At 47.0% G+C, this 57,671-nt stretch carries 56 protein-coding genes (2 of these 56 only partly in view); 6 read left to right on the top strand and 50 right to left on the bottom strand.

All coding sequences use genetic code 11. The features are described 5' to 3' along the window. From A9237_RS13030 to A9237_RS13015, 4 genes are all read left to right on the top strand, one after another. On the top strand, positions 1–352 hold the 3' portion of the coding sequence (locus tag A9237_RS13030; protein WP_020197092.1) for a sigma-70 family RNA polymerase sigma factor. Its footprint begins 197 nt before the window's first position; 352 of the gene's 549 nt are visible here — the last part of the coding sequence; its start codon lies off the left edge, out of view; it ends in the stop codon at positions 350–352. Continuing rightward, entirely contained in the window at positions 345–1,079 is a 735-nt protein-coding gene (locus A9237_RS13025; RefSeq protein ID WP_020197091.1) for a DUF3379 domain-containing protein, read from the top strand. The genes A9237_RS13030 and A9237_RS13025 overlap by 8 nt, the downstream gene beginning before the upstream one ends. Positions 1,080–1,377: 298 nt before the next feature. Next, positions 1,378–2,673, top strand: a complete 1,296-nt coding sequence (locus A9237_RS13020) for an outer membrane protein transport protein (protein ID WP_005438760.1) — start codon at positions 1,378–1,380, stop codon at positions 2,671–2,673. A 309-nt stretch (positions 2,674–2,982) separates the two neighbouring features. Further along, positions 2,983–4,296 (top strand): outer membrane protein transport protein, encoded by a 1,314-nt coding sequence (locus tag A9237_RS13015; protein ID WP_078608326.1) that lies wholly within the window; start codon positions 2,983–2,985, stop codon positions 4,294–4,296. 93 nt (positions 4,297–4,389) lie between these two features. Here A9237_RS13015 and A9237_RS13010 read toward each other — a convergent pair whose 3' ends face one another. The 31 genes from A9237_RS13010 to A9237_RS12860 form a co-directional block, all read right to left on the bottom strand. Beyond that, positions 4,390–5,169 (bottom strand): MlaA family lipoprotein, encoded by a 780-nt coding sequence (locus tag A9237_RS13010; RefSeq protein ID WP_009707358.1) that lies wholly within the window; start codon positions 5,167–5,169, stop codon positions 4,390–4,392. Between the two features lie 198 nt (positions 5,170–5,367). After that, on the bottom strand, positions 5,368–6,585 hold the full coding sequence (ccmI, locus tag A9237_RS13005; protein ID WP_078608325.1) for a c-type cytochrome biogenesis protein CcmI: 1,218 nt from the start codon (positions 6,583–6,585) through the stop codon (positions 5,368–5,370). Then, entirely contained in the window at positions 6,585–7,070 is a 486-nt protein-coding gene (locus A9237_RS13000) for a cytochrome c-type biogenesis protein (protein ID WP_005433110.1), read from the bottom strand. The genes ccmI and A9237_RS13000 overlap by 1 nt, the downstream gene beginning before the upstream one ends. Further along, the gene (locus A9237_RS12995; protein WP_005438756.1) at positions 7,067–7,621 is read right to left on the bottom strand and encodes a DsbE family thiol:disulfide interchange protein; all 555 of its coding nucleotides are present in this window, start codon (positions 7,619–7,621) and stop codon (positions 7,067–7,069) included. The genes A9237_RS13000 and A9237_RS12995 overlap by 4 nt, the downstream gene beginning before the upstream one ends. A 3-nt stretch (positions 7,622–7,624) precedes the next feature. Next, positions 7,625–9,607: a heme lyase CcmF/NrfE family subunit gene (locus tag A9237_RS12990; RefSeq protein ID WP_039842472.1), complete on the bottom strand. Its 1,983-nt coding sequence runs from the start codon at positions 9,605–9,607 to the stop codon at positions 7,625–7,627. Continuing rightward, positions 9,604–10,089: a cytochrome c maturation protein CcmE gene (gene ccmE, locus A9237_RS12985; protein WP_005433109.1), complete on the bottom strand. Its 486-nt coding sequence runs from the start codon at positions 10,087–10,089 to the stop codon at positions 9,604–9,606. Before ccmE ends, A9237_RS12990 begins: the two co-directional genes overlap by 4 nt. Next, positions 10,086–10,292, bottom strand: coding sequence for a heme exporter protein CcmD (gene ccmD / locus A9237_RS12980; protein ID WP_005433154.1), 207 nt, complete (start codon positions 10,290–10,292; stop codon positions 10,086–10,088). The genes ccmE and ccmD overlap by 4 nt, the downstream gene beginning before the upstream one ends. Positions 10,293–10,303: 11 nt before the next feature. After that, positions 10,304–11,047: a heme ABC transporter permease gene (locus A9237_RS12975; protein ID WP_009707361.1), complete on the bottom strand. Its 744-nt coding sequence runs from the start codon at positions 11,045–11,047 to the stop codon at positions 10,304–10,306. 108 nt (positions 11,048–11,155) lie between these two features. Then, positions 11,156–11,824 (bottom strand): heme exporter protein CcmB, encoded by a 669-nt coding sequence (gene ccmB, locus A9237_RS12970; protein ID WP_054824429.1) that lies wholly within the window; start codon positions 11,822–11,824, stop codon positions 11,156–11,158. Position 11,825: 1 nt separating this feature from the next. Next, entirely contained in the window at positions 11,826–12,443 is a 618-nt protein-coding gene (ccmA, locus tag A9237_RS12965) for a cytochrome c biogenesis heme-transporting ATPase CcmA (protein ID WP_078608324.1), read from the bottom strand. 198 nt (positions 12,444–12,641) lie between these two features. Further along, a complete protein-coding gene (locus A9237_RS12960; RefSeq protein ID WP_005438735.1) occupies positions 12,642–13,133 on the bottom strand; it encodes a DUF2802 domain-containing protein in 492 nt (163 codons plus the stop codon). A gap of 14 nt (positions 13,134–13,147) precedes the next feature. Beyond that, entirely contained in the window at positions 13,148–13,642 is a 495-nt protein-coding gene (locus A9237_RS12955) for a chemotaxis protein CheW (RefSeq protein WP_005438733.1), read from the bottom strand. Between the two features lie 36 nt (positions 13,643–13,678). Then, a complete protein-coding gene (locus tag A9237_RS12950; protein ID WP_078608323.1) occupies positions 13,679–14,818 on the bottom strand; it encodes a chemotaxis protein CheW in 1,140 nt (379 codons plus the stop codon). Further along, entirely contained in the window at positions 14,808–15,587 is a 780-nt protein-coding gene (locus A9237_RS12945; RefSeq protein ID WP_005438728.1) for a ParA family protein, read from the bottom strand. The genes A9237_RS12950 and A9237_RS12945 overlap by 11 nt, the downstream gene beginning before the upstream one ends. Positions 15,588–15,595: 8 nt before the next feature. Further along, positions 15,596–16,711, bottom strand: a complete 1,116-nt coding sequence (locus A9237_RS12940; protein ID WP_078608322.1) for a protein-glutamate methylesterase/protein-glutamine glutaminase — start codon at positions 16,709–16,711, stop codon at positions 15,596–15,598. Positions 16,712–16,740: 29 nt separating this feature from the next. Further along, the gene (locus tag A9237_RS12935; protein ID WP_009707368.1) at positions 16,741–18,996 is read right to left on the bottom strand and encodes a chemotaxis protein CheA; all 2,256 of its coding nucleotides are present in this window, start codon (positions 18,994–18,996) and stop codon (positions 16,741–16,743) included. A 9-nt stretch (positions 18,997–19,005) separates the two neighbouring features. Continuing rightward, complete coding sequence (locus tag A9237_RS12930; protein ID WP_005438710.1) at positions 19,006–19,746, bottom strand: protein phosphatase CheZ; 741 nt, start codon at positions 19,744–19,746, stop codon at positions 19,006–19,008. 119 nt (positions 19,747–19,865) lie between these two features. Continuing rightward, on the bottom strand, positions 19,866–20,234 hold the full coding sequence (cheY, locus tag A9237_RS12925; RefSeq protein ID WP_017635949.1) for a chemotaxis response regulator CheY: 369 nt from the start codon (positions 20,232–20,234) through the stop codon (positions 19,866–19,868). Between the two features lie 45 nt (positions 20,235–20,279). Continuing rightward, positions 20,280–21,014, bottom strand: coding sequence for an RNA polymerase sigma factor FliA (locus tag A9237_RS12920; RefSeq protein WP_005438709.1), 735 nt, complete (start codon positions 21,012–21,014; stop codon positions 20,280–20,282). Continuing rightward, positions 21,007–21,894 (bottom strand): MinD/ParA family protein, encoded by an 888-nt coding sequence (locus A9237_RS12915; RefSeq protein ID WP_005438708.1) that lies wholly within the window; start codon positions 21,892–21,894, stop codon positions 21,007–21,009. The genes A9237_RS12920 and A9237_RS12915 overlap by 8 nt, the downstream gene beginning before the upstream one ends. A 14-nt stretch (positions 21,895–21,908) precedes the next feature. Next, positions 21,909–23,420 carry a flagellar biosynthesis protein FlhF gene (flhF, locus tag A9237_RS12910; RefSeq protein ID WP_009707369.1) on the bottom strand — a complete coding sequence of 504 codons (1,512 nt, stop codon included), beginning with the start codon at positions 23,418–23,420 and terminating at the stop codon, positions 21,909–21,911. Positions 23,421–23,448: 28 nt separating this feature from the next. After that, entirely contained in the window at positions 23,449–25,548 is a 2,100-nt protein-coding gene (flhA, locus tag A9237_RS12905; RefSeq protein WP_078608321.1) for a flagellar biosynthesis protein FlhA, read from the bottom strand. 239 nt (positions 25,549–25,787) lie between these two features. Then, the gene (gene flhB, locus A9237_RS12900) at positions 25,788–26,918 is read right to left on the bottom strand and encodes a flagellar biosynthesis protein FlhB (RefSeq protein ID WP_078608320.1); all 1,131 of its coding nucleotides are present in this window, start codon (positions 26,916–26,918) and stop codon (positions 25,788–25,790) included. Positions 26,919–26,927: 9 nt separating this feature from the next. Next, positions 26,928–27,710 carry a flagellar biosynthetic protein FliR gene (fliR, locus tag A9237_RS12895; protein ID WP_005438703.1) on the bottom strand — a complete coding sequence of 261 codons (783 nt, stop codon included), beginning with the start codon at positions 27,708–27,710 and terminating at the stop codon, positions 26,928–26,930. Positions 27,711–27,718: 8 nt separating this feature from the next. Then, positions 27,719–27,988, bottom strand: a complete 270-nt coding sequence (gene fliQ, locus A9237_RS12890; protein WP_005433008.1) for a flagellar biosynthesis protein FliQ — start codon at positions 27,986–27,988, stop codon at positions 27,719–27,721. Between the two features lie 27 nt (positions 27,989–28,015). Further along, on the bottom strand, positions 28,016–28,885 hold the full coding sequence (gene fliP / locus A9237_RS12885) for a flagellar type III secretion system pore protein FliP (RefSeq protein WP_032802991.1): 870 nt from the start codon (positions 28,883–28,885) through the stop codon (positions 28,016–28,018). Beyond that, positions 28,872–29,285 carry a flagellar biosynthetic protein FliO gene (gene fliO / locus A9237_RS12880; RefSeq protein ID WP_005438699.1) on the bottom strand — a complete coding sequence of 138 codons (414 nt, stop codon included), beginning with the start codon at positions 29,283–29,285 and terminating at the stop codon, positions 28,872–28,874. Before fliO ends, fliP begins: the two co-directional genes overlap by 14 nt. Position 29,286: 1 nt before the next feature. Next, a complete protein-coding gene (gene fliN / locus A9237_RS12875; protein ID WP_005438697.1) occupies positions 29,287–29,697 on the bottom strand; it encodes a flagellar motor switch protein FliN in 411 nt (136 codons plus the stop codon). Positions 29,698–29,798: 101 nt separating this feature from the next. Beyond that, the gene (gene fliM, locus A9237_RS12870) at positions 29,799–30,845 is read right to left on the bottom strand and encodes a flagellar motor switch protein FliM (protein WP_005438695.1); all 1,047 of its coding nucleotides are present in this window, start codon (positions 30,843–30,845) and stop codon (positions 29,799–29,801) included. A gap of 7 nt (positions 30,846–30,852) precedes the next feature. Next, positions 30,853–31,353, bottom strand: coding sequence for a flagellar basal body-associated protein FliL (fliL, locus tag A9237_RS12865; RefSeq protein ID WP_005438693.1), 501 nt, complete (start codon positions 31,351–31,353; stop codon positions 30,853–30,855). Between the two features lie 38 nt (positions 31,354–31,391). After that, on the bottom strand, positions 31,392–33,449 hold the full coding sequence (locus A9237_RS12860; protein WP_078608319.1) for a flagellar hook-length control protein FliK: 2,058 nt from the start codon (positions 33,447–33,449) through the stop codon (positions 31,392–31,394). A gap of 282 nt (positions 33,450–33,731) precedes the next feature. Between A9237_RS12860 and A9237_RS12855 the strand changes: the two genes are divergently transcribed. Continuing rightward, entirely contained in the window at positions 33,732–34,046 is a 315-nt protein-coding gene (locus tag A9237_RS12855; protein WP_078608318.1) for an NIPSNAP family protein, read from the top strand. Between the two features lie 36 nt (positions 34,047–34,082). On the opposite strand, the gene fliJ is transcribed toward A9237_RS12855, so the two are convergent. From fliJ to melA, 19 genes are all read right to left on the bottom strand, one after another. Continuing rightward, positions 34,083–34,526 (bottom strand): flagellar export protein FliJ, encoded by a 444-nt coding sequence (gene fliJ / locus A9237_RS12850; protein ID WP_038896140.1) that lies wholly within the window; start codon positions 34,524–34,526, stop codon positions 34,083–34,085. Positions 34,527–34,532: 6 nt separating this feature from the next. Then, positions 34,533–35,852, bottom strand: a complete 1,320-nt coding sequence (gene fliI / locus A9237_RS12845; protein WP_005433019.1) for a flagellar protein export ATPase FliI — start codon at positions 35,850–35,852, stop codon at positions 34,533–34,535. Positions 35,853–35,855: 3 nt separating this feature from the next. Further along, a complete protein-coding gene (fliH, locus tag A9237_RS12840) occupies positions 35,856–36,656 on the bottom strand; it encodes a flagellar assembly protein FliH (protein ID WP_039842490.1) in 801 nt (266 codons plus the stop codon). Between the two features lie 113 nt (positions 36,657–36,769). Then, entirely contained in the window at positions 36,770–37,825 is a 1,056-nt protein-coding gene (gene fliG, locus A9237_RS12835) for a flagellar motor switch protein FliG (RefSeq protein WP_005438679.1), read from the bottom strand. Next, the gene (fliF, locus tag A9237_RS12830) at positions 37,818–39,560 is read right to left on the bottom strand and encodes a flagellar basal-body MS-ring/collar protein FliF (protein ID WP_005438677.1); all 1,743 of its coding nucleotides are present in this window, start codon (positions 39,558–39,560) and stop codon (positions 37,818–37,820) included. Before fliF ends, fliG begins: the two co-directional genes overlap by 8 nt. A gap of 15 nt (positions 39,561–39,575) precedes the next feature. Then, on the bottom strand, positions 39,576–39,887 hold the full coding sequence (fliE, locus tag A9237_RS12825; RefSeq protein ID WP_005438670.1) for a flagellar hook-basal body complex protein FliE: 312 nt from the start codon (positions 39,885–39,887) through the stop codon (positions 39,576–39,578). Positions 39,888–40,013: 126 nt separating this feature from the next. Continuing rightward, a complete protein-coding gene (locus A9237_RS12820; protein ID WP_041057872.1) occupies positions 40,014–41,423 on the bottom strand; it encodes a sigma-54-dependent transcriptional regulator in 1,410 nt (469 codons plus the stop codon). 36 nt (positions 41,424–41,459) lie between these two features. Next, on the bottom strand, positions 41,460–42,491 hold the full coding sequence (locus A9237_RS12815) for a sensor histidine kinase (RefSeq protein ID WP_005438668.1): 1,032 nt from the start codon (positions 42,489–42,491) through the stop codon (positions 41,460–41,462). 193 nt (positions 42,492–42,684) lie between these two features. Beyond that, on the bottom strand, positions 42,685–44,151 hold the full coding sequence (locus A9237_RS12810; RefSeq protein ID WP_005438666.1) for a sigma-54 dependent transcriptional regulator: 1,467 nt from the start codon (positions 44,149–44,151) through the stop codon (positions 42,685–42,687). A 286-nt stretch (positions 44,152–44,437) separates the two neighbouring features. Next, the gene (gene fliS / locus A9237_RS12805; protein WP_005438665.1) at positions 44,438–44,848 is read right to left on the bottom strand and encodes a flagellar export chaperone FliS; all 411 of its coding nucleotides are present in this window, start codon (positions 44,846–44,848) and stop codon (positions 44,438–44,440) included. Positions 44,849–44,860: 12 nt separating this feature from the next. After that, entirely contained in the window at positions 44,861–45,166 is a 306-nt protein-coding gene (locus tag A9237_RS12800; RefSeq protein ID WP_038896144.1) for a flagellar protein FliT, read from the bottom strand. Continuing rightward, positions 45,167–47,179, bottom strand: a complete 2,013-nt coding sequence (gene fliD, locus A9237_RS12795) for a flagellar filament capping protein FliD (protein ID WP_078608317.1) — start codon at positions 47,177–47,179, stop codon at positions 45,167–45,169. A 20-nt stretch (positions 47,180–47,199) separates the two neighbouring features. Continuing rightward, positions 47,200–47,628, bottom strand: coding sequence for a flagellar protein FlaG (gene flaG, locus A9237_RS12790; protein WP_061008701.1), 429 nt, complete (start codon positions 47,626–47,628; stop codon positions 47,200–47,202). An 80-nt stretch (positions 47,629–47,708) separates the two neighbouring features. Next, positions 47,709–48,839 (bottom strand): flagellin, encoded by a 1,131-nt coding sequence (locus A9237_RS12785; protein WP_009707381.1) that lies wholly within the window; start codon positions 48,837–48,839, stop codon positions 47,709–47,711. A gap of 299 nt (positions 48,840–49,138) precedes the next feature. Further along, complete coding sequence (locus A9237_RS12780; RefSeq protein ID WP_005438659.1) at positions 49,139–50,272, bottom strand: flagellin; 1,134 nt, start codon at positions 50,270–50,272, stop codon at positions 49,139–49,141. A 263-nt stretch (positions 50,273–50,535) separates the two neighbouring features. After that, positions 50,536–51,669, bottom strand: coding sequence for a flagellin (locus A9237_RS12770; RefSeq protein ID WP_039840105.1), 1,134 nt, complete (start codon positions 51,667–51,669; stop codon positions 50,536–50,538). 171 nt (positions 51,670–51,840) lie between these two features. Beyond that, on the bottom strand, positions 51,841–54,087 hold the full coding sequence (locus tag A9237_RS12765) for a hypothetical protein (protein WP_078608316.1): 2,247 nt from the start codon (positions 54,085–54,087) through the stop codon (positions 51,841–51,843). 120 nt (positions 54,088–54,207) lie between these two features. Continuing rightward, positions 54,208–55,632, bottom strand: coding sequence for a melibiose:sodium transporter MelB (gene melB / locus A9237_RS12760; RefSeq protein WP_078608315.1), 1,425 nt, complete (start codon positions 55,630–55,632; stop codon positions 54,208–54,210). An 88-nt stretch (positions 55,633–55,720) separates the two neighbouring features. After that, positions 55,721–57,073, bottom strand: a complete 1,353-nt coding sequence (melA, locus tag A9237_RS12755) for an alpha-glucosidase/alpha-galactosidase (RefSeq protein ID WP_078608314.1) — start codon at positions 57,071–57,073, stop codon at positions 55,721–55,723. A 328-nt stretch (positions 57,074–57,401) separates the two neighbouring features. On the opposite strand from melA, the gene melR reads away from it, so the two are divergent. Then, positions 57,402–57,671: the start of a transcriptional regulator MelR gene (melR, locus tag A9237_RS12750; RefSeq protein ID WP_078608313.1), read on the top strand. It continues 741 nt past the right edge of the window; only the first 270 of its 1,011 coding nucleotides appear in the window; the start codon lies at positions 57,402–57,404; its stop codon lies off the right edge, out of view.

The raw sequence follows: 57,671 nt of genomic DNA, 5'->3' as shown, positions 1-57,671 counted from the left end.
TGAAAAGGCTGCAAAATCTTGGCTTATTACCATATTAAGACGAGAAAACGCACGCCGCTTCGAGCGTAAACAATTTGATTTGGTTGATATCGATGACTACGGCAATGATGCTAAAGTCAGCGATGACCCACATCATCAACAGGAATGGCTGCAAGCTCAGATCATGAAGCTCGACGTCGAATACCGTGAACCTTTATTTCTTCAAGTTGTAGGCGGTTTCAGTGGAGAAGAAATCGGTGACATTCTTGATTTAAACAAGAACACAGTAATGACGCGCCTATTCCGTGCCCGTAATCAATTAAAAGAGATGTTGGATTCTCAAGATACTCAGAGAGGACAAAAAAATGGATGATTTAGAATTTCGTCGTCGTATTTTGTCGGATCCAAAACAGAAGGATGAAGAGATTCTGCAAGCTTTAGCTGAGAACGACGCTAACAGCAAGTTTGTTGATGACGTTTTGGATCTCGACCTTAAAATCAAGCAAGCCATGAATGTGGATGTGCCTGAAGACCTTGCCGACAAAATTCTGTTTAGCCAAACGTCAAACGCGCTAGATGACGACAAAGTGGTAAGACCGAATTTTGCTCGTAAAGCGATGGCACTGGCGGCATCGGTTGCGTTTACTGCTGGTCTACTTGTAGGTCAAATCAACTGGGGCAATGTTATTGTTTCTCCAGCACAAGCAAGCCTAGCTGACACCGCAATGAAGCATGTCGTGGCAGAGAAAGAGTTCGTTAACCAATTAGACGAGAATGTTTCTAATAGGCAAGTAAACGCCAAGATGATGCCTTTCCATTATCAGATCAATGGCGACTTCCCTTACCACGTCTACTACCTGAATCATTGTGGCTTTGGTGAGTCGAACAATGCTCTTCATATGGTCTTCCAAGGAAAAGAAGGCAAAGTAACCATGTTTGTTACTGACGTGAAGAGTGATCAGAAAGTCGACTTTGATAAAGATGGTATGAGCGGCGTTGTGAAACCCGTAGGTAAAGCAAGCATGATTCTTGTTGGTAACAGCGGTGAAGACGTTGAAGCCATCGCAGCGAAACTCGCTCCTATGATGGAACCGATGTAAGAACTGCATCGAAACCACAATACTAAACAGTAAAAAGCCGCTAAATTTCGAAATTTAGCGGCTTTTTGTTTATAAATTCAAAGCAAAACATTCACCTCACCTATTGAGTTTAGAGTCAAAACTCTAAATTATGCACTTTAGGTGCAATTTCCCGACATTTAGACATCATTTCTGCAATTTTTATTCAAATTTATCCAATGGTCGGATTTGTATGGTCCACTCTTAATACTACTATCTGCGCCACTGAGCAAAAGCTCAACTTATCGTCCAAAGAGACGAAACTAATAAGGAATAAATAATGACTCAGAATACGCGTCTGTTTAAAAAGACTCTCCTAGCAGTGACGGTTGCAATGGCATCTGGTCAAGCAATGGCAGCTGGTTTCCAGCTAAACGCACAATCAGCGACTGGTATCGGTCGTGCATTCGCAGGTGATGCAGTAATTGCAGATAACGCATCTGTAATGGCTCGTAACCCAGCAGCAATGGCTCTATTTGACAAAATGGAACTGTCGCTAGGTTTTGAAACTATCACTACTGATATCACTGCAAAAAATATGAGCTACAACGGCTCAGCTGCTGAATCTTACGATGATGCAGGCGGTACATCGGTAGCACCTAACATCCACCTCATTGTTCCTGTTAATGAAAAGTTTGCTTGGGGTGTAAACGCATACTCTAACTTCGGTACTAAAACTGAATTCTCGAACAGCCTATCTTGGTCTGAATACGGCGGCCTTACTGATGTTAAGAGTGTAAACGTTGGTGTGGCAGGTTCTTACCGTCTAAACGAACAGTGGAGCTTTGGTGCTGGTCTAGACCTAATTTACGGTGCGGGTAAACTGAAACGTAGTGCAGGTACAGGACTGTGTGCTTTCCCTACCCCTATGGGTTGTGCGGCTGGTGAAATTCCACAAGGTACGTCTTTGCTAAATGCTGATGCAACAGGTTTTGGCGTTGGCTTTAACGTGGGTACTGTCTTTGAACTAGACGAGAACAACCGTTTCGGTCTTTCTTACCGTTACAGCCCAGAGATCGAAGCTGAAGGCGACGTTCAATATCTAACAAATTCAGACAGCAACGGTAAGCTACACATGCCTTTGCCAGACATTGCTGAGTTCTCTGGTTACCACAAAATTACAGATACTAAGTTTGCGGTACACTACAGCGTTCAATACATCGGTTGGAAGGCATTTGATAAACTGGATGCAACAATCAATGGTACGACTCAAACTCTGAACGAGTACAACTGGCAAGACGGTTGGCACTACTCTATTGGTGGTACGTACTACATGAACTCTGATTGGACGCTACGCGCTGGCTACATGTACGATACAAGTGCACAAGATAAGACAACTTCTATCTCTGTACCGGATTCAGATCGTCAATGGTTCTCTGTGGGTACCACTTACCACATCGACAAAGAATCTAACATTGATGTTGGCTTCACTTACCTAGTTGGTAAAGACGTAGATGTAAACGAAGTTACTGGTTCAACAGTCCCTGGCATTGGTGATGTAACTCTATCGCAAGTATCTGGTACAACACGTGCGGACGCGATTCTATTCGGCTTACAGTACAGCCGCAGCTTCTAAGCATTACGCGACAAGCTAATATAAGTACTCTCTATATAAAAGGCTGGAATTCCAGCCTTTTTTCTTATCTATTGTTTTCCATTCACCGAGATTGGGCGCACACGTGTAATCAAAAGCCATAATTATGACTCACAGGTGTTCGCTGAAATTTTTTCACACAGCCGTTACAGTTAGATAGATCATCTACATATCTCTATATAAATAGATTATAGGACTGAAAACACTGTTTTATTGGCTTTTCATTTTTAAAGTAATAACTCTAGTCGTAAACTTTCGCTCCACGTTATAAATAACTCAGCGAACATTACAATGAAAACCAACAAGACTCTCCTATCAACAGCAGTGGCATTCGGCCTACTTAGTACTTCAGGCGTTGCAAGCGCAGCAGGTTTCCAACTTGCAGAATACTCTGCGACAGGTCTAGGTCGTGCATACGCTGGTGAAGCAGCAATGGCTGATAACGCAAGTGCACAATGGCGTAACCCAGCAATGCTAACTTACCTAGAAGGCACACAAGTGTCTGTTGGCGCTATCTATGTAAACCCAAACATTGATGTTGATGGCACTACAACTGCTAAGAACCCTATGACTGGTAAGCCAATCTATCACTCAGCATCTTCAAAAGACTTCGCTCATGATGCTGTTATCCCTAACTTCTACCTATCTCATCAATACAACGACAAGTTTGCTATTGGCCTAGCGTTTGGTACTAACTACGGTATGGAAACGGATCTAGGTAAAGATTTCGCGGCGGCTAACTTTGGTAACGAAGCAAGCGTAACGTCAATGGAAGCAAACCTAAACGCGGCTTACAAACTGAATGAAGCACTAAGCATTGGTGGTGGTATTCGTTACATCATCGCAGACGGCAGCATTGGCGCGGTTATGCCTCCTCACATGGGGTCATATGCAGGCAAAACACTTAAATACATGGAAGGTGATGACAAAGCTTGGGGATGGCAAGTTGGTGCTGCATGGCAAATCAACGAAGATAACCGCATTGGCTTTGCTTACAAATCTGAGGTTGAATTGAACCTTGAAGGGCATGCGGAAGGTTTAGGGTTCGACCTTGTTGCTCCTGTCGCTAAGCCGCGTTACAACGGTTCTATGGAGTTAGCGCTTCCTGCAACTGCAGAACTAGCGAGTTTCCACCAATTAAGTGACCAACTAGCAGTACATGCAAGTATTAACTGGACAGATTGGAGCAGCTTTAAAGAACTAGTTGCAAATATCCCTGAGTTTGGCGGTAATGCTGATCAACTCGTAAAAACTGAAAACTGGGAAGATAACTACCGCTTTGCTGTTGGTACAACTTACAAACTTGACCAAAAGTGGACACTTCGCTCAGGCGTTGCGTACGACATGTCAGCAGTTGATGACAAATACCGTACGACGACAATTCCAGAAACTGATCGTCTATGGCTAAGTGTTGGTGCTGGTTACGAATGGTCTAAAAACCTAACGCTAGATGCTGGCTTCACATACATTTTTGCAAAAGATGCACCTATCAGCGAACCTCGTGATGCTTCTGATAATGCGGCAGCAGCTTTCGGCGGAACCTTTGAAGGTGAAGTGACTGGTAACGTATGGCTAATCGGTGTTCAAGCGAACTACACGTTCTAATCTGAACGCGATTTCTCGATAAAAGAAAGTGACCGATAAAAAGAAAGGCTTGGTGAATACCAAGCCTTTTTATTTTGCTATTTGCTGAAGCGATTAGAAGTCTTCTTCTAAGTACTCGTCCAAGTATGCTTCTTCGTCTTCATCCACTTCATCAACATTGTTGATTTCCGCTTTGAAATCTTGACGCTGTAAGTAAACATCACGCGTTAGCACATATGGATCTGGAGATGCTTCAAGCTGTGCTTCTTGTGGAACCAATAGCGCACGTTTCTCCATGCCCTCTAGTGCCCACTTACCAAGACCAGCCCAGAAGTTAAGGTAAGACAAGGGTACATACATACCATCTACTGTATCTGTCACTTCACGTAGCGTATATGGACCATAACCAGGAATCATAAAGTATGGACCGTTACCAACGCCATAGTGTCCGACTACGCTGCTGAATTCTTTGTTGTCGTACTTAGTAATACCAGCGGCCGTTGCAATATCGAACAAACCGAAAATACCGAACGTGGAGTTAATCCAAAAACGGTTAAAGTGATCAACGGCTTTAGTGCCATTACCCATAACAAGGTTGTTTACCACACTTGCTGGCTCATCTAAGTTTGCTAAGAAATTAGCAATACCAGAACGAACCGGCACTGGTGTGTAATCAACGTACGCAAGAGAGATCGGACGAACCAAATACGGGTCTAAGTAATCGTAGTTGATGTCCCACATTGCGCGGTTGAAGCCTTCTAATGGATCATAAGCATCAGAAGTCGTTTGATTAGTTTCGTTTTCTTCAGTTACTGCCTCCTCGGGCGCACTTGAACAGCCAACCAGTCCAACTGCGAACAGTAACAAGAAGATGGATTTACCCTTGTTATACATTCTTCGTTCCATAACGACTATTAATATACCTAAGCAACCTTTTGATATAAGTACGGAAAGCACCGAAAGAAAAGTCACTTGGGTATATAAATAAAGGCCAGCAATCGCTGGCCTTTTTCATTCTACTCGATAGTTGCTAGTCATACCACAAAACAGAGATGGCAATCACTAAGTGTCAAATATCAGAGACGATTATGCTTATTGATACTGCTTATCGATCATCACTTCAACTGGCTGACCGAAATCAACCACGGTGCTCTCACCGTGCCAATCTTGGTCGCGAGTCGCCACGTTGCCATCAGAGTCGACACGAACGCGAACCATCAGCTTCTCTAGAGAAGAAAGCTTCTGTCCGTCCATCATCGCATTACCGTCATCCAGTACCACTGTACGAGGGAATGTACCTAATGGGTAGCGAGCTGCTGCAACTGGCATCGGAGAACCGTCTGCACGGTGGATTGAAACGATCAATACCGCGTTTGGATCCAACTGAGCTTCTGGCGCAACGTTAATTGTCACCGCCACACTCTTGTCTGGAGAAACCGCTTCGCCCATTTGCTTGCGCGCGCTTTCGATACTGCGGCCTAGCATTTCGTAGCGGCTGTCTTCTGGACCAATCATTTGCTGCATGATACCCCAGTATTTGATTGCCGCCGGGAAGTCTTGACGCTCAAATGCATCAAACGCTAGTAGCGAGAATACACGTAGATCAACGTAATCCTGCTGCATCAGTTTACCAAGCAGAGAACGAGCCGTTGCTTGATCCATCTCGTCTTGAGAAAGCATCAGTGCCTGTGCATAACCAAGTTGAACATCTGGGTCTTTTGGCTCTAGCTTGTACGCTTTCTCCATTGCATCAATAGAAGTCGTCACGTCACGGTTAGCTAAAGCGATACGACCTAGTAGCAACCACCCCGTTGAATCTTCAGGCTGGTAATGCAGACGAGTACGCAGTGCTAAAGATAGGTCAGCCATTTCATCTTCACTCAAAGGTTCAGATGACGCAGACATTAGCTTTTTAGAAAGCTCTGGCAGGTTATCGTTAACTTCTTGCCACTTGATCACATCTTGAGATGCACCAAATTTGTAGTACAAACCGTAGCTTAAAACTACTGTCAGGATGACTGACGGGATTAAGACTGCAATAGGAGAAACTTTGGTTTCTTTTTGCGCTTTATCACCCGGAATATCGTCAAGTAGCGACTGCTTTAGATCCGAAATCAGATCGTCTTCGCTTTCCACCAGACCTTCGTCCGTTTCTTCAGCAAGCTCAGATAGACGGTCTTTATAGAACGCCTTGTTGAGCTCATCACGTAACACTTCATCGTTGTTGGCTTTTTGCTTTAGCAGTGGCAATGCAACCAATGCACATGCCACAAGCGTAAGAACAACGGTTGAAACCCAAAATAGTGTCATTATTTCTTATCTCCGTTGTTCTCTTCATCAAGTAATGATTTGAGGCGCGCTTCTTTCTCTTCGTCCCATTGCTCATTGCTTGCTTGAACTGCTTTTGCTTTGGATTTACGGCTACGTAGCACAATCAAACCAAAACCGCCTAATACCACTGCTAGTGGGCCTAGCCACAAAATTGCAGTCGCAAAGGTAAACGGAGGATTGTAAGTTACGAAGTTACCGTAACGAGCAATCATGTAGTCTACGATCTCATCCTTCGACTTACCTTCTTTGGTCATTTCGTACACCTTGTGGCGTAGGTCTTGAGCCAATTCCGCATTCGAATCTGAGATAGTGTTGTTCTGACATTTTGGACAACGCAGAGTATGGCCTAGCTCTTTGAACTGCTGCTCTTGCTCTAGGTTATCAAACTCATAAACTTCAATCGCTGCGTGGGCAGCAAGAGAGAATGTCATTGCAGCCAATGCCGCTAAGATAAACTTTCTCATTGCTTCGCCTCCTCAACCAACTTGGTGTAAAGCGGCTCTAGTTTTTCCGCCCAGTTGCGAGGGTTTACGTCACCTACATGGCGGTAACGAATCACGCCATTTGCATCGATGATAAATGTTTCAGGAGCGCCGTATACGCCAAGGTCTAGACCTAGCATGCCGCTGCCATCAAACAAGCTGATTAGGTATGGGTTGCCTAGGTCGTTTAGCCAACCCACTGCTTTGTTGCGATCATCTTTGTAGTTCATACCGATGATCTTCACACCTTTACCAGCAAGCTCGTTTAGGTATTTATGCTCTGCATAACACGTTGGACACCAAGTCGCCCAAACGTTGAGTAGCAAAGGCTCACCTTTGAAGATCGATTGATCGTATTGCTTGCCCGGCTCAGCCAAATCTTCCAGATGGAACTCAGGTACAGCTTTACCAACCAGTACTGATTCCAATTTTGTTGGATCGTCACCCTCTTGGTTACGAACCAACTGAGTTGCGAAGATACCCGCCAGTACCATGAACGCCACTAACGGGATAAATAGGACTTTCTTATTCATTTCTTATGCCTCCTTCTCCGCTAGCTTTGACTTTTCGTCTTTCTTAGCCGTTTTGCGGAAGCGGTAACGTCTATCAGAAATAGCAAGCGCACCACCTAAAGACATGATCAATGAACCAGCCCAGATCCAACGAACGAATGGTTTGTAGTAAATACGTACTGCCCAAGAACGATTATCGTCTAGGCGCTCACCCATTGCGATGTATAGGTCGCGAGTGATGCCACGGTCGATAGCTGCTTCTGTCATCATTGACTTCGCCGTACGGTAGAAACGTTTTTCAGCGTGTAGCGTGTTCACGTACTTACCGTCATTGGTGATTTCAAAGTCCGCGATGTAACCATCGTAGTTTGGACCGTCTTTGTCACGTAGACCTGAGAAGTAGAAATCGTAACCGTAAATCTTGAAGTGCTCACCTGGCGCCAAACGCACGTCACGTTCGATGCTGTAGTTTTGCACCATCGCAATACCAATCACAGTAACAGCTAGACCTATGTGGCCAAGCATCATCGCCCAGTGGCTACGTTGAAGTTTACGAACACCTTCACCGAAGCTATGACGGTGAGTAGCACGCTCGTACAACTCAAAGCCATGCATTGCGATGATCCAGATTGCCATTACCCAACCGATATAAGCCATCGCTGAGAAGAAGTCTGCGAATAGGAATACGCACACTGCACCTAGTGTGAAAGCAAGCACACCAGAAACAATCATTGGCTTAATAAGCTTAGATAGGTTGTCGCGCTTCCAACGAATCATAGGACCAATACCCAGTAGGAAGGCGAACGGCATCATCAGCCATGCGAACAGCATGTCGAAGAATGGTGCACCGATAGATACTGAACCAAGACCAATTTGTTTGTGAACCAATGGCAACAAGGTACCAACCAATACGACGACTAGCGCAGCAATCAGAAGCACGTTGTTAGCAAGCAGCGCGTTCTCACGCGACACCAAATCGAAATTACCACGTACGCGAACCGCTGCCCCTTTCACTGCGAATAGCAGGAGTGAGCCACCGATTACGAAGACTAGGAAACCTAGAATAAACATACCGCGTGATGGATCAGACGCGAACGCGTGCACCGATACCAAGATACCGGAACGAACCAAGAAGGTACCCAACAAACTTAGTGAGAATGCAGAGATCGCCAGTAGTACTGTCCAAGCTTTAAATGTACCGCGTTTTTCGGTTACCGCTAGAGAGTGCATCAGCGCTGTACCCGCTAGCCAAGGCATGAATGATGCGTTTTCTACTGGATCCCAGAACCACCAGCCACCCCAGCCAAGTTCGTAGTAAGCCCACCAAGAGCCTAGCGCGATACCTAGTGTTAGGAATACCCAAGCTGCTGTTGTCCAAGGGCGAGACCAACGAGCCCAAGCAGTATCAAGACGACCAGTCATCAAAGACGCAATTGCAAACGAGAACGCAACCGAGAAGCCTACGTAACCCATGTAAAGCATAGGTGGGTGAACGATCAAACCTGGGTCTTGAAGAAGAGGGTTCAAGTCACGTCCATCTACCGGGAAGAACGGCAACGTGCGTAAGAATGGGTTTGAAGTCAGGATGATAAACAGTAGGAAGCCCACTGAGATCATGCCCATTACCGCAAGTACACGTGCAACCGATTCTTGTGGCATGCCACGACTGAAAGTAGCAACCGCTACTGTCCATGCTGCTTGGATAAGTACCCAAAGCAATAATGAACCTTCGTGCGCACCCCAAACCGCAGTTAGACGGTAGTACCAAGGTAATTGACTGTTTGAGTTACTTGCTACGTATTGCAACGTAAAGTCGTTGGTGTAGAAACCCCAACACAGAATAACGAAAGAGAAAAATAGCATGATGAACATCGACCACGAAAGCGGTCGTGCTGTGTTCATCAGCATCGTGTTGTTGTTTGATGCACCCCATAGCGGCAATACGCTGAGCAACAATGCCATTGCTAGCGAGAGTATGAGGGCAAAGTGACCGATTTCAGCAATCATTGGCCGCTTCCTTGTTTTTGTTCAGTTGTGTACTGCAAAGGCTCATGAGTCTTCTTCATTGCTTCTGCAATCTCAGGTGGCATGTATTCTTCATCGTGTTTTGCCAACACTTCAAAAGCTTTTACGGTTGTTGCGTCTTCAAGAACACCTTGAGCAACGATACCTTGACCTTCACGGAATAAGTCAGGAAGGATGCCTTCATAAACGATGGTCACTTTAGGACCCACGTCGTGCAGATCAAAGCTCACTTTTAATGACTCTGGGTCACGGCGAACTGAACCTTCAACAACCATACCACCGATACGTAGACGCTGGCCTACCTCAGGCTTTGTGCCGTCTGGCTTACCGTTTACTAATTCCGTCGGCGTGTAGAATAGATCCATGTTTTGGTTCAGTGCGTAAAGCATCAAACCGATGGTTGCACTAATACCGATAAAGATCGCTAAAACAATGCCTAGCCTCTTTTTACGTCTCGGGTTCATAACGTGTTCTCCATATTCTTCGCCGCGTCGATACGCGCTTGACGATCAATTTTCGCTTTCACTTCTTTTAACAACGCATCCCCACGGCGGATACTCGAAATCAAAAGAATGAGCATAGATAAGAAAGTAATACCAAACGCGCTCCATACGTAACCTGCGTAGCCACCCATGGCAAATAGTTCGCTCAGAGAATCAAAATGCATAATCAATTACCTCACTGAGTTTTTTCAGCTGCGAGTTTTTGCACCCAAGGGCGATGACTCTCTTTGCTGATAATTTCGTTACGGAAGCGCACCATCGTTACCGCGCCAAAGAAGAACGCAAAACCAAAAATGTTCAGCAACAAAGGCCAAAGCATGTTGGATGAGATCGATGGTTTTTCAAATTTGGTGATAGTCGCACCTTGATGAAGCGTGTTCCACCACTCAACTGAGAAGTGGATAATTGGTAGATTCACCACACCAACGATAGCCAAAATACCTGCTGCTTTTGCGGCGGTCTTTTGGTCATCAAATGCGTGGTAAAGTGCAATAACACCAAGGTACAAGAATAGAAGAATTAATTCGGAAGTAAGGCGTGCATCCCATACCCACCAAGTACCCCACATAGGTTTGCCCCAAACGGCACCCGTTAGTAGAGCAATAAAGGTGAATACTGCACCGATCGGCGCCATAGCCAATGCTGCCATGTCAGACAGGCGTACTTGCCAAACCAAGCCGATAAACGCGGCAATGGCCATCGACATGTAAACACCCATTGACCAAATAGCCGAAGGTACATGGATGTAGATAATTCGGAAACTGTCACCTTGTTGGTAATCAGAAGGCGCAAATGCAAGGCCCCAGACAGTACCAACTGTTAGGCATACGAGGGCCAATACAGAAAACCAAGGTAGGAACTTACCACTCAGGTGATAAGCTGCTTCAGGCTTGGCATAAGGATGTAGCCATTTCCACATGTTAAGTTCTCACTCTTACTTCAGGGACACTGTCCAGAGGGTCGAGACCGTAGCAGTGCTTTAATAATAATTCTTTGATCAAACGTCGCTTAAATCGCATTTATTGAGTTAGTTAACACTAACTCGTAGTGCCGCGCTGATAGCAAACGGTGTGAGGGTGATAGCCCCCATCAACATTGCGCCTAAAATCGCCAGTTGTCCGTTATACGCCATACCTAGTGCTGCAGCATCAATCGCGGACGTAGCGAAAATCAGAATTGGGATGTAGAGCGGAAGAATGAGCAAACTCAAAAGAACGCCGCCTTTTTGCAACCCAACCGTCAGTGCCACACCAATGGCACCGATAAAACTCAACGTCGGCGTACCAATCACTAAAGTCAGTACGACAGACAGCCAAGTGTTGAAATCAAGAGAAAGCAGAATTGCCAACAATGGGCTGATTAAAATCAGAGGCAATCCCGTTAGCAACCAGTGAGCTATGACCTTAGAAATCACAACAAGTTGCAATGGAATTGGCATTAGCATCATTTGCTCTAGTGCGCCGTCTTGAAAATCATCACGGAATAGACGCTCTAATGATAATAAGGCGGACAGCAGAGCAGCAACCCAAACAATGCCAGCTGCAATACGTGCTAACAAATTAGGCTCAGGACCGATGCTAAGAGGGAAAAGTGTGATCACAATGATGAAGAACCACAATGGGTTCAAAATGTCCGCTTGACGACGAAATGCGATCAGAAGCTCACGGCGAATAATGGTTGTCATGGCCGAAATCATATCAATCACCCAGTTTTATTTTTCTAAGTTTCGGGCTGTCTGCAAACATATCTTGGTGCGTGGTTAGCACGACGATGCCGCCATTGTCAGCATGGCTAACAAACAGTGCCTCTAGCACTTTCACGCCTTGTTTGTCGATTGCAGTTAAAGGTTCGTCCAGAATCCATAGGATTTGATTGCTTAGCCAAAGCCTTGCCAACGCCACACGACGCTGTTGGCCAGCAGAAAGCTGTGCTACAGGCACATCTTCTCGACCCGCAAGCCCTACTTGGGCTAAAGCAGAAAAGATTTCTTCATCGGAGGAGCGATTATTATGGATAGATTGGTAAAAGCGCAGGTTTTCAAACGCGGTAAGTTCGCGTTTGACGCCAGTTTGATGCCCTAAGAACAGAAGGTCTTGATGGAAAACGTCACGAGATTTTTCAACCTCTTCGCCTTTCCATTTGATTGTGCCTTCTTCTCTATCCCCTAACCCTGTCACGATACGAAGCAGTGTGGTTTTGCCTGTGCCGTTGCGTCCTTCAATCTGGACCAATTCACCAGGCTTGATTTCGAATTGCAGGTTTTCAAACAGGACCCTGTCATCACGGATCGCAGTTAGGTTAGAGACTTCTAACATAGGGCTTCAACTAAAAAATGAACGAGCCGCTATATTAGCACAGCTTAGTTGTGACAAAACAGGATAAGAAAGCGATGATGTATGTAAGTTCGTGAGTTTTTGTTAACTTATAGTCACATTTTGATAAAAATAACCATAAGTGATTATAAGTTTTTATTTTAAAAATAAAAAAAGAAGCCGAAGCTTCTTTTTTAATCTTTATCGACGTCTTCCACGAGGTGGATAAGTCGGGTCATCAGAGGGTTGACTGCTTAGCGGTGGGATTTTCTCTTTCCCTGCCAGTTTTTTCTGCAGCGAAAGCATCAATTCTGCTTCTGCTTTTGGCAATTCACACTCTTCAATCAACTCATTGATGTCGGCACCAAGTTGAACCATTTTCGAAGCGCGGCTGTACAAACGTCCGTCTGTATCTGCGTGTTCAAGTTCACGAATGCGTTCATTAAGATGTTGAATCACATCTTGTTGTTCAGTCACTTTTTGACCTAGGCCGACCACCACTGAACGCACTTCCAACAGTTGCTTGTTTAGTTTTTGTGTTTCTTTGTCAGCATGGCGTGACTGTGCACGTTGCTGATCCATCTGCTTTTGCAAACCCGCACGCACGCGCAGTTGAAGCAAAAGCAGCACTAAGAATACAAACGCTAGGCCACCCAATATGAGCGGCAAAGATAGCAAGGTTTCTTCAGCCATGATTCATCAGCCAATTATAGGTGAGCCATCTCATCCCATTCGTCATCAGTTAGCAGCTTGTTCAAATCAACAAGGATAAGCAGTTTACCATCACGGTTGCTTACGCCTTGGATGAACTTCGCGCTTTCGTCAGTACCTACAGAAGGTGTTGTATCGATCTCAGAAGAACGTAGGTAAACCACTTCAGCAACGCTGTCTACTAGGATACCGATAACTTGACGCTCAGACTCAATCACGATGATACGCGTGTTGTCTGTTACTTCACCTTCCATTAGGCCAAAACGTGAACGTGTATCGATAACCGTTACAACGTTGCCACGTAGGTTAATAATACCTAGCACGTAATCTGGCGCACCTGGAACTGGAGCGATTTCTGTGTAGCGAAGAACTTCACGAACTTGCATTACGTTAATGCCGTACGTTTCTTCTTCTAGTTGGAACGTCACCCACTGAAGAACTTCGTCGTTCGATGTATCTTTCTTCACTTCTACTTCAAAAGCTTGAGACATAGTTAATCCTCGTTAATGTCGTTCCCGACCAAAAATCTAATTCAGTGATTTTACATCTAAACCCGCGTTTAGCATGTCTATGAGCGCTTGGACATGAATTAAAGCACACATTTTTTCTTTCACCATGCCCGCTAGCCAAGGGCGTTTACCCGCTTGTTCACGCCAACGGACTTTGTCGATATTGAGCGTTTCAGTCCCCATCAATTGGTTACTGGCCAACCCCCACATACTTTCACCAAGCATGACGACGTATTGGTAGTTATCTTTGTAGTTTTCGTCGCGAAGCTTATCCGCCATCACCCACTTTGCAGTGTCGACGACATCAAATTGTTGCTCACGACTGGTTTGCAAACCTAAGTACCATGCAGGGCGACCAATCAAGTGGTTCAGCTCTGTGATGCGGTGAATACCACCTAACTCATCAAGCGGCACCGCAAAAGTCACACCATTTACATCAAAGTAAAGCACTTGAAAGTCAGCGCTACGCTGCGTGCTCTCCCAAGTATTGGGTAACTTTGCACCCGCTTCGGTTTCAAGTTCTGTTTCTGTCTCAGTGTGCTGTTCAATCTCCACTTCAACATCAACTGTGGGTTCAACCATTTCAATTTCTGGTTGCTCCCAAACTGGCTCAGGTTGTTCAACCTCAACAATAGGTGCCGGCTCTTCGTCGATCACCCACTCTTGAATTTCTTCAACGGTTTCCGCCGCTGTTTCGATTTCAACTTCTGTCTCCATTGCTTTTACTTCAATCGCAATATCAATGGTGTTTTGTTCCAGAATGTCATCGATATCCAACTCTGCCACCACGTTGGTGGACTCAAGTTGGCTAAGCAATCGCTGAACGTCTTCCAGATTAGGTGCTTCTAATTCTGGCGAGTACGAATCACTGTATTGATACGACTCAGGCTCAGCATATTGCAGCTGTAATTTCGGCTCTGGCTCTGGCTCTGGCTCTGGCTCTGGCTCTGGCTCTGGCTCTGGCTCTGGCTCTGGCTCTGGCTCTGGCTCTGGCTCTGGCTCTGGCTCTGGCTCTGGCTCTGGCTCTGCAGATGATAGTTCTTGAGCGAGCAAGTCAAGCTCTTCTTCTTGCTCAATAACTTCGACCTCTTCGCCAAGCAAAGCACTGAAGTAATCATCAAGTGCTTGTTCACTGGAAAGTACGTCGTTATTGCTCATCGAACGCTAACCTCTCCAAGTAAATCAACAGTTGCTTGTAAGCAAACACGCCACGACTACCAGAAGCAAAATGCGAAGCTGGCAGATGCTTTAAGCTCGCATCACGGAACTTGGTGTCAATCGGCACCGCTGACGTCCAAACCTGATTCGGGTAGTCTTTCTTTAGCTGAGTCAGTGTCTGCAACGACGCTTTCGTGCGCTTATCGTACATAGTCGGAACGATAGTCACTTTGAAACCACCCGGACGAGACTTTTGCATAATGGTCAGAGTGCGAATCATTCGCTCCAAACCTTTCATCGCAAGGAACTCAGTTTGAACCGGAATCAAGATGCGGTCACTGGCTGCTAATGCGTTAACCATCATCACACCGAGAATCGGCGGACAGTCAATCAACACATAATCGTAGTCTTGCGCAACCGCTTGTAAGGCACGTTTCAAGATCAAACCCATTCCGCTTCGGTTGCCCATTACACGGTCTAGCGTAGCAAGCGACATATGCGCAGGAATGATGTCCATACCTTCAAGATCCGTTTCTAAGATCAACGGTTTTACCGTCTCACGTGAAAACGTCTTCAGCTGAAAAAGATCGAACAAGCTTGTTGTTACGGCATCCGGATCATAACCAAGATAAGTCGTCAGCGACGCGTGAGGATCGGTATCCACCATCAACACTCGGTGACCTTTTTGGCTCAATAGACCAGCTAATGTCACGGTTGATGTGGTTTTACCTACCCCACCTTTTTGGTTTGCTACACTCCAAACGATCATGATCTTTCCTACGCTAAGCCCACTTCCACCAGCATGCGCTCTGCAATGCGTTCAAGTGGTAAATCTTCAGTAGAGATACCTGCTTTCGCAACCGCTTGTGGCATACCATAAACGACGCAACTTTCTTCGTCTTGAGCCCAAATGGTGGAACCTGCTGATTTCAGCATACGTGCACCTTCACGACCGTCAGCGCCCATGCCTGTCAGTACCATCGACAACACTTTGTCGCCGTAGACTTTTGCAGCAGAGCCGAAGGTTACATCGACACACGGCTTGTAGTTCATGCGATCGCCGCCATCGATAATACGAAGACGAGCAGCACCAGCACGACCGTCAACCATCATTTGTTTGCCGCCTGGGGCAAGATAAGCCACACCCGCTTGCAACACATCACCATCTTGCGCTTCTTTCACTTGGATTTTACATAGCGTGTTAAGACGACTTGCAAACGCCGCTGTGAATGTCGCAGGCATGTGTTGGATAAGCACGATTGGATGTGGATAGTTAACTGGCAAACGAGTCAGAATTTTTTGTAGCGCGACAGGGCCGCCAGTCGACGTACCAATCGCCGTTAACTGATACTTCTTACCTGATGCGCGGAATTTCGCTGCCATCGGACGGCTTGGCGCAGACGCCGTCGGTGCAGCAGTGCGAGAAGTCAAAGGACGCGCTGTTGAACTGGTCGCAGCAGTCGCTGGTCGCGCAATTGGACGACGCATAAACGCTCGCTTAGACGCAATTTGAATCACTCGCTGTTGAAGCAGAGAAACGGCTTCATCACGGTTGCGAGCAATGTCTTCGAATTTTTTCGGTAAGAAATCCAGCGCACCCGCGTCAAGTGCGTCAAGCGTTGCTTTCGCCCCATCGTGAGTTAGGGACGAAAACATCAGGATTGGCGTAGGAGACGCAGCCATGATTTCACGAACGGCAGTGATACCGTCCATGACTGGCATTTCAATATCCATAGTGATGACGTCAGGCTTGAGAGTTTTGGCTTTCTCAACCGCTTCTCTGCCATTAACCGCAACGTCAATCACTTCTAGGCGCGATTCTGAGTTGATGATTTCGCTAACGCGACGACGGAAAAAACTCGAATCATCAACGACTAGTACTTTAATCGCCATTTTATTCCTTTTATCGACTCCAGCTTCGCTTAGATGCGCGAAGCTGCAGCGTATTGCTTAAGTAGGTCTGGCACATCAAGAATCAATGCGATGTGGCCATCACTGGTGATCGTCGCACCTGCCATACCTGGCGTGCCTTGCAATAGGTTATCTAGCGGCTTGATCACCACTTCTTCTTGGCCGATCAATGTATCCACTACAAAACCAACGCGTTGGCTGCCGATCTGTACGATAACAACATGACCGTGGCCGGTACGTTCTTGTACACGTGGAGACTTAGAAGCCAACCAATTTTGTAGGTAGAACAGTGGGATAGACTTGTCACGTACGATAATCGTCAATTGACCATCGACCACGTTAGTACGGCTTAGATCTAGGTGGAAAATCTCGTTTACCGACGCCAGTGGCAGAGCAAATGGGTGACCGCCTACGCCAACCATCAGTGTTGGGAGGATCGCCAGTGTGAGTGGAACTTTAATGGTGATCTTAGTGCCCTTGCCTAGCTCAGAGTCGATATCGATAGAGCCGTTTAGGGTGTTGATCGCGGTTTTAACCACGTCCATACCGACACCACGACCAGAGATATCCGAGATCTTCTCTTTACTTGAGAAGCCTGGCGCAAAGATCAGGTTGAAACACTCTTTATCTGACAGGCGTGCTGCTGCATCTTCGTCCATCATGCCGCGTTTCACCGCGATGCCACGAAGTTTGTTCGGGTCCATACCGCCGCCATCGTCAACGATAGCCAGTTCGATATGATCACCTTCTTGCGATGCAGACAGGATCACTTTACCAGTACGAGATTTACCTGCTTTCGCACGGTCGTCTGGCATTTCGATACCGTGGTCAACCGAGTTGCGCACCAAGTGGATCAATGGATCCGCAAGCGCCTCTACTAGGTTTTTATCTAGGTCAGTTTCTTCACCGCGCATTTCAAGCACGATGTCTTTATTTAGGTTACGCGCCAAGTCGCGGACAACGCGAGGGAAACGGCCAAATACTTTCTTAATTGGCTGCATACGCGTTTTCATCACTGCACCTTGAAGGTCTGCAGTCACGACGTCTAGGTTTGCTACCGCTTTCGACATTTCTTCGTCGTTGCTGTTCAAACCAAGGCTTAGTAGACGGTTACGCACCAATACAAGCTCACCAACCATGTTCATGATGGTGTCTAGTGTCGAAGTATCAACACGTACAGTTGCTTCTGCTTGTGGCTTCTTAACCGCTGGCGCTTTTGCTTCTTCTTTTACCGCAACCGGTTTTGCTTCTGGCTTAGGAGCTGGAGCTGGTGCAGGAGAAGGCGCAGCCGCTACTGGAGCTGGTTGAGGCGCTGGTGCAGGTTCTGCTTTTGGCGCTTCTGGTGCCACGTTTGCCGATGCAGGTTTGGTTGCAAAGTCTAACTCTTCAAGAGTCGGTCCTTTACCGGCACCGTGTAGTTCATCAAGTAACTTCTCAAACTCTTCATCCGTCATTAAGTCGCTGTCGTTTGAGAATGAAGATGCCGCCGGCGCAACTGGTTCTGGTGCTTTTGGTGGTTCTACTGGAGCAACATCTGAAGCTGATGGGCTTTTGCCTACACCGTGTAGCTCGTCCAATAGACGTTCAAATTCATCATCAGTAATGTCGCCGCTATCTGCCGCAGGCGCACTTGCTTGGACAGGCGCAGCTGGAGCTACTGGCGCTGATGCAGACGCGCCCGGAGCAGCACCTTTACCGTGCAGCTCGTCCAATAGCTTTTCAAATTCGTCTTGAGTGATTTCGTCAACAGAGCCAACACTTGAAGAGGCAGGAGCAGACTCAACTGGTGCAGCAGGTTGTTCGATGACTGGCTCAGGAATCACAGGTTCTGGTGTTACGACTGGCGCTTCAACAGCAGCGACCACTTCGTCTTCAGACTCTGGTTTGCATAGGCGGTGAAGCTCTTCTAGCAGCGCAGGATCCGCCGCATCTAGTGGCTCACGATCTTGAACCGCTTGGAATTGATGGTTAACCGTATCAAGCGCTTTCAGCATGGTGTCCATTAGGCTTGGCGTCACTGAACGTTGACCGTTTCGCAACACGTCGAACACGTTCTCAGCACCGTGACAGGTATCAACCAGTTCTGCCAATGATAGGAAACCAGCACCACCTTTCACCGTGTGGAAACCGCGGAAAATCGCGTTTAGGAGATCTTTGTCTTCTGGATTATTTTCCAGTTCAACTAACTGCTCAGACAGCAGCTCAAGGATTTCCCCAGCCTCAATTAGAAAGTCCTGAAGAATATCTTCGTCTAAATCGTAGCTCATACGTTACCTTTAAAATCCAAGACTGGACAACAAGTCGTCGACTTCGTCCTGCGACGAGACCGCATCTTCCCTTTGCTCAGGGTTAAGAATTGGGCCTTCTGCTTCGCTTGATTGTTTAATCTTTTTATCTGACGGTTCTGGCAAAACTTGAGTCTGTTCTTCTGGTTTATTGCCAGAAAAGACGGTCAAGATCTCAACCAGGCGATCTTCCACTTCATTGACAAGCGTGATCACGCGGCGAATGATTTGACCCGTTAAGTCTTGGAAGTCTTGTGCCATAAGAATTTCGGTCAGTTGACCGCGCAATTCAGTGCTATCACCTTCGACTTGAACCAACAGCTCGTCGATACGATGGCAAAGCGCTTTGAAATCGCTTAATTCAATGCGTCCGTGCATGAGTTCGTTCCATTGAGGGCGAACTTGTTGAAGGCACTCATGCAGGTTATCGGCGATAGGTAAGCAGCACTCAACCGCATCCATCGTTTTATTTGCTGCTAACTCAGTTTTATCAATCACATATTGCAGACGGTCTCTTGCATCAGGGATTTCCGCCCTGGCAATTTCTGTCATGCGTTGATCGATGTTGAAGTGCTTAAGTGAATCATGAAGGTCGCGGGTTAATGTTCCGATTTCTTTTAACATCGGATTCCCATCGCTTTCATATATCGAGGCAACAAGCGCATTAGCTTGGTCCTGTTCCCCGTTTTCTAGCATCTGAACGAGCGACTTCGCCTGCTCTAGTGAGATCATCCTGAATAGACCCTTTTTTACGTTTAGTTCTTTCTTTTCGCTTTTTAAGCGTCAAACGAGCCACCCTTTAGTATTAGGTATTAGGAGTGATGACTCGATTAACAAAGAGAAAGAGAGAGTTATAAACGTTCGAAAATTTTATCTAATTTTTCTTTTAGTGTTGCAGCAGTAAACGGCTTAACGATGTAACCGTTAACGCCTGCTTGAGCTGCTTCGATGATCTGCTCACGCTTTGCTTCAGCTGTGATCATTAGAACAGGCAGGTGCTTAAGTTCAGCATCCGCACGGATGTGTTTAAGCAGGTCGATGCCTTGCATACCTGGCATGTTCCAGTCAGTTACAACAAAGTCGAAGTCACCTTTTTTCAGCATAGGTAATGCAGTTAAACCATCGTCCGCTTCTTGAGTGTTATTGAAACCCAAGTCACGAAGCAGGTTTTTAACAATACGGCGCATTGTTGAGAAATCATCAACAATAAGGATCTTCATGTTTTTATTCAAAATTGCCTCCACTGAATCGTAAAATCAGTGTGTTTAGTCATTTTGTGTCCACGCACTGAGCTTGGTGCGTAAACGTTGCATCGATTGACTCAGTATTTGACTTACGCGAGATTCGCTTACGCCCAACACATCGCCAATCTCTTTCAAATTGAGTTCTTCGTCATAATAAAGCGAAAGTACTAGCGCTTCACGCTCTGGAAGCTGTTTTATTGATTCAACCAGTGCTTTTTTGAACGATTCATCAGCAACACCCTTAAATGGGTTGCTGTCATCGGTTTCATCCGCCGGTGAAATCACATCATCAGAGACGCCTAAATCTTCAATTCCCACCAGTTTTGAACAGTTTATGTCGGTAAGCGCACTATGATATTGGTCTAGTGTCATGCCGAGATGTGCTGCTACTTCTGAGTCCGATGGGTCACGATTTAGTACACCTTCCAGCTCTGCGATCGCTTGGTTAATTTCGCGGTTGTTCTTATGAACAGAACGAGGTACCCAGTCGCCTTTGCGAATGTCATCCAACATTGCACCGCGAATTCGGATACCTGCATAAGTTTCAAAGCTCGCACCTTTAGAACCATCATAATTCTGCTGAGCTTCGATAAGGCCGATCATGCCGGCCTGAATTAAATCTTCTACCTGAACACTCGGCGGTAAACGGCCTAACAGGTGATGAGCAATACGCTTAACCAACACCGAGTAACGTTCAATGAACGCCTGCTGGCTATTAAATTTGCCATGTTGGTCATAGGTAATCGCTTTATTCACCAAAAGGGTCCTCTGCCAATTCAGTACGATTTAGCAACCTTTCAACGAAAAATTCTAGGTGTCCACTTGGTGTCTTAGGCAGTGGCCACGTCAGTGCTTTATTCGCTAATGAGCTGATCGCTAAAGCCGCAGGAGAACGAGGGAATGCATCCACAACAATCTTCTGTCTTTTCACGGCTTGACGTACTTTGTCATCCAATGGAATACATGCTACGAGTTCGAGGCTGACATTCAAGAAGCGCTCTGTGACTAGAGTCAACTTTGCGAATAATTCTCTGCCTTCACGGTAGCTTCTGACCATATTTGCAACAACTTTGAAGCGCTGAACCTGATGTTCTTTACTCAACAGCTTGATTAATGCGTAGGCATCGGTGATTGAAGTCGGCTCATCGCAAACCACAACCACAACATCTTGAGCTGCACGTGAAAAGCTAATTACCATGTCAGAAATGCCCGCTGCTGTATCAATCAGCAGTACGTCCATTTCTTCTTCAAGACTACCAAATGCACGGATGAGTCCAGCATGTTGAGCGTGAGACAGCTCGGTCATGCTTTGTGTGCCAGAAGTTGCAGGGACTATCTTTATACCATAAGGGCCTTCAACAATCGCATCTTTTAGCTCACATTCACCCGCAAGGACATGCCCTAGGTTACGTTTTGAACGGATTCCGAGCATAACGTCCACATTCGCCAGACCTAAGTCTGCGTCGAGAACCATCACCTTTTTGCCTTGGCGCGCCATACAGATCGCCAGACCCAGTGTTACGTTTGATTTACCCACACCACCTTTACCGCCAGTAACAGCAATTACTTTAGTCAATGATGGTTGTGTTAAGCGACGGAGGCCGCTTGCTTGATCGTGTATCATATTCTCAGTCATAGTAGTCCGCCGCCCTAGAGTCCTTCGCTGTCACTGTTCCAAAAGTGAGGTTCGTTCTCTGTCGACTTCTCTAACAGTTCATTTGCTTTCGCAATCATGTATTTTGGTTGTGCTATCACAATGTCTTCTGGTACGCGTTGACCATTGGCAATATAAGCCACTGGCATCGCGTTCTGAATCACCACGCTGATGAATTCGCCAAGACTTAATGATTCATCAAGCTTAGTCAAAATACAGCCCGACAGCGGAATGCGTCGGAAATGATCCAGTGTTTCTTGTAGAACACGACGTTGTGCGGTAGCTGGCAAAACAAGGTAGCTGTGAATCACTTCTCCGCTCTCTTGCATCAGGGTATCGAGCTGCTCAGAGAGTCTTACGTCTCGCTGCCCCATCCCTGCCGTATCGACCAAAATCAGTCTTCTGTTTCTTAGCTGATATATAACATCGGCTAACTCGTTAGAATCTTTAGCAACTCTTACAGGACAACCCATAATTCTTCCGTAAATTGAGAGCTGCTCATGTGCACCTATGCGATATGTATCTGTTGTCACAAGGGCAACATTGTCGGCACCAAACTCCATTGCCGCACGCGCTGCAAGCTTTGCAACCGTGGTGGTTTTACCAACACCTGTCGGACCAAGTAGTGCAACCACACCACCACGCTTCAAGATGTCTTGTTTTGGAATGCTGATTTGATCCGCCACGAGAGAAAGCAGTGCCTTCCACGCTCGCGCCGGCTTAGTGTCTTCTGGAATGTAGCAAGCCATTTGATCTGCCAACTCCGGCGAAACGCCCATTCGCTCTAGACGCTTAATCAGCATCGCGCGCAATGGTTCACGGCGTTCAACCTCTTGCCACATCAAACCGGAAACTTGGTGCTCCAACAAACGACGAATTGATGTCATCTCTTCGCGCATGTTCTCTAATTCACTACTAGATTCTTCTCGCTCATCCGACGGACGACGACGGTCATAGCGTGTTGGGTCCAACTTAGGTGTTGGGCGCTCAAATCGGTTGTCTTGTGCAATCAACTTCGCCAGTGGCGAATCGGGTTGATATGGTGCTGGCTTTTCTTGGTTATAGCTTTCACGATGCTTGTTTTGGCGCTGCAGTAATGCCGACAAAGAATCTTCGTTCTCTGCCACATGGTCATCTGACTCAGCAGCACCATTGCTGTATTGCTTGAGCATGTTCGCGAAACGTTGCGTCATTGAGCCTGATTTTTCATTGTTCGCGTTTAGGCTAATTCTGTCTTCATCCAAACGGCGATCTTGATAACGCTCTGCTGCAGATGACGGCAATTGACGTTGTTCGCTATAACGATTTGGTTGAGCTGCGCCACGGTTAGGAAGAGAGTGCGCCTGTGAAGTCGGAGCTGCATTGGACTCGCCGTCGATTGCCGCTACGATCTCTACACCGCCTGCCACTTTCTTGTTCGACATGATCACCGCTTCTGCACCAAGCTCTTCTTTCACTTGGAGCAGCGCTGTTCGCATGTCTTTGGCAAAAAATCGTTTAATTTTCAAACTATAAATCCATTAATGATGCGCAGGCTTAGTTGCCCACGGCTTGCACAATTCTGATCTGCTTTTCGTCCGGTATTTCTTGGTAAGACAGTACGCGGAGGTTCGGTATTGTGTTCTTAACGAACTTCGCTAATGTGGAACGCAATACGCCAGATGTCAGCAGAACCGCAGGCTCGCCTTTCAGTTCTTGCTCTTGTGTCGCTTGGCTCAGAGAGGACTGAAGTCGCTCAGCTAATCCCGGTTCAATACCAGCGGATTCGCCGCCTGAAGCCTGCATGGTTTGATGCAAGATTTGTTCCAGCTCAGGAATCAGTGTTATCACTGGTAGTTCAGGCTCTATACCATTGATTTCCTGAACAATTAGACGTTTCAAACTGATACGAACTGCAGCAGTCAAAATGTCAGGTTCTTGACTCTTACTCGAGTACTCCGCCAAGGTTTGCACGATGGTTCGAATATCGCGAATTGGGATCGCTTCGTTAAGCAGGTTCTGCAGCACTTTCACCACCACGCCAAGTTGCAACTGATCAGGAACAAAGTTCTCCACCAATTTAGGCGCGCTTCGACCGAGCATTTCCAATAGGTTCTGTACTTCTTCATGACCAATCAGTTGTGACGCGTTGTTGGTCAGCAGTTGGCTCAAGTGGGTAGCGAGTACCGTGGATGAGTCCACTACGGTGTAGCCTAATGCTTGGGCGTGTTCACGCTGCTCTTCACGAATCCAAACCGCTTCTAGACCGAATGCAGGGTCCATGGTTGGCTCGCCTTCAATCATGCCGTAAACCTGACCTGGGTTTATCGCCAGCTCTTGGTCTGGACGAATCTCGGCCTCACCAACGGCAACGCCCATTAAGGTGATGCGATAGCTGTTAGGCGTCAGTTCTAGGTTGTCACGGATATGAACCGCAGGAATAAGGAAACCGAAGTCTTGAGATAGCTTTTTACGCACCCCTTTCACGCGCTCCAGCAGTTCACCACCTTGGTCGCGATCCACCAACGGGATCAAGCGATAGCCTACTTCTAGACCGATGATGTCGACCGGTTGTACGTCATCCCATGACAACTCACGTTGAGAAATCGGCTCACTGCCATCTTCCGCTTTGGCGGGTAAGGCGGGTTCTTTGGCTTTTTGTTTTTGCTTCTTGTCGAGCCAGTAAGCGGCACCACCAGCAATAACCGCTAATGACAAGAACGAGAAATGAGGCATACCCGGCACGATACCCATAACACCAAGAATCGCGGCGGTGATCATGAGGGCTTTCGGGTTGTCGAACATCTGGAAAATCAGCTGCTCGCCCATGTCTTCATCAGTATTTTGACGCGTTACCATCATCGCAGCCGCGATAGACAATAATAGCGATGGAATCTGTGCCACCAAGCCGTCACCGATGGTCAGCAAGGTGTAGATTTGCATTGCTTCAGAGAAGCCCAAACCGTATTGCGCCATACCAATCGATAGACCACCGATGATGTTGATAAACAGGATCAAAATACCCGCAATCGCATCACCTTTTACGAATTTAGACGCACCGTCCATTGAGCCGTAGAAGTCGGCTTCTTTGGTCACTTCAAAACGGCGTAAACGCGCTTGGTCTTGGTCAATCAAACCGGCGTTTAAGTCCGCATCGATCGCCATCTGTTTACCCGGTAGGGCATCCAAGGTGAAGCGAGCACTTACCTCAGAAATACGACCCGCACCTTTGGTCACAACCATGAAGTTAATGATCATCAAGATAAGGAAGACCACCAGACCGACGGCGTAGTTACCACCGATAACAACGTTACCGAAGGCTTCGATTACGTTACCAGCTGCATTGCCCCCTTCGTGACCGTATAGAAGTACCACACGGGTTGAAGCAACGTTCAACGCCAAACGTAATAACGTCGCGATAAGCAGTACCGTAGGGAACGCCGCAAAGTCGAGTGGACGACGTGTGTAAACGGTCACTAACAACACCACCATGGCTAAGGCGATGTTAAAGGTGAAGAATAAATCCAGCAGGAATGCAGGTATAGGTAACACCACCATTGCAAGGGTGGCCAATACCATAACAGGCGCACCAATGGCAGGCATGGAACGCTGTGGAATTTTGGTTAATTTATCTGCAAATGGCAGGCTTAACTTCATACTGCGAGGTGTCTCAATCGGTCTGGAGCATCACGTAACAGAGGCATGCAAGTACACACATGTAACTAGTATTACGCGACAGCTTTCGCCTAAAAGTTTAGGTATTGTTGTTGATTAACGCGATATAAGCAATGTGTGTACCATGATTAACGCCAAAATAATGACTAGTTGCTCAAAGAAATCACAATCCTTTGATCTAATGTGAATTTTTGTCTAATCACACCATGCAATTATTTTCATTAGTGACGATGTTCAGGTGGGATTGGTAGGTCGTAGTCCTGAATTTTCGGTCGTTGACCGCCACGTTTACGATACTGCTTAAGTTGGAAAACGAACGCCAGAACTTGCGCTACAGCGGTAAACAAGCCGTCTGGAATTTCCTGCTCCAACTCTGTGGTGTGGTAGAGCGCACGTGCCAATGGCGGAGCGGGTACGATGGTAATATCGTGTTCGCGCGCTACTTCTCGGATCTTCATTGCCATATGGTCAGTACCTTTGGCGATCACCACTGGCGCACGGTCGGTTTTCTGCTTATAGCGCAGTGCGACAGAGAAGTGCTCCGGGTTGGTAATAATAACGTCGGCCTGCGGCACATCGGCCATCATTCGACGCTGAGCCGCTTCACGTTGCAACATACGAATACGACCTTTCACTTCAGGCTTACCTTCAGTCTCTTTGTATTCGTCTTTGATCTCTTGTTTGGTCATTTTAAGCTGATCAGCGTGTTGCCAAATCTGGAACGGTATATCAATCGCCACAACAATGAGCAAAGAACAACTGATCAGCAGGATGAAGTTGAGCAAGATATCCAAAGCGTGAAAGATATTTTGCGGATACACATCCATGCTTAGCTGAATCAAATCCGCTTGCGACGCTTGAATCAGGTAGATTGCCATCCCTGTTACCAGCGCAACTTTTAAAATCGATTTGATCAGCTCAACCCAACTCTGCATTCCCACCATGCGTTTTAGACCACTGAGCGGGTTCATCTTGGAAGGCTTTGGCATTGCTGCTTCGGCAGAAAAGCTGATGCCCCCCACCCCTGCTGCTCCAATCATGGCGGCAACAAACAAGGTGATAAGGATTAAGAACAGTGGGAACAGCAGATCCGTCATCGCACCAAACGCAATGTCGAATAACTTAGCGGTATCGAAGATTTCATCGCGTTTGAGATCAAACAAACGACTCATGATGGAAAACAGCGAGCGCGCCAAAGACTCGCCAAACCACATCAAGGCGATAGCGCCCACGATCAGCACTGATGCCGATGCGAGCTCTTTAGACCGAGCAACCTGCCCCTTCTCTCTGGCTTGTTGTAACCGTCGGGGCGTGGCTTCTTCGGTGCGTTCCTGACCGTCTGACTCTGCCAATCCAGCCTCCTAGCAATCCAAGCGAATGAGGTTACAAATCTGTTCCTCACCCACTGCCCAGAACAATTCATAATGACTGTACAAACCAGCCAGAATGTACCAACAAAGTAACAAGCCCACCATCAAGGCAAAGGCAAAACCAAGCGAGAAGATATTCAGCTGTGGTGCGGCACGTGTCATTACACCGAATGACAAGTTAATTGTAAGCAGCGCAATAATGCCCGACAACGACATACTCAATGCCGTCTTAAACATGATGCCAAGCCAACTCGCCATTTCACGAAAATCGACCGCATTGAGCGAACCAGACCCAATTGGCAAGGTTTTGAAACTGAACACCACCAATTGCAGCATTTTTAAATGCCCATCGGTAGCAAGGAAGAACATGGTCGCTAAAAACATGAACAGCTGACCAAGCAAAGGGGTGTTTTGGCCGTTAGCAGGGTCGACCATGGATGCGAAACCCAAGCTCGATTGCATACCTAGGATCTGACCTAAAAGTACAAAGGTCTGGATCATAAACTGGGTCACCATGCCCATCGCGACACCAATAATGATTTGCTCGGCAATGGTCATAAAACCGCGGAAAGAGAGCAGCTCAATATCTTGAGGCACCGCAGGAATCGCAGGAGCAACCGCAAAGGTAATGGCTAAACCGAGGTAGAGACGAATTCGAGGTGAGACAAAGCGAGCCCCGGTTACCGTCATCACCATCAACATGGCAGAAATACGGGTATAGGGCCAAAAGTAGTTTGCGATCCAGTCGAGGACGATATGGGTCGGATACTCCATACGCGCCTCTAGTAGAGCACCTGTGGTAGGCGTTCAATCAGGCCGAAGAAGTATTCCATCAACATTTGGGTCATCCAATGGCCGAACAACATTAAAGCCAACAAGGTAACAATTAAACGCGGTAAGAAACTCAGCGTTTGTTCGTTGATAGAGGTTGCCGCTTGGAAAATAGCGACGACAAGACCAATAAGCAAACTTGGGATAATGATGGCACAGACCATGATCAGCACCATCCAAAGTGCGTCACGGAAAAGCTCGACAAACATTTCTGGAGTCATGTCTTACCCTCTTCTCTCTGTGCCAATCTAAAGGGCAAAACTGCCGGCGAGTGTCGACAATATCAAGTTCCAACCATCCACCAGCACAAACAGCATCAGCTTAAATGGTAGCGATACGATCATTGGTGAAAGCATCATCATACCCATGGCCATCAACACCGAGGCGACAACCAAGTCGATGATCAAAAACGGTAGGAATAACATGAAACCGATCTGGAACGCAGTCTTAAGCTCTGAGGTAATGAAAGCAGGAATCAACACCGCCATCGAAACGTCTTCTGGGTTTGTCACCTCTTCGCCAGACATATTGACGAACGTTTCCAAATCTTTAATTCGAGTCTGTTTAAGCATGAACGCTTTCATCGGTGCTTGCGCCGCATCAAAGGCTTCACGTGCTGTCACTTGCTCGTTCAAATAAGGCTGTACCGCTTGATCGTTAATTTCATTCAAGACAGGCGACATGATAAAGAACGTCAAAAATAGCGCGATACCAATAATGACTTGGTTAGAAGGCGTTTGTTGTAGACCCATGGCCTGTCGCAAGATGGACATCACCACCACGATACGGGTAAACGACGTCATCAAAATCACCATGGCTGGCAAGAAGCCAAGCATGGTCATCAACGCAAGAATTTGTAGAGTAACCGAATAGTCTTCGCTGCCATCGGCATTGGTCGTCATGGTAAAGGCCGGTATCCCTCCACCATTGCCCACTGACATACTTCGACTTGAGCCCGATTCGTTTTCCATCGCCTGAACCGTCACACTATCACCTTGTGCAAGATTAGAAGGCAATGGCGATTCCTCTGCCTGCGCAAACGAAAGTGAAGAAAACAGCACGCCAACGAGCAACATAAAAGTACTCAGCATTAGGCGGATTGAATTATCCTTTGTCATGTTTTTTTATCAGTTGGCTAAATTGACTCGCGAAAGCGCTGGTCGCCAACTCTTCCTCTTTCAATGGCTTTTCAAGCTTGGCTAGGGTTTGGATAGATTGGCTGGTAATACCGACCAAAAACTGTTCTTCCCCGACTTGCACAACCGCAATGCGCTCTTTGGTACCGACTGGTAACTGGCTAACAATTCGTAGCCCTTTTTGTTGACCCATTGCCGGTACTTGCATGCGCTTTAGCAACCAAGCCAGAAATAGAATCACACCAATAACCAGCACTAAAGAACCTAACGTGGTCGCGAGATCCAAACTCGTTGGCGCGGCAGCAAATGCGTAAGGAGCACTCAGCATTAAGCCGAGTGCTCCTGTAATTTGCTTCAATCGCGTTTTGATTGAACTGCTCATATTAACGCAGCTTTTTGATGCGTTCAGTTTGGCTGATCACGTCAGTTAGACGAATACCAAACTTATCGTTGACGACAACGACTTCGCCGTGCGCAATCAAAGTACCGTTAACCAGTACATCGAGCGATTCACCCGCGAGGCGATCAAGCTCTACAACCGAACCTTGGTTCAATTGCAGTAGATTACGGATACTGATTTGTGAGCGCCCTACTTCCATCGAAATAGTCACTGGAATATCCATGATGGTGTCGAGCTTGCGACGCTCATCTTCCGTAATTGGAGCCGAGGTGTCTTTTAACTCTTCCAGTGGCGCTGCCAATATTTCATCAACATCAATTGAAGGTGCAGACGGGTCTTCGCCAAGAGCGGCTGCCCATTCGTCTGCTAGCTTTTGATCGTCACTTGGTTCCATTTTTCTGTCCTGTGTTAAACCTTACTGCGCCATACTTCTGGCTTCATTCTTTGTTGTCGATAACAGAGAACAAAGCGAGGCGATTGTAATGAGTAAGGGTTTTAATCGTCTGTATCGTCGTCGTTTTCAAGTTCAGACATGATGTCTTTACCCAAGAACGCTAAATCTGTTTTTACTACGTGTGGGCGTTCGATCTCTTCAGAGATCTGCACCGCCATCTTGTCTTCGGAGCGACCCATTTTCACACGGTAAGTTGGTAAGTCTTCGATGAACATGGTGGCGTGTTCTGGCATTTCAATCGGGATCACGTCGCCCGGTTGCAGCTCCATCAAATCACGCAAAGAGATGTCTTTCTCTAGCAGATTCACACGGAAGTTGACTGGGCAATCCATGATCTCTTCACGCAGTGCCGAGCTCCAACGTACGTCAGTTTCCATCTTGTCGGATTGAACACCCGCATCAAGCAGTTCGCGGATTGGTTCTACCATCGAATAAGGCATGACCACGTGGAAATCACCACCGCCGCCATCGACTTCGATATGGAATGAGCTCACGACGATCACTTCGGTCGGGCTGACGATGTTCGCCATGCTTGGGTTTACTTCAGAATCGAGGTATTCAAATTCCACACCCATTACCGGCGACCACGCTTCTTTGTAGTCTTCGAAAACAATTTTCAGCAGAAGCTGGATGATGCGACGCTCAGTTGGGGTAAATTCACGACCTTCAATTTTGGCGTGGAAACGACCATCACCACCAAAGAAGTTCTCTACCAGAATAAACACCAAGCGTGCTTCCATGGTGATCAGCGCCGTACCTTTAAGTGGACGGAAGCGCACCATGTTCAAACTTGTCGGAACGTACAGGGTATTTTGGTATTCACCAAACTTCATCATCTGCACGCCGTTAATCGACACTTCAGCGGTTTTACGCAACATGTTAAACAGGCTGATTCGCATGTGTCGGGCAAAACGCTCATTGATAAGTTCGAGCGTCGGCATTCGACCACGGACAATCCTGTCTTGAGACGAGAAATCGAAACTGACGGCACCCTCGGTGTCGTTATCTATGGGTTCATCGACGTCATCAACATCGTCAACCCCATGCAGAAGCGCATCAATCTCGTCTTGGCTTAATAGATCGGTCACGTTATACCTATTGAATTACAAAATCTGTAAACAGTACTTTCTCAATCACTGGCTTACCAACAGCGGCATTCAGCGCGGCTTTGATATCATCAGAGGCGCGATCACGTAGTTCAGTTCGTCCTGTTGGAGAACGAAGTTGCTCCACGGTCGCTGACGCGAATGTCGATAGCAGCGAACTCTCTATTAGTGGAGAATGGTAACGAGCTAATTGCTCATTCTCGCTGCCACGCACCATCAGTTGCGCTTTGATTTGTACCAGTCTATCGCGACGATCTCCCGTCACGTTAAAAATAAACGGTTGTGCGATGTTCACGTACGCAATTGGCGCTGCTGCCGTTTGCGCTTGTGCTTGCTCGGTTTGTGCTGCTTGCGCAGGTTCATCAGAGCCCATTAAAAAGAAAGCTGCCGCACCACCACCGATAAGCAAAACCACCACTGCGATAATGATGATCAGTAACTTACTTTTTCCTTTTGGTGCATCCGCACCCTGTAGCTGTTCTTCTGCCATTACTGTCTCTTATTGTTCTGCTTTTTTAGGCCGCTATTTTATGCGTAAAAACTAATTCCATCACGCTTTGAAACCACATTCAAATCAAGATTCGTGTCGGCATCAAAGTTTTCATCTGACTGACCAGAAAATCCACGACCTTGAGAGCCTTGGCCGTTTTGTTCCGCATTCGCGTAGCCACTTTGTTGCTGACCACTGCTCTGTTGTTGAACCGACGAATCCGCCAATTGCATACCTTGCTGAGCCAACATCTCTCTCAGGCGAGGTAAGGTTTGTTCAATCAAGTCACGCGCTTGCGGGTTTGCCACCGTAAAATGAACGTTGGCAAGATCGTTGTTCATTGTCATGCGGATCTGCATACGACCAAGTTCAGGTGGGTCAAGACGGATATCGAGGTTCTTTAGGTTCTTCGACATCATCATCTGTACTTTCTCTGCCACTTGGTCATTGGCCAATTCTTTGGTTAGTCGCAACGGTAACTGTGCCTGCTGCGCAGCATCGACTCGTGCTTGTTGCTGAGCTGTCACACCTTGTTGACCTGCTGCCGCTTGAATTTGTCCCGCTAAACCATGTTGTGGTTCCGGCTTGTCTTTCTTGCTTGAAGCACCTTTCAATGCGCCGGCAGCAAGACCTGCGTTCATCACTTTCTTGCTTAGCTCTGCACTAGAAGCAGCCTGCGCTGCTGGGTTCAGATTTGCTGCCACTAACGCTTCTGGCATTGCAGATAACGCGGCTTTGTCGGCATTTGGAGATACGGCTGTCTGCGCACTCGCTTGAGCTGCAGCGTGCTTCATGTCCTGTGTGGCTAGTTGATGAGCTTGTTGAGCCGCTACTGAAGACGCAGCAACACGGGTTTGGTTATGAGCAGCTTGATGCTCAGCCATCGCCACTTTTACATCACTTGGCAAAGCCGCGAATTGCGCTAATTCTTGCACAGGGATATCCGCAATCATTTCACCTGTTTTTAGCCCTTCAATTACATCAAGTTCTTGTTGAGAAAGCGGCTTACCCTGCGCCAAATTGGTGTCAATGATGTGCAGCTCATCAAGAGAAACGCGTTTTACTTCAGAGATTTCGGTATCGACCGGCAATGCCGTTTGCAATGCTTCTCCACCAACCATCGACTGAGCACCTTGAGCCACAACTTGACCGTTAACCGCGGCTTGAGTTGTCGCATTCACCGTTGCTTCTGCGTGAACAGCTTGAGTACTTGGCGAGTTCCAATCAATTTGCGCGGCAACGGGAGCCGCTTGATTTGTGTTTGCTGCTTGTACGTTCGCGGCTGATCCCGTCGTCAATACAACGGGTTTGCCATTGGCATCCAACATCACTTTGTCACTGCCAGTAGGTTGCGCCGCGCCGCTTTGTGGGCCGGATTGCTTAGCAGAAAGCATCGCTTGTTGCTCTGGAGTCAGCGGGGTGTCTTTTTCCTGTTGAGTAACGCTTTGCGCCAATACTGCCTCAGGTGGCAATGCTTTGCCGCTATCAACTAATTGCTCATTAGGCTTAAGCGTTTGGTTTGCTTGCTCAATACGACCCAACAATTGTTGGCCTTCACCCATCGCACTTTTCACTTGAGCATTAGGCGCCTGTTCAGAAGCGTCTGCATCATTAGGCTGCGTTTGGTTTGCTATCGCGCCTTGGGCAACTTGGCTTGAAGCACCATTTGCTGCTGACTGGGTTGCATCGCCTTCTGGTAAATTTGTTTGTTGAACACCGCTAGAAGCCGATTCGCTATCTGACAGCTCACCCGCTTTGCTGCTCGCAACTTGTTTACCGTCGCCTTGAGCAAGTAGCTCATCGGTTGATTCTGCAGATGCCACTTTCTCGCCATCCACAGCTTCAGCGACTTTTTCTTGGCTCTCACCCTCTGACTTTGCCGATGCGACTTTTGTCGCCTCATTTGTGTTTTCTGCCGATACGTCTGGCGCATCAGATTTTGCCACCGCTTTTTCGGCTTTTTGTGAATCAGTAAATACCCCGGCTAAGGTTTCAAAAAAACCTTTGCTTTCAGGGTTTTCTGCAGCAACTTTATTTGAAGAGTCGGAAACCGACGTCTTATTGGTTGCAGAAACATTGGATAAATTCACATTCATATAGAAACTCTCGTCATCGGCAGCGTTGAGCAACTCGCTGCCGGATTGCACAAAGGCGGCAAACTTAGGTCAAAAGACCCGATACTGACGGCTAAATTGCAAAAATCACGCCAACGCATAGTGTGGAATTTCTGACGGTTAAGTGAGGCAACATCAGTGGAACAGAGATCAACTTTGCGATATCCCTAAGCAGCATCAAAGATGCGTAAACCATCATCATAATTTGACTATTCATTGGTGGGAGCGTAAACAGAAGCCTTGCTCAATCAATAAGGAATCACTTTGAAAGTCACAGAACTTCGCCAATATAAAATTAAGACTGGCAAAACAGAGCAATGGTTAACGTGGATGAAAGACGAGTTGCTGCCCTACCAACGCTCCAAAGGCATGCGTATCTTAAACACCTATGTTCACACGGGTGAAGATGGGCACGATTACTTTGTCTGGTTACGTGAGTTCGACAGTGAACAAGCGCGACAAGCGATATATGCAGAGACTTATAATGAATGGTGGATTCGTGAGATTCGACCAAAGGTTTTTGAGTTGATAGAGCAAGACTCCGTCAAAGTAACCTTGCTTGAATCAGTAGAGATGTAGCTAACAGTACTAACGCAATATAATGATGAGAAACGCTTAAAAACGTTGCGGTTTTCGGCTGTAAAGCAAGGTAGAAAACTCATCCATCTGCTTTTGCTCACGCTTCGCTTCCGCAATTTGCTTTTCTTTCTCGCGCTTTTCAATCATCCACTCGTAAGACATCCGTTCTTTACGCATGTTTAACCAGTAATCTTGGCAGTTCACCACCTGCTCTTTAAAGTGGTTTTCTGCCTGCTTTTGCTTGGAAAGCGTTTCATCAAGCTGGGTTAAGAAGCGGTTTAAGTGGCCGTATTGGCTTGCGGTGAGTCCCGCCATACCACGGTCTACCAACTGCTGACAGTAATCTAAACGGTACTTTTCAATTTGCTCTACTTGGCGGTAGTAATCTTCAAGCTCCGATCGAGCTTTATTGAGTGCGAGTACGGCTTGGTCTTCACGCTCTTTTGCCTGCTCAAGTAGGAATTCCATGGCGTTATTCATACGCTATTACCCACCCAAGATGCTCTTCAACATGTTGACGCACATGTCATAAGGCACAGACTCTTTCATGCGCTGCTGCAAGTATTCGTCCAGTTTTGGCTTGAGGGTGAATGCGCCATCGATAGCAGGATCGGTACCCGGTTTATAAGCGCCAATCGAAACCAAGTCTTGGTTTTTGCGGCAAATCGACAACACCTGACGCACCGCTTTCGACATCAATACGTGCTCTTCTGTTGTGATTTGTGGCATAACACGGCTCACCGATTTCTCGACATCGATGGCTGGGTAGTGACCCGCATCTGCCATTTCACGAGACAAGACAATGTGACCATCGAGGATCGCACGTGACGCATCGGCGATCGGATCTTGCAGATCGTCACCTTCGGTCAAAACGGTAAAGAACGCGGTGATCGAACCTTGATCATCACCACCGTTACCTGCACGTTCCACCAAGGCTGGCAGTTTAGCAAACACCGAAGGCGGATAACCTTTGGTTGCAGGCGGTTCACCCACAGACAACGCAATCTCACGCTGAGCTTGAGCAAAACGCGTAAGAGAGTCCATCAGTAGAAGAACATCTAATCCTTGGTCACGGAAGTATTCGGCAATCGTCAGTGCAGTTTGACAGCCCTTCAAGCGCATCAAAGGCGAAGCATCAGCAGGAGCAGCTACCACCACAGAACGACGGCGTCCGTCTTCACCCAAAATTTCTTCGATGAATTCTTTTACTTCGCGTCCACGTTCACCAATCAGACCAACGACAACAACTTGCGCCGTCGTGCCTCGCGTCATCATGCCAAGGGTGACCGATTTACCAACACCAGAACCCGCAAACAGACCGATACGTTGACCTTTACCGACCGTCAATAAGCCGTTGATGGCTTTTAAACCCACATCAAGTGGCTCAGAGATAGGCTTACGCGCCAATGGGTTAATCGGCTCTGCATTGAAAGAAGCACGGTGATCGGTATAAAGCGGACCGAGGCCATCAAGTGGGTTACCCACACCATCAATCACACGTCCTAGCAGCTCCATACCAACGGGCAAACCCGCTTCACTGGTCAACGGCGTCACTTTCGCGCCCGGTAAGATGCCCGTGATTTGCTCACTCGGCATTAAGAAAAGGTTATCACCAGAAAAGCCCACCACTTCCGCTTCCATATGACCGGACATGGTTTCGACCAAACACAAGCTGCCAATCGGAGCACGACAACCTGTCGCTTCCAAGGTTAAGCCAACAACACGCACAAGCTTGCCCGAAGCAACCGGACGCGTAGTTAAGCCTTCAACTTTGTAGTTTTTTAAACGGTCGGCCAAGGCTTGCATGGACTACTCGCCCCCTTGATGACGATTTGCGCCACAGAAGCTGTTCAGCACGCTTTTCACGCGCTCTTCCATGCGGTAGTTAATGCTCGATTCGCCAGCGGCAATTTGTACATCACCGCGATTTAATGCAGGCTCTGCAACCAATGTCCAATTACGACAATCAAGTTCTTCTTCGCCGTACGCAGAGCGGATGATCGCCACATCGTCTGGATTCAAGTGCAAGGTGATTGGATGGCCAGAAATTGGCAGTGCTTCCACAGATTGCTTTACAGTATCGAGAATAATTTGAGGGTTGGTTTGCACTTCCACATGCACAACTTCTTTAACTAGGCACAGCACCATGTCCACCAATTGCTTTTCAACCTGAGCGTTCATCAGCTCTAAAGGTTGAGCAAACTGGTTAGCCAAGTTCATGAAGGTTTCCACCTGCTGCTGGATGTACTCTTGCCCAGCGGTCACACCTTCCGCTTTACCCAGCTCAAGACCTTCTGCATGGCCTGCTTGAATGCCTTCTTCTTTGCCTTTGTCGTAACCTTGCTTAAAGCCCGCTTCTTGACCTTGATACAGACCTTCTTGATAAGCACCTTGCTTGATCAATTCGATCTGTTCTTCTGTCAGTTCAAGCGCTTGCTCTTCTTCCGGTTCGTCAAAATTTGGCACCCAACCTGGATCGTAGTTAAACGCAGTTTGCTTGGCTTGCTTTGCTTTCGGCTCACCATAATCAGGCAAACCCCAGCGCTGCGGTTCGATCATCGCATCGTCTTCATCAGGACGGATAAATCCACGTTTTCTATCGCCAGCCATGCTTAACCTACAATCTGTCTATGTTGAAATTGATTCTAAAAATAAAGTGCTTTGAAAAATGCGCAACTATGGAAGTGCATTCCTCCCACTTAAGCAGGAGGAATAAGAAAGGATTATAAGAACTCGTCTGCGCCGCCAGACAGCATGATTTCGCCAGCGTCTGCCATACGACGAGCAATCGCCAAGATTTCTTTTTGCGCCGCTTCCACGTCTGCAACACGAACTGGTGGCATTGCCTCGATATCGTCACGCATCATCTCAGCGGCACGCTTAGACATGTTCTTGAAGACTTTCTCACGTAGAGAGTCGTCGGCACCTTTAAGTGCACGTTGCAGAACGTCTTGAGGAACGTCACGCAGCAATTTCTGAATACCTTGGTCGTCCACTTCCACCAAGTTCTCGAATACGAACATGAGATCTTGGATTTGTGTTGCCATGTCTTCGTCTTGGTCGCGGATTTGCTCCATCAAGATACCTTCGACGTTGTTGTCTAGGTAGTTCATGATTTCTGCTGCTGCCTTCAGACCGCCAATCTTCGCTGCTTGTGCACCCGCTTGACCTGCGAACTGCTTCTCCATGATTTCGTTCAGCTCTGCCAATGCTGATGGCTGAACTTCTTCTAGGTTGGCAATACGCATCATCAGATCCAGACGCACGCGCTCTGGGAACTGTGAAAGGATTTCTGCCGATTGGTCCGCTTCCAAGTACGAAAGTACGATGGTTTGGATTTGCGGGTGTTCGTTGACAATGATGCTTGCCACTTGGCGAGGGTCCATCCACTTGAGTGAATCCAGACCTTTCGAGCCAGTACCCAATAGGATTTGGTCGACCAAGTTGTTTGCTTTGTCTTCACCCAGAGCAGCCACCAGCGCATTACGCATGAAGTCTTCGCTGCCCATACCAATGTTGGTGTATTTCTGGATGTCTTCTAAAAACGCACGATGCACACCAGACACTTTGTCTTGGCTCAGATCTTTAGCGCGCGCCATTGCACTACCAACACGTTGAACCTGCTTTGGTTCCAAGTGACGGATGATGCCTGCGGCGTCGCCTTCGTTCAGGCTGAGCAGCAAAATCGCCGCTTTTTCTTCACCTGTCATGCTAGAGACATCAAACTCCGCAGGAACACCTACGCCATTTTCATCTTGAGGTACGATATCGTTAGCCATTTTCGTTCATCCAGTTTTTCACAACTTGAGCAGCAAGTTCTGGTTCGTTTGCTACCAGAGCACGTACTGCTTTAAGTACATCTTCATCTTTGTGAAGGTTAGGCAAATCGATGCTTGAACCAAACTCAAACAGTTCACCGCTTTCGATGTCGCTACCAATTAGGCTGGTTTCTCCATCCGCACCAATTGGCAAGCCATCTGGTCCGTACATTTCGTCTTCGTCGGTGCTCGCAGGGTTAAGCAGTTTCTTCATTGCTGGGCGAACCAGAACCAAGATAACCACGATGATCACCAACGCACTCGCAAACCAACGAACCCAATCGTTGAAGTTTGGATGTTCCCAAATTGGTGGATCAACCATTTGCTCAAGCTCTGGCTCAGCAAACTTCACACTAAGGACGTTTAGCAAGTCACCACGGTTTTGATCAAAACCAACGGTACCAATCAGCACTTGGCGAATGGCATTAATTTCTGATTCTGACAACGGCGTGTAAGTCACTTCGCCCGTATCTGGGTTTACGGTGCGACGGTCTTTGATCGCCACTGAAACGGTTTGACGCGCCAATGTGCCGGTTTGCTTGCGCTCGTGGCTGATGGTGGTGTCGAGCTCAAAGTTACGAGTTGATTCTTTACGAACTGAGCCTTGGCCAGTCAGCGAACCATCTTTCATCTGCGCCACATCTTGAGGAATCGACGCGTCGGCTGGCGGTTGGTTACTCAGAGCGCCAGGAATGCCCGCAACCATATTGCCGTTGTTGTAATCTTCTAGCGCGTATTCACTGCGCGTTGCTGGAGTATTCGGATCGAAGTTCTTACGAGTTTGCTCAACAGTGCTGAAATCCATTTGGATATCCACCTGAGCGGTGTAGTTACCAAAACCTAGGATTGGTAGAAGAACAGAATCAATCTTCTCGCGCAGCGCTTGCTCTTGGCTGCGCTCTAGCTCTTGTTCTTTACGACGAGCCGCAGACGCAGGGTCTTGAGAACCTGAGCTAAGCAGACGACCGTGTTGGTCCGTTACCGTAATACGAGAGGTCTTCATGCCCGGAACAGCACTTGCCACCATATCAACGATGGAATCCACTTCTTGTTGTTTTAGGTTTGCGCCTGTAGAGAGCGTTAAAAATACTGAGGCAGACGCTTCTTGGTTATGACGAACAAACACACTGTGTTTTGGCAGAGCGAGCAACACACGCGCTTTACGCACCTGCTTCATCTCTTCAATCGCTTGTGCAAGTTGGCGTTCACGGCTGAGCTTCAAACGTTCTTGTTCCAAACGTTGTGATACACCAAAGCCCATGTCTTGCAGCAGAATGTCATCGCCTGCCGCTGTCGCTTGGTTCACGCCCGCACGCACCATGCCCAGCTTGATCGAGTTGTAATCACTCGATTCCACAGAAATGGTGTTGCCATCTAGCTTGTAATTGATTTTTTGCTGGTCGAGGTAATCCAGCACTGGGATCAGTTCTTCGGTTTCGTATGCACCAAGTGGGCGCATTTCCGGTTCTTTCACCCAGAAGAAAAGCATCACGATTAACGCAACACAGATAGAGATGGACAGCACTAACACGACCTGACGAAGTAAATCGAGGTCGCCTACTGCCATATCGAATTTTGACGCACTGCGCTCTTCAAGATCTGGGTTTTGGCTATCCACATCCAAATCTGAGCCAGCGATCAGTGCACCATCTGCGCCGCCATCAGTGACGGTTAAATCTGTAGACTTGTCTGCCACACTTATTACCTAAAATTACACTGGCATGTTCATGAGGTCCTTGTAGGACTCAACGAGCTTATTGCGGATTTGTACAGTGGCATCAAATGCAACACTGGACTTGTTACGAGCAATCATAACGTCAGAAAGGGAAACATCGGCATCACCACGGTCAAAACGCGTTTGCAGATCGCCCGATGCTTTTTGAAGTGAGTTTACATTATTGATGGCTTTCGTTAGGAGATCACCAAAATCTGCCCCAACTTTCGCACCTGTTGCAACGGGAGCGGTGTTGGTCGCTTCCACCATCATGGCGCGCATTTCTGCTTGAATACCATCAACTTTCATTGTCACCTCTAAGCCAAAAGTTTGACTATTAAATAAAACTGATTATTGACACAGCAATTACTGTGCCATAAGACAATAGCGCCGTAGTGTACCCACACTTTTGTCCTATGGCTATTTATGTGAATATTAAGCCGGAATATCGATACCAGCGTCACGCATTTTGGCAAGTTTATAGCGCAAAGTACGTGGACTGATGCCTAGTTTCTCTGCCATTTCTTTACGACGACCGTTACATTCGATCAGCGTTTCCAAAATGATCGCGTATTCTTGGTCACGCAGTTCACCGCCGAGTCCTTCACCACCAGCGGCAACACGGTTGATAGATTCTGCTTGCGCGACTGGCTTAACATCCGGTACCACCACTTCTGCATTTTGTACAACACGTTGCAGGCTGCTGGCATCTTGCCAATCTACACCTTCCAGCAAAATGTGTTCTGCATCAATGTCACCGTTTTCACTCAAAATCAGAGCACGTTGAACCACGTTATCCAACTCACGAACGTTACCCGGCCATGGATATTGAAGCAGCTTATCTAACGCGACTTGAGAGAACTTAGGCACTGGCATGCCCATTTTGCTGCAATGACGTTCAGCAAGGTGCTGCGCAAGTGGCGAGATGTCGCCTTTACGCTCACAAAGTGCTGGCCATGAGATTGGGAATACGTTCAAGCGGTAGTACAAATCTTCACGGAAGTTGCCTTCTGACACGTACTGCTTAAGATCACGGTTACTGGTTGCTAATACACGAACGTCCAGTTTGATGCTCTTACGGCTACCCAAACGCTCCACTTCACGCTCTTGAAGAACGCGCAGCAGTTTCGCTTGTAGGCTCAAATCCATTTCACTGATTTCATCCAGCAAAATCGTGCCGCCTTGAGCTTGTTCAAACTTACCCGGACACGCTTGAACCGCGCCAGTAAATGCACCTTTCTCGTAACCAAATAGTGTCGCTTCCAGCATGTTGTCTGGAATCGCCGCACAGTTAATCGCAACAAAAGGACCGTCTTTACGATTTGAAGCATTGTGGATGTAACGAGACATCACTTCTTTACCTGAGCCGCTTGGGCCCAAGATCATTACGTTAGCATCCGTGCGTGCCACTTTGTCAGCTAACGCAAGTAGGCGCAGACTTTTCTCGTCCGCAACGACTGCATCACCGTTGTCATCACTTTTGATTGGTGCATAACGGCTCACCATGTTCAGCAGAACTTCTGGTGCAAATGGCTTCGCCATGTAATCAATCGCACCTTCTTTCATTGCCGACACGGCATCTTCAATGTTTGCGTAAGCCGTCATAAGAAGAACTGGTAAATTTGGCCAGTTCTGTTTGATATTGCGTAGCAGAGCCAAACCGCCCATGCCTGCCATTTGCACATCAGAAACCACGATATCCACCGCGTTCGACTTCAGCTTCACTAAAGCGTCTTCTGCACAATCGGCTTCTAACCACTCGTACCCTGCCAGAGCCAGAGTATCCACTAGGGCTTCACGAAGACCTTCATCGTCTTCTACGATCAGCACTTTGCTTTGCGCCATTATGATTCTCCAGTAATTGTTATCGACAAAAGCCGCTTATTGCGCTTCTGCTTGCACTCGCTCTAGCGGAATGCACATGGTAAAGCAGGCTCCATCACCCTGCTCTGAAATAAGTTCCAATCGACCGTCATGGGCACGGCAAACCATTTGAACTACAGCGAGCCCTAACCCGGTTCCTTGAGAACGCGTGGTAAAGAATGGCTCCATGATTTTTGCTTGCAGTTCTTTTGGTACACCCGGACCGCTGTCTTGCACAGAAATGCGCAATTCACCGTTCACCGGGCGGAAAAAGACATCTATTTGCGATTCCTTTCCAGACATCTGAATCGCGTTCATCACTAAGTTACTCAGTGCTGAAGCAATGGCGTTAGCGTTGCCTAACAGCTCAGTGTTCTCTTCTTCGACTTCTAGGAAGTAGTCGATGCTGTTGTTCTTCAGCGCGGTTTCCACCATTGGCTGATATTCGGCAACAAGCTGAGCAATGTTAAAAGGCTTAATGACTTTATTATCACCACCTTTGGCAAAAAGCAGCATATCATTAACCTGCTTCTCCAAATCGTGCAGTCGATCCATTAATTTGCTTTGGAATCGCTCTCTTGTCGCCGGAGGGAGATTTGGCGCACCTAAATTGGATGCATATAGCATGGCACTCGATAACGGCGTTCTCACTTGGTGAGCTAAAGAAGCCACCATGCGACCAAGCGATGACAAGCGCTGCAAGTCACTTACGCGAGATTGCAGCAAACGCGTTTCTGTTAGGTCGGTGATCAGGATAAGTTGACCCGTCGCAGAGGCTGAGATCGCCAAACGAACCTTACGGCCATTACGCAGTGAGACTTCATGACCATCATCTTCGCGCGGATCGAATACCACTTGGATGATGTTGAACCATTTCTCGTTGACCAGCGGAATCTCGAGGATACGGTGTGCTTCTGGGTTGGCTTCGCGTACCACACCGTGTGTATCCAATAAGATCACACCTGCGGGCATCACATCCAAAACCTGCTTGTAACGCTCGACCTGATTCTCTACCGAGTCTAAATGGGATTGGTTGGTATTATTGTCCATTCACTGCCTGTCGAAATATCGCCATTTAAAAACTAAAATAGCTTGGTAAGCAATTAGCGTACCAAGCTATTTTCTATATTTATCATAGCGTTATACTAACGACAAGAAGTTGACACTAGGAAAAGTGCGCTTTTCTTGTCGGAAAAGACAACGAGCGCAATGGAAAGTGCTTACTTCTGGTGTCAGATAAAACCTAGCGTTGTAGGTTGTATTTACGCATCTTCTCCACCAAAGTCGTGCGTCGCATACCCAGCATATCAGCAGCTCTTGCTACGACACCACCTTGTGCTTCTAACGCTTGGCTGATCATGTTAACTTCCATATCGGCTAGAAGCTCTTTCAAGTTCACGCCTTCTGGCGGTAAAGCTTGAGGGGCATTCATGTTGTGGTCCAGATCGCTTTGATCTTCAAAACTGAAGTTCTCAGAGAAGATGTCTTGGAACACGTCACGCTCTTGTTCTTCAACCGAAGTAAACGGGTTACCTTCTGGTTGGAACTCAGGAATATCACTGTAACGGTACTTGGTCGGTAGATGGTTTACGTCGACCAAACTGTTTGGGTAGAGAATGATCATGCGTTCAACAAGGTTGGCAAGTTCACGAACGTTACCCGGCCAGTTGTGTTCCATCAGCGAGTTAATCGCACGAGGAGTGAAGCAAATTGGTTGTCCGCCTTCTGCTTCCAAACGCGTCATTAGCTCTTGTAGCAACAAAGGGATGTCTTGCTTACGCGCTTTTAGCGCAGGCATCTCGATTGGGAAAACATTCAAACGGTAGAAAAGGTCTTCACGGAACGTGCCGTCGTCGATCATGGTTTCTAGATCGCGGTGCGTTGCGGCTACAACACGAACGTTTACTTTGATCGTGGTGTTACCACCTACGCGCTCAAAACAACGCTCTTGCAGAACACGCAGCAACTTAACTTGCATCGACATTGGCATATCACCAATCTCATCAAGGAAGATCGTACCACCCTCGGCTAGTTCAAAACGGCCTTTACGCGAGGTCAATGCGCCAGTGAACGCTCCTTTCTCATGACCAAACAGCTCACTTTCCAGAAGCTCTGGTGGGATCGCGCCACAGTTGATTGGCACAAACGGGCCATTACGATAGGCAGAATGGTAGTGAATGTTACGTGCTACTACTTCTTTACCCGTGCCAGACTCACCCAAGATCAGCACATTTGCTTCTGTGCCCGATACTTGTTCGATCAAATGACGAACTTCTTGAATGCCTCGGCTTTGGCCAACAAGGCTACGGAAAAGGGTATTTTTGCGCGCGCTTGCGACGACATTAACGCCTTTGCGACCAAGGAAGTCTTTGCAATGACGTAACGCTTCGCTAAGTTGCGGGTAGTTTAAAGGTTGTTCTAATTCACCGACAAAATTTGGCAAGTCATCAACAGGTAGTGGGAAAGAACCCAGAACCAGAAGGGGGATATGGTACGCTTCGTTGAGGTGGGTCATCACCGCTGTCGCAGCACGACCTGCAGAGATGTTACCAACAATGCAACCTGACCAAACACTAGACCAGTCTACATCGCCTAGCTGATCAGAACTGACAGCTTCGCAACTTTCTCCAACAAATTCCAATATATTGCTTATATTCAAACGACTTGGTGCATCGTCATCGATTACAAGCAGCTTTGCCAAACCTTGCATAAGTAAGAATGATTGCCTTTATTATGGGTGTGTTGCGGCCAGACCTTGATTTGCGCAATTGAGTGTCAGAAAGGTGGGACCACTCTCAATTAACGATAGACAAAATAGGAAAATCAGCAACAAAAAAAAGCCATTAGGGGCCACTAATGACTTCTATTTTATTTGAATAAAAAAATAAGGCAACCAAGCAATAAAGAGGTGTGAGCTTGATTGTAACTTTACTGAACGACTTTCTGTGCAATCAGACACAATACCCTACCAAATAAGTAAGGTATTGTTTTATCTATTAAATGCCTACTTCAGCAGCCGTTAAGTTGTGAAACTCAGTTGGGATCTGGTCCCAAGCTGATTTGATCTCACGAATAATGTCGATAACGTCGTCGATCGGTTGAGGATCGTTTTGGTGGTTCGCTGCCGAGATCTGAGTGATCATGAACTCGTAAAGTGAATCTAAGTTTGATGCAATATCACCACCGTCGTCCATAGACAGACAGCTGCGCAGTGCGATGATGATGTCCAACGCTTTACCCAGACGCTCACCTTTTGCAGGAATGTTGCCTGCTTGCATTGCTGCTTTACCTTGGATCAGACGCTCAATTGCACCCGCCATTAGCATTTGAATGACTTTGTGCGGAGAAGCCGCGCTCAATTGGCTGTCGACTGATACCTTTTTGTATGCTTGCAAAGAACCGCGCATAGTATTCCTCTTTTATATAAATTTTTTGTACTGCTGAAGCGAACGTTGACCATAACGGAACTTATGAAGCTCTTTACCAACATTAGTGGTCTCGTTTTGCATCAGCTCTACAATTCTTTTGGTACGAATGAGCAAGTCTTGCCACTCTGCTTCCTGCTTAACCGATGGATTGCTTTCAACAATGATTAACAGGTTTTGCAATAACTGTTCCCTGATATCGACCAAACGTTGAATTTCTTCAGCGTTAAAGTCGACTTTTTCCAGTTCTTGCGTAATTAGTTGATCAATATCACTAATTTCAATGAGTTCGTTTTTCATCTATTGACCCAGCGCGTTCATCAACGCTCCCAACTGCCCTTGCATCTTGCCTGTGGCGTCTTGCATTGCAGCGAATTTTGCGTGGGTACGTTTTTCTAAACTGTCCATGCGGCGATCTAATGCCGCTTGGTCGTCGCCCAATCTGTAGTTCTGTTCTGTCAGGCTCTTTTCACGAGTACGGATACTGCCCGTGAAGCCCGTGATGCCTTGAATCGCATCTTCCACACGTTTGGCAAAACCGGTGTTGCCGCCAAAGAACTTCTCTAACTCGTTAAAGTTGTTGTTCAGTTGACGATCCAACATGTCGTAATTGATTTCCAACGAACCTTGGCGCGTGGTGGTAATACCGAACTCAGTTAACGATTTCAGGTCTTCTGGGGCTTTCTCAATGGATGTTGAGAACACCGATTTCAGGCGCGCATCGGCGTTACGTACTGTGCTATCGCCCGCAAGCGGACCTTTCTGACCGGTTGTCGGATCGACACTGGAGAGCGCTTTTGAGGTTTGGTAGAACGAGTTGTACGCTGAAACAAAGTTTTCGATGTCTGCACGAACGCTTTGGCGATCGTACTCTACGCCAATTTCAGCTGGCGGCTTACCCAGTTCGGATTTGCCTTTCAACGTTAGGTTTACACCTTCAATGGCGTCTTCAATCACGTTGTTGTGGCTCGAAAGCTGTGCAACGCCATCAAGCAGCACTTGCGAATCCTGACCCGCTTGCACTTCAGTCATGCCTGAATACACTTCAAAGGCTTTTTGCGCCTCTGCGATCTTTGCCTCTGCGACATCAATTTTCTCAAGACGCTCACGCTCTTCAGGATCGAGCTTGGCACGATGGATTTGTTTCGCTTGCTCTTCCGTCAACTCGCCCCGCTCAACTTTTTGGTCAAGCTCTTGCTTTTCATCGGCAATCTTTTGCTCAATTTCAGCTTTCTCTTGTTCGAGCTGTTGCTTGGCTTCTTTGGTCGTCACGTACGAATCGGTCAGCGTACCAGAGGCAGCATTGTTCCAACCCGGTACGTCTGGAGCTTTAGCAATGGCTTCTTCGTCCAGCTCTAATTCTGGCGGACGGTAAGAGTCGAGAAGTGTACCTGAAGCGGTTTCAGTCCAGCCTGGGATACTGTCTTGCGGGCGCATACCCGCTCGTTTATTGGCAGCATCAATTGCTTCTTGCCCTGCTTTCGCCGCAGCGGCACCAGCTGCAGAGATCGGTTCATCCGCTGCACCATCTTGCGCATTCTCTGCCGCTTTTTGTTCTTCAGGAGGTATAGGATTGCCGTCTGCATCCACCTGTTCAGGTTGGTCTGCATCGGTCTTTGACTCTGGTTCTTTCAGAGGCCCAAGTACGGCTTCAGCCGCTTCACGAGCTTCTTCAAGCGCGTTCACTCGGTCTTCCAGAGTTTTGTATTCGAAATGTTTCAGAGGGTTACCGGCTTCGGCTTCCACACTGACTTTGATTTGATGGTCCTTGCCCGAAAGGTTTGAGGCAAGGATCAAACGCGGCCCTTCTACGTCGTTAATCACGGAAGCACGTACGCCAGGGTTATCCTTAGCGCCGTTAATTCCACGAACGACATCAACTAGCTTAGAGCTAGAACGGACATTAACGTCGAAGGTGTCATCACCAAGAGAAATCTGCAGCTTACCAGCTCCAAACTTAGCGTCTTCTGGCAAAACGTCAGAAGCCACTTTATGGCTCTGTGCAAGCTGCAACACATCGATAGCATACTTACCGGCTATAGCGTCAGTAGTTGCGGTTGCGGATACGATTTTATCATCGGTGGTTTCTACCGTACGAACGGCAAAAGCCTTCTCCTGACGAAAATTCGCCATGAGATTTTTCATCGTATCCAACGATTCTCTGAGTCGCCCATAGGCACTGATGCTGGCGTCAATTGTCATACGCTCGTTGTCGATGCGTTGCTGTTTTGGCACACGCTCGGCATCTACAATTTTGCTGACCATGGAATTGATATCCATGCCGCCAGACATCCCCAAAGGGCCTAAACTCATCAAATCACCTCAAAAACGACTTACACCTTTTCAACTAACAAACCGCGGTTAGCTGTGTGCTCAGCTAGGCGACGCAATACCACGAGCATTTCTTCATCAGGGATCTGACGAATTACATCACCGGTTGTGGCTTCGTAAATCGTCACAACGTCTCGGCCCGATTCTTCATCGACTCGAAACGCTACCCCTTTATTCATGGCGCTCACAAATTCATTCATTTGCTCGACCATTTTTTCGCGTTCTTCTTTGTTCAGCTCTTGGCGAGATTCCGCCATTTCAATCGCAGCTTGAACAGAGAGATCACGTTCGGCATCGTTCGGTTTTTCAATGGGAACGGTGCCGTTAGAACTTGCTGTGCTAGGCGTGCCTATGCCATTTTCTTTAGCAACTTTTGTGCCACTCGGTGTGCCGTAAGGCTGGATGTTCGATGCGTAGGAGGATATTTCCATTACAATCTCCCTTCCACCTTATGAGCTAACGATTAGGTCTATCGCTTTGGTGATGGTATCACTAGGCTGAGTCGACCCAATTAGCCCAACAAGCTCAGCGCTGCAGATGGTGACTGCTTCGCTTGTGCCAAGATTGAAGTACTTGCTTGTTGAAGGATTTGCGACTTAGTCATTGCTGTCGTTTCCTTCGCGTAGTCAGTATCTTTAATACGGCTGTTAGACGCGTTAACGTTCTCGTTAATGTTGTCTAGGTTGCTGATAGCGTGGTTGAAACGGTTTTGGAATGCACCAAGAGACGCACGTTGGCTATCTACTGATTTTAGTGCGCCATCAATGATAGCTACCGCTTCTTGAGAACCTGCAACTGTTGTTACGTCGATGTCTTTAACTGTTACGTCTTTTGCATCGCCGAAACCAATTTCACCCGCTAGGTTGCCAGAGAACTCAACATCGCCAGTTACTTTTTGAGAAGCAGCAAATACTTGTAGCTTACCGTCTTCGCCTACTGATGCTTTCACATCGTCGCTCTGACCGTTGATGTAAGTTGCTAGCTGCTCGATATCATCGCCTTGTTTCGCGTTGATAGTCAGCTCTTTCTCTTCACCTTGCTTGTTGGTGTAGCTCATCTTAAGTTCAGTTTTGTCACTTACTGTCCAAGACGCGTCTTTACCATCTTCTGCTGCGTAGCTCTTACCGCCCATTGCAGAAGTATCAGAACGTAGGTTGCCCATAGAAAGCATTACTGCTTCACCAGAGTCCGCACCGATTTGGAAAGATTGAGTACCGTAAGTACCGTTAAGAAGCTTGTTACCACCGAAAGAGGTTGTTTCAGCAATACGGTTTAGTTCGTCGTTAAGTGCTGTAACTTCTTCTTGGATCGCTACACGTTCTGATTTTGAGTTCGAACCGTTCGCAGATTGAAGCGATAGGTCACGCATACGTTGTAGGATGTTGGTAGATTCATTCATTGCACCTTCAGCAACCTGTGCAATAGAAATACCGTCGTTCGCGTTTTTCACAGCCATGTCTAGACCACGGCTCTGTGCGTTCAAACGGTTAGAAATCTGTAGACCGGCAGCATCGTCTTTCGCGCTATTGATTTTATAACCCGAAGACAAACGCTCCATTGATTTTTGTTGACCTTCAGCCGCTTGGTTTAGGTAACGCTGTGCGGTCATCGCAGAAACGTTAGTATTAACGTTAATCGCCATAGTTGATCTCCTTAAGGCTTTAGTTGATGCACCGTCGTGTCTCTCACCTCACTTAGGTACATCTCATTTCTCTCAGTCCCTTTAACGGCGGCCTATAAATATCCTTTAGGAGAAATTTTCAATTTTTTGCGATTATTTTCTTTGGCTTACTGAAGTGTGATGAATCTCTAATATTGTAACTGGAAGTAACTCAAGCTTATCCAAACCTAAAAAACGGACATAAAAAAACCCAGCCGAAGCTGGGTTTACTCGCTCATCTCTCACCACGAGCCAATGAGGTTCTTGTCTTAAGTTAGAAATTAACCTAGAAGACTTAGCGCTGAGTTAGGCGCTTGTTTCGCTTGCGCAAGGATTGAGCTTGACGCTTGCGATAGAATTTGTGACTTGGTCATTTGAGTCGTTTCTTTCGCGAAGTCTGTATCTTTGATACGGCTCTTCGACGCGTTCACGTTCTCGTTGATGTTATCCAAGTTGCTGATTGCGTGGTTGAAACGGTTTTGGAAAGCACCTAGCTCTGCACGGTGGCTGTCTACGTATTTCAATGCCGCATCAATGATAGCCACAGATTCTTGTGCGCCACCTACTGATGTTACGTCGATAGTATCAACCGTTACTTTCTTACCGTCGCTTAGACCTAGCTCGCCAGATAGGCCGCCAGAGAATTCTACGTCGCCTTCTACTTTGTTGTTACCAGCGAAAACTTGCAGCTTACCGTCTTGGTCTACTGACGCTTTTACTAGGTCAGTCTGACCATTGATGTACGTCGCTAGCTCTTCGATATCGTCACCCGCTTTCGCGCTGATGTTGATTTCTTGCTCTTGACCAAAGCTATCAGTCAGGCTGATTTTCAGGTCGTTTTTGCCAGCTTCAACGTTCCAGTTTTTGTCTTTACCGTTTTCAGCTTGGTAGCTCACGCCGCCCATCATTTTGTTGTCTGAGCGCATGTCTTTTAGGTTAAGCATTACTGCTTCACCGTTGTCCGCACCGATTTGGAAAGACTGAGTGCCGTAAGTACCGTTAAGTAGACGGTTACCACCGAAAGATGTCGTTTCAGCGATACGGTTTAGTTCGTCGTTTAGTGCCGTTACTTCTTCTTGAATCGCAACACGCTCAGATTTTGAGTTAGAGCCGTTAGCAGATTGAAGAGATAGGTCACGCATACGTTGTAGGATGTTAGTTGTCTCGTTCATTGCACCTTCAGCAGTTTGTGCAATAGAGATACCGTCGTTCGCGTTACGAACAGCCACATCCAGGCCACGGCTTTGTACGTTCAAGCGGTTCGAGATTTGAAGACCCGCAGCGTCGTCTTTCGCGCTGTTGATTTTGAAACCTGAAGACAAACGCTCCATAGAAGTTTGTTGTGCTGAGTTTGCGTTGTTTAGGTAACGCTGAGCGGTCATCGCTGATACGTTTGTGTTTACATTCACTGCCATGGTGATTTCTCCAATTGATTTTCCGATGTAGCGGTTTCCGACGTCTCGGAAAACCAAGTAGTTCTCTCAAAGTTACTTTTATTAACGGCGCATGCCCTGTTTTCTTTAGAAAAAATTTTAGATTTTTTTGAAAATAATTCGTTTGGAGAGGTAATCGTGACGAAGCGGATAAAAAAGCAAAAAAACTTTCATTTTTCGCTAAAGCTTCTTTTCGAATTGTCGATACAGGCTGATTTTGCGTTAAATTCGTGTGGTGCGAACCATTAACCAAGCAGCGTCAAAGCAAGGTTTGGCGCTTGTTTTGCTTGTGCCAGAATCGAAGTGCTGACCTGTTGTAAGATCTGCTGCTTCACCATTTGCGTGGTTTCTTTTGCGTAATCAGTATCTTGAATGCGGCTGTTCGAAGCCGCTAGGTTTTCGTGGATATTATCCAGATTATTGATCGCATGATTAAAGCGGTTTTGATAGGCACCTAACTCAGCACGATGGCTATCAACGTACTTCATCGCAGTATCTAGGACGGCCACGGCTTGTTGCGCACCACCGACAGACGTAATGTCGATGTTATCAACCGCATCGTAACCTTTTAGCTGTAACCCCAGTTCACTCGCTAAATCACCTGAAAACGATAAAGTGCCTGAAGTTTCTTCTCCAGCCATAAATAGCTGTAGCTGACCTTCTTCATTCACTGATGCCGTGACCTTGTCAGTTTGACCATTGATATAAGTCGCAAGCTCTTCGATATCGTCGCCAGCTTTGGCATTAATTTGAATGGTTTCCGTTTCACCAAAACGATTCGTAAATGACATACTAAGATCATTCGCACCGTCTTTTACTTTCCAATCAGAGCTTGCACGTCCGTTTGCAATGTAACTAAAACCGCCCATATCAATGCCATCACTGCGCATCGACTTTAATTCAACTTGCACGGCTTCACCTGACGCTGCACCGATTTGAAATGCCGACTTACCAAAGCTGCCATTAAGCAGTTTGCGACCACCAAAAGAGGTAGTTTCCGCAATGCGGTTTAGCTCATCGTTAAGTGCAGAGACCTCTTCTTGCAGCGCAGTACGTTCCGCTTTACTGTTTGAACCGTTAGCAGACTGGAGCGACAAATCACGCATACGCTGCATGATGTTAGTCACCTCATTCATAGCGCCTTCCGCAGTTTGCATGATGGAAATACCATCGTTCGCGTTACGCACGGCAACATCTAAACCACGCATTTGCGATTGTAAGCGGTTAGAGATTTGCAGACCCGCAGCGTCATCCTTTGCGCTGTTAATACGCTTCCCTGAAGACAAACGCTCCATGGATTGGTTCAGCATGTCAGTTGCACTGGTCAAATGACGCTGTGCGACAAGTGCTGCCACATTGGTATTAACGGTGATCGCCACAAATATTGGTCCTGAAATTAAGGCTTTGGATACTTATCGACCAAATTGCAGAAAGGTTTAGTGTTTTTTGGAAAAGAGATGGAGTTACGCATTTCCTGACGAGACAGCGAATAGCAAAAAGCCTAGTGATGCTGCACTAGGCTTTGTGTTTATTAATAGTGAAGACTCAGACTACTTTCGAACTTCACGAGTTGAGTTGGCGGCAAGAATGACTGTTACATAGCTCACTCGTTGTCCGTTAACGAGCTTGTGCTCAGAAGGAACAGACTGCCCATCAACAACAAGCGTCGGGTAATCGCCATAGAACCAAGCTTCCCACTCTAAGTTTTGCTCAGAGGTATTGGTTAGCGCCGACCGCTCCAAACCATCATGGCGCAAAGTTAACTCGTGCTCTCCCATCGGAAGTTGCTCAACTTGAAGCCAGTCAATATCGGTTGTTAGGTGTGACGCGGTTACAACTCGATGATTTGCCGCATCAGGCTTGATGCCCATCAACCCTTCAATGGTATTCGAAATAAAGGTAAAAGAGATTTCAGGATAGTCACCGTTAGTACCTTGAGTTGGACGTTCATGGGGCTCGTCTTTGATATCCATGATGTACTGCATCCACTTCCATGCTTCCGCATTACGATTGTAAGGGAAGTAGGTTTCTGGGATATAAGTGTAAGCCTCAATGTTGTATGGCGCTTCCGGCGTACTTCCAATTCCATCACCCAGATTTTCTGCAATAAAGTCTAAGTAGCGGTCGTTACGTTCTCCAGGCTCAGTGATCAGCTTCATTGGCATGAACCAACTGTTTTCTTTACCGAAGTCATTCATACGGAAGCCGTCACGCTGAACGATATTCACGTAATTGTCCTGCGGTTTATTTGGCTCCGCAATACTCCATTCTTCATTAAAGAAGTCTTTAAGTTGCTGTGCTTTCTCTTGCCAAAGCGCCGCCTCGCTGTACTCTTCACGAGCCCCAAGCATTGCAGCATACGCGACCGTCGCTTGGTATTGAGAGCCTATGCCATCACCGGCTTCAATTGGGAATTCGCCACGCTCGTTGTAGGTTGCGGAGCCTTCAAAAATACCACCATAACCCTCGGCAATACCGTTAGGATCTTGATCGTCGTGAAGTGCGATATAGTCCGTTAGCACCTTGGTGTAGAAACGCCATAAGTCTGGGTCTTCGATGTATCGCTTGTCTCCTGTCCATTGATATTGCTTCCATGCTTTTTCTACAAACTCAAATTGAGCAGGCACTTCACGTACAAACCAGCTGTCATCTTTGTAATCAATGGTATGTGGCGTGCCATCAAAGTTAACCGCCCACAAGGTATACCATTTTCTCGATTCCGTGGAATGCTTAGCAAAGGTCTTAAACATCGAAAAGTTTTCGGCATCTAGACCTGCGATTTTGGCTCCGCTAGCTTGATGTAAGAAGTCACGAGAGTAGAAAGCCGTTCGGTCAAAATAACCAGCCCAGTAAGATGGAATGTAGTCTGCGGTGCCATCACCATCATTATTGTTCTCATCACGGTTAACCAGATCATGCTGCCCCGTCATAACGAAGCGATGTGTTTTATCAATTGCCCATTCAAACGAATCTTGAAGTTTCTGGTTCGAGGACGTGACGACAACCTGCTTCTCTTTTTCAATCGCCGTTAATGTCCATTTTTCTTCTTTACCATTTGCATCTGTTACTACCGCTTGCACTGGTTGAGTAAAGTCCACGACTTCACCCACATCCAAGCTTGATCGACTTTGTTCAGAAACCAAAAGTGTACTCACCGTTATGGCACTTAAATCGGTGCCATAAGGGACTTGGAACTCGACGGTTCGCTGAGTTTTATCAATGCCCGTCACACCGACCTGTTGCTTGGCTTTAAATTGAATGATTTGATTAAAACTAACAGGCTGGCTCTTGTTCACTCTTACCAAAGACACACTGTCGACGCTCACCCCTCCGACATCAGATCCCGTAAACCAGACTTTAATTTGCTCGCCTTTCTCTAGTGGAATAGCTGGCAGAGTATTTGGCTTATATATTTCCCCCTCTGTCTTTTCGTCTTTGGTTTTTTCAATCGTCTGGCTGACTAGAACCTCATCGGTCAGATTACTCAAACCAAGAATGGCGTCATCACTTGGGCTGCTGATGAAGGCGGATAAATCATAAAAGCCCGTCTCAGGAACGGTGACTGTTTGGCTTACATGATGGTTGGTTCCGGTGGCAATCCTCGCCATCGACTCACCAACATAAGCGTCTTCATACTTCACATTGGCAAACCAGTAGCTCCACCCTAAACCGTCGTTTTCAAAGGTAGAATTTGAGACAAGGTTATCGCCTTTCGAAGAGTCATCATCAGACGAGCTATTACAACCAGACAAAGCAAGGGCGACAAGAATCGCTGAAGCAAGTATTTTCAGTTTCATTTTTTTCTCGTTCGTAGGGATAGCGTGGTTATTGGATAACGTTTATTCGGGATGCTGCCGGCGACATGAAATGAAGACGCCGGCATGTTTATTGTTAATTTTTAATAGCTATAAGGAGCGTTAAACCGCTTGAATGGATTCTGGAGAAACTTTCGTTTTCTCATCAGAATCGTTGGCTACGATATGGTCGTATTTCTCGGTCAGATGATCCTGAATTTTTTGGTGGTAAGCGCCGTTGAGTTTGTAGAAGCGGAAGTACACAACCAAAGCGATGGCGAAGAAGAACGCAGGCAGGCCAACCATGATGCATTGCATGCCAAAGACGGTTTCAGGGCTTTGTTCCATGTTCGGTACATAATCCACTGCGGTCAGTGCGATACCAATGAAGAAAGCCGCAAAAGCTGAACCTGCTTTAACCACCAGCGTTTGCACGGAGTAAGCAATACTCTCGCAGCGAGAGCCCAGTTTGTACTCGCCGTAATCCACTGTATCCGCCACCATAATGACGTTCAGTACCCAAAATAGCGCCGTACCGATTTGTAATAACACACCCGCAGTTGAAATCAGCAGGATGCTTTGTTTATCGTACATGCCTACGTAGATAAGGACTGCACTGCCTAGGATTGGGAAGCTCGATGCACACGCCCACAACACTCGACGTGAGAACATTTGCGCCAATTTAGGGAACAACACCAGTGTAATTAGGTTCGCGATACCAGCGTAAGCCATGTAGTAAGGGAAAAGTTCCTCATTTCCGACCACATAGGTGAAGTAGTAAACCGCAAAGGCTGTAATGATGTTGGTAGCGAGGTTGTATGACAGTGCCATACAAAGCACGCTGGTCAGTTGGTCATTTTTGTAGATAAGCGAGAGGAGCTTCTTCAGTGAGACTTTTTCTTCAGGTTTCGTCTCGTCAAGGTTGCTAGTTGAGTAACGCTCTTTCACGTTACGTAGCGTGATATATGTTGAGACGAGGAAACAACCGACAAGCAAAATGGCAAACACTTGGAAACCAAATCCTTTGTCGTCACCACCGACATAATTCACGAACGGCATTGCGATTGCGGCGGTAACAATCCATGCAAGGCTAGCGAAGAATCGAGGGTACGGTACAAGCTCTTCACGCTCACGTTTGTCCAGAGTGAGTGTCGGAACCAGTGACCAGAAAGGAATATCCATTAAGGTGTAGGTCATGCCCCACAAAATGTAAGTCACTGCTGCATAAGCAATAAGCCATGGCCCCTCGATATGGTGCGCACTAAACAACATGAGCAACACCACTGAGTTGGTGATGGTGCCAATTAAAATCCAAGGTTTAAATTTACCCCAACGTGTGCGGGTGTTGTTCACGATCCAGCCCATAATCGGGTCATTCACTGCATCCCAAATACGCGCAATTAAGAAGATGGTTCCCACCACGGCAGCCGAAATACCAACAACATCGGTGTAGTAGAACATCAGGTACATGTAAACGATGGTGATAGCGAAGTCTTTACCAAATGCGCCAAAGCCGTAGCTTAGCTTGGTATTCATAGAGATACTCATTTGTTACTCCTTACGCCCCCTCATCGAGAAGGCGCAGTATATTCACGTTATTGTCGTTTTTATTGATATTGGTTTTGTGATTCTGGATTTACTGATGCACCCACGCAGGCAACCAACCTTCGTGTGCTTCAATCAAGTCATCAACAAGGGCATAAATCTCTTCGAGTCCAAGCACTGCCGCGGTATGAGGATCAAGCATGGCAGCATGATAGATACGATCTCGGTTTTCAGTGAGGATGGCTTCCGTCAGCAGAGTCTGAACATTGATGTTGGTCTGCATTAATGCCGCTAAGTGATTTGGTAATCGACCAGCTTTGATAGGTTGAATGCCGTTTGCGTCCACCAGACAAGCCACTTCCACACAACAACCTTGTGGCAAGTTGTCAATTAACGCTTCATTCTTCACGTTGCCGTAGATAACACTTGGCGTGCCTGTCCAAATCGAGTTCATGATGGTGCTCGCGTATTCATGCGACTCTTTGACGGTGATTTGATCCGCGTTTTTGAAGTCTTCGAGGTCTTTTTTCCAATCAGCAATTTGTTCTACACAACGTTTAGGATATTCATCAAGTGGCACTTTATAACGTTCAATCAGATCTGGGCGATTTGGTTTGATGAAATATGGGGTGTATTCAGAAAAATGTTCTGATGATTCCGTCACAAAGTAGCCCAACTTCTTAAACATCTCGTAGCGGACTAGGTTGGTGCAGCGACCGTTGTGATGCAAACCCGGCTTCGGCGCTTTGCCTGATTCAAATGCCTCAAGCAAATCAGGATAAATATCGACATATTCCCCCTGCTCGTTTTTCTTTTCGAACGTCAGATAATAAGCCATGTGGTTGATGCCTGCGCAGGTGTAACGAAGGTCTGAATATTCGATATCAAGGTCGCGAGCGAGCTCTTCCGCCGTCCCTTGCACGGAATGGCACAAGCCCACTTGTTTGATGTGAGGGTATTTCTCATACATCGCCCAAGTGTTCATCGCCATTGGGTTAACGTAGTTGAGCATGGTGGCATTTGGACACACTTCAGTCATGTCTTCACACACGCTCCAAAGGTGAGGAATAGTGCGCAGTGAGCGCATGATGCCGCCAGGGCCCAATGTGTCGGCGATGGTTTGCTCCAAACCGTGACGCTTACAAACCTCAAAGTCCGTTACAGTGCATGGCTCATACCCACCGATTTGGAATGCGATAACGACAAAATCTGCGCCTTGCAATGCTTCTTTTTGGTTTAAGTGACAAGTGATCGTCCCCGTCACACCGGATGATTCCATCAACTTGCTTACTACTAGGTGTGATTCCTCCAAGCGGATTTCATCAATATCCATCAAGGCAATTTGCGCCCCTTTGAAGGCCGGCTTATGGAACACATCGCCAAGAATGTTCTTCACAAAAATCGTAGAACCTGCACCGATGAATGTGATTTTAGGGCTTTTCATAGTTGAATCCTTTTTGCTTTCATACTTTTGTTTCGATGCATTTAAGTTACACCTGTCGCAAGGCCGAATTCGTCTCAGATAAACCAATCACTCTCCCGTTTCCTAACATTTAAAATCAACCAGTAAAAAATCTTAGGAAATGGGATATTTTTGTGTAAATCACGGATAAAGAAGGAGGAAAGATACGCTGAGGCTTGCTAGCACGGCGATTTAAGTCACATAACCAAAATCTTATAAAACAGAGTAATCGGCGTTTTTGAAGCTGTTCTGAGTTTTGTTTCAACAGATTTAGTACAAAGAACTTATACAGTTTCCTAAGAGGTGGGCGATGGCAAAGGTAGAGTCCAAGGCAGAGTTAGATACATTGAAAGTGGTGATTCAAGATAAGTATTCTTCCGAAACGGTTTCTGTAAGCCCACTTTCGCTGTACTCCTCCTATGAAAAAATCGATATCGAGCTCAGGCCGCCCCACTCTATGCCGGGTTATCACTGGCACGGACAAGTAGAGGTAAACATTCCTTTTGGCGATGATGTTGAGTACATCATTAATGGCAGCCCAGTGGTGGTGAAAGCAGGCTCGATAGGATTATTTTGGGCG

Origin of the sequence: Vibrio owensii, assembly GCF_002021755.1 — a bacterium.
Lineage (GTDB): Bacteria > Pseudomonadota > Gammaproteobacteria > Enterobacterales > Vibrionaceae > Vibrio > Vibrio owensii.
This window is presented reverse-complemented; position numbering and strand designations above follow the sequence as displayed.

Excerpts from the sequence above, each read along its gene's own strand:
- A9237_RS13010 (WP_009707358.1), bottom strand. The coding sequence starts at position 5,169 with ATGTATAACAAGGGTAAATCCATCTTCTTGTTACTGTTCGCAGTTGGA.
- A9237_RS12780 (WP_005438659.1), bottom strand. The coding sequence starts at position 50,272 with ATGGCAGTGAATGTAAACACAAACGTATCAGCGATGACCGCTCAGCGT.
- A9237_RS13015 (WP_078608326.1), top strand. The coding sequence starts at position 2,983 with ATGAAAACCAACAAGACTCTCCTATCAACAGCAGTGGCATTCGGCCTA.
- fliS (WP_005438665.1), bottom strand. The coding sequence starts at position 44,848 with ATGCGCGGTTCTTTGCAAGCATACAAAAAGGTATCAGTCGACAGCCAA.
- fliH (WP_039842490.1), bottom strand. The coding sequence starts at position 36,656 with ATGGCTGGCGATAGAAAACGTGGATTTATCCGTCCTGATGAAGACGAT.
- melA (WP_078608314.1), bottom strand. The coding sequence starts at position 57,073 with ATGAAAAGCCCTAAAATCACATTCATCGGTGCAGGTTCTACGATTTTT.
- flaG (WP_061008701.1), bottom strand. The coding sequence starts at position 47,628 with ATGGAAATATCCTCCTACGCATCGAACATCCAGCCTTACGGCACACCG.
- A9237_RS13020 (WP_005438760.1), top strand. The coding sequence starts at position 1,378 with ATGACTCAGAATACGCGTCTGTTTAAAAAGACTCTCCTAGCAGTGACG.
- flhA (WP_078608321.1), bottom strand. The coding sequence starts at position 25,548 with ATGAAGTTAAGCCTGCCATTTGCAGATAAATTAACCAAAATTCCACAG.
- A9237_RS13000 (WP_005433110.1), bottom strand. The coding sequence starts at position 7,070 with ATGAGAAAGTTTATCTTAGCGGCATTGGCTGCAATGACATTCTCTCTT.
- fliN (WP_005438697.1), bottom strand. The coding sequence starts at position 29,697 with ATGGAACCAAGTGACGATCAAAAGCTAGCAGACGAATGGGCAGCCGCT.
- melB (WP_078608315.1), bottom strand. The coding sequence starts at position 55,632 with ATGAGTATCTCTATGAATACCAAGCTAAGCTACGGCTTTGGCGCATTT.
- cheY (WP_017635949.1), bottom strand. The coding sequence starts at position 20,234 with ATGAAGATCCTTATTGTTGATGATTTCTCAACAATGCGCCGTATTGTT.
- ccmD (WP_005433154.1), bottom strand. The coding sequence starts at position 10,292 with ATGCATTTTGATTCTCTGAGCGAACTATTTGCCATGGGTGGCTACGCA.
- ccmI (WP_078608325.1), bottom strand. The coding sequence starts at position 6,585 with ATGACACTATTTTGGGTTTCAACCGTTGTTCTTACGCTTGTGGCATGT.
- A9237_RS12820 (WP_041057872.1), bottom strand. The coding sequence starts at position 41,423 with ATGGCGCAAAGCAAAGTGCTGATCGTAGAAGACGATGAAGGTCTTCGT.
- fliO (WP_005438699.1), bottom strand. The coding sequence starts at position 29,285 with ATGAGCAGTTCAATCAAAACGCGATTGAAGCAAATTACAGGAGCACTC.
- fliJ (WP_038896140.1), bottom strand. The coding sequence starts at position 34,526 with ATGAATAACGCCATGGAATTCCTACTTGAGCAGGCAAAAGAGCGTGAA.
- A9237_RS12915 (WP_005438708.1), bottom strand. The coding sequence starts at position 21,894 with ATGACTGAGAATATGATACACGATCAAGCAAGCGGCCTCCGTCGCTTA.
- A9237_RS12950 (WP_078608323.1), bottom strand. The coding sequence starts at position 14,818 with ATGAGCAATAACGACGTACTTTCCAGTGAACAAGCACTTGATGATTAC.
- A9237_RS12815 (WP_005438668.1), bottom strand. The coding sequence starts at position 42,491 with ATGGACAATAATACCAACCAATCCCATTTAGACTCGGTAGAGAATCAG.
- fliE (WP_005438670.1), bottom strand. The coding sequence starts at position 39,887 with ATGAAAGTTGATGGTATTCAAGCAGAAATGCGCGCCATGATGGTGGAA.
- fliP (WP_032802991.1), bottom strand. The coding sequence starts at position 28,885 with ATGACAAAGGATAATTCAATCCGCCTAATGCTGAGTACTTTTATGTTG.
- A9237_RS12930 (WP_005438710.1), bottom strand. The coding sequence starts at position 19,746 with ATGATCTCACTAGAGCAGGCGAAGTCGCTCGTTCAGATGCTAGAAAAC.
- ccmE (WP_005433109.1), bottom strand. The coding sequence starts at position 10,089 with ATGAACCCGAGACGTAAAAAGAGGCTAGGCATTGTTTTAGCGATCTTT.
- A9237_RS12955 (WP_005438733.1), bottom strand. The coding sequence starts at position 13,642 with ATGTCTCAAGCTTTTGAAGTAGAAGTGAAGAAAGATACATCGAACGAC.
- A9237_RS12990 (WP_039842472.1), bottom strand. The coding sequence starts at position 9,607 with ATGATTGCTGAAATCGGTCACTTTGCCCTCATACTCTCGCTAGCAATG.
- fliQ (WP_005433008.1), bottom strand. The coding sequence starts at position 27,988 with ATGACTCCAGAAATGTTTGTCGAGCTTTTCCGTGACGCACTTTGGATG.
- fliR (WP_005438703.1), bottom strand. The coding sequence starts at position 27,710 with ATGGAGTATCCGACCCATATCGTCCTCGACTGGATCGCAAACTACTTT.
- A9237_RS12945 (WP_005438728.1), bottom strand. The coding sequence starts at position 15,587 with ATGATCGTTTGGAGTGTAGCAAACCAAAAAGGTGGGGTAGGTAAAACC.
- A9237_RS12975 (WP_009707361.1), bottom strand. The coding sequence starts at position 11,047 with ATGTGGAAATGGCTACATCCTTATGCCAAGCCTGAAGCAGCTTATCAC.
- A9237_RS13025 (WP_020197091.1), top strand. The coding sequence starts at position 345 with ATGGATGATTTAGAATTTCGTCGTCGTATTTTGTCGGATCCAAAACAG.
- A9237_RS12960 (WP_005438735.1), bottom strand. The coding sequence starts at position 13,133 with ATGGCTGAAGAAACCTTGCTATCTTTGCCGCTCATATTGGGTGGCCTA.
- ccmB (WP_054824429.1), bottom strand. The coding sequence starts at position 11,824 with ATGATTTCGGCCATGACAACCATTATTCGCCGTGAGCTTCTGATCGCA.
- ccmA (WP_078608324.1), bottom strand. The coding sequence starts at position 12,443 with ATGTTAGAAGTCTCTAACCTAACTGCGATCCGTGATGACAGGGTCCTG.
- A9237_RS12765 (WP_078608316.1), bottom strand. The coding sequence starts at position 54,087 with ATGAAACTGAAAATACTTGCTTCAGCGATTCTTGTCGCCCTTGCTTTG.
- fliL (WP_005438693.1), bottom strand. The coding sequence starts at position 31,353 with ATGGCAGAAGAACAGCTACAGGGTGCGGATGCACCAAAAGGAAAAAGT.
- A9237_RS12995 (WP_005438756.1), bottom strand. The coding sequence starts at position 7,621 with ATGAATAAGAAAGTCCTATTTATCCCGTTAGTGGCGTTCATGGTACTG.
- A9237_RS12810 (WP_005438666.1), bottom strand. The coding sequence starts at position 44,151 with ATGCAAGGTTTGGCAAAGCTGCTTGTAATCGATGACGATGCACCAAGT.
- fliG (WP_005438679.1), bottom strand. The coding sequence starts at position 37,825 with ATGGCTAACGATATCGTACCTCAAGATGAAAATGGCGTAGGTGTTCCT.
- A9237_RS12785 (WP_009707381.1), bottom strand. The coding sequence starts at position 48,839 with ATGGCGATTAACGTTAATACTAACGTTTCTGCGATGACCGCACAGCGT.
- A9237_RS12935 (WP_009707368.1), bottom strand. The coding sequence starts at position 18,996 with ATGAGCTACGATTTAGACGAAGATATTCTTCAGGACTTTCTAATTGAG.
- fliI (WP_005433019.1), bottom strand. The coding sequence starts at position 35,852 with ATGCAAGCCTTGGCCGACCGTTTAAAAAACTACAAAGTTGAAGGCTTA.
- A9237_RS12800 (WP_038896144.1), bottom strand. The coding sequence starts at position 45,166 with ATGAAAAACGAACTCATTGAAATTAGTGATATTGATCAACTAATTACG.
- A9237_RS12860 (WP_078608319.1), bottom strand. The coding sequence starts at position 33,449 with ATGAATGTGAATTTATCCAATGTTTCTGCAACCAATAAGACGTCGGTT.
- A9237_RS12940 (WP_078608322.1), bottom strand. The coding sequence starts at position 16,711 with ATGGCGATTAAAGTACTAGTCGTTGATGATTCGAGTTTTTTCCGTCGT.
- fliD (WP_078608317.1), bottom strand. The coding sequence starts at position 47,179 with ATGAGTTTAGGCCCTTTGGGGATGTCTGGCGGCATGGATATCAATTCC.